The 57,523-nt window shown below is 73.6% G+C and carries 46 protein-coding genes and 1 rRNA gene (1 of these 47 cut by a window edge); 14 read left to right on the top strand and 33 right to left on the bottom strand.

From position 1 onward, the window contains the following. A protein-coding gene (eccCa, locus tag ACIQF6_RS35110; RefSeq protein ID WP_400902704.1) for a type VII secretion protein EccCa crosses the window boundary here: on the top strand, nt 1–1,532 show its end. Its footprint begins 2,425 nt before the window's first position; 1,532 of the gene's 3,957 nt are visible here — the last part of the coding sequence; its start codon lies off the left edge, out of view; its stop codon occupies nt 1,530–1,532. 473 nt (nt 1,533–2,005) lie between these two features. Beyond that, nucleotides 2,006–3,415 (top strand): APC family permease, encoded by a 1,410-nt coding sequence (locus ACIQF6_RS35105; RefSeq protein WP_400902701.1) that lies wholly within the window; start codon nt 2,006–2,008, stop codon nt 3,413–3,415. 145 nt (nt 3,416–3,560) lie between these two features. On the opposite strand, the gene mycP is transcribed toward ACIQF6_RS35105, so the two are convergent. The 4 genes from mycP to eccB all read right to left on the bottom strand — a co-directional run bounded on the left by mycP (nt 3,561) and on the right by eccB (nt 7,432). Further along, nucleotides 3,561–4,889 carry a type VII secretion-associated serine protease mycosin gene (gene mycP, locus ACIQF6_RS35100; protein WP_400902698.1) on the bottom strand — a complete coding sequence of 443 codons (1,329 nt, stop codon included), beginning with the start codon at nt 4,887–4,889 and terminating at the stop codon, nt 3,561–3,563. A gap of 103 nt (nt 4,890–4,992) precedes the next feature. Next, the gene (locus tag ACIQF6_RS35095) at nt 4,993–5,286 is read right to left on the bottom strand and encodes a WXG100 family type VII secretion target (protein ID WP_400902695.1); all 294 of its coding nucleotides are present in this window, start codon (nt 5,284–5,286) and stop codon (nt 4,993–4,995) included. Nucleotides 5,287–5,358: 72 nt separating this feature from the next. Next, nucleotides 5,359–5,661 carry a WXG100 family type VII secretion target gene (locus ACIQF6_RS35090; protein WP_400902693.1) on the bottom strand — a complete coding sequence of 101 codons (303 nt, stop codon included), beginning with the start codon at nt 5,659–5,661 and terminating at the stop codon, nt 5,359–5,361. A gap of 181 nt (nt 5,662–5,842) precedes the next feature. Further along, complete coding sequence (gene eccB, locus ACIQF6_RS35085) at nt 5,843–7,432, bottom strand: type VII secretion protein EccB (protein WP_400902690.1); 1,590 nt, start codon at nt 7,430–7,432, stop codon at nt 5,843–5,845. Nucleotides 7,433–7,686: 254 nt separating this feature from the next. Here eccB and eccE point away from each other — a divergent pair, with 254 nt between their 5' ends. From eccE to ACIQF6_RS35070, 3 genes are all read left to right on the top strand, one after another. Next, entirely contained in the window at nt 7,687–9,072 is a 1,386-nt protein-coding gene (eccE, locus tag ACIQF6_RS35080) for a type VII secretion protein EccE (RefSeq protein WP_400902687.1), read from the top strand. Beyond that, nucleotides 9,072–9,830, top strand: coding sequence for a hypothetical protein (locus ACIQF6_RS35075; protein ID WP_400902684.1), 759 nt, complete (start codon nt 9,072–9,074; stop codon nt 9,828–9,830). Before eccE ends, ACIQF6_RS35075 begins: the two co-directional genes overlap by 1 nt. 209 nt (nt 9,831–10,039) lie before the next feature. After that, entirely contained in the window at nt 10,040–12,028 is a 1,989-nt protein-coding gene (locus tag ACIQF6_RS35070) for an AAA family ATPase (RefSeq protein ID WP_400902681.1), read from the top strand. Between the two features lie 66 nt (nt 12,029–12,094). On the opposite strand, the gene ACIQF6_RS35065 is transcribed toward ACIQF6_RS35070, so the two are convergent. Both ACIQF6_RS35065 and ACIQF6_RS35060 read right to left on the bottom strand, forming a co-directional pair. After that, a complete protein-coding gene (locus ACIQF6_RS35065) occupies nt 12,095–13,039 on the bottom strand; it encodes a bifunctional riboflavin kinase/FAD synthetase (RefSeq protein WP_400902678.1) in 945 nt (314 codons plus the stop codon). Nucleotides 13,040–13,102: 63 nt separating this feature from the next. After that, the gene (locus tag ACIQF6_RS35060) at nt 13,103–16,534 is read right to left on the bottom strand and encodes a serine protease (RefSeq protein ID WP_400902675.1); all 3,432 of its coding nucleotides are present in this window, start codon (nt 16,532–16,534) and stop codon (nt 13,103–13,105) included. A gap of 198 nt (nt 16,535–16,732) precedes the next feature. Between ACIQF6_RS35060 and ACIQF6_RS35055 the strand changes: the two genes are divergently transcribed. Beyond that, nucleotides 16,733–17,299 (top strand): GNAT family N-acetyltransferase, encoded by a 567-nt coding sequence (locus ACIQF6_RS35055; protein WP_400902673.1) that lies wholly within the window; start codon nt 16,733–16,735, stop codon nt 17,297–17,299. A gap of 7 nt (nt 17,300–17,306) precedes the next feature. On the opposite strand, the gene truB is transcribed toward ACIQF6_RS35055, so the two are convergent. From truB to rimP, 8 genes are all read right to left on the bottom strand, one after another. Next, entirely contained in the window at nt 17,307–18,212 is a 906-nt protein-coding gene (gene truB, locus ACIQF6_RS35050) for a tRNA pseudouridine(55) synthase TruB (protein WP_400902670.1), read from the bottom strand. A gap of 73 nt (nt 18,213–18,285) precedes the next feature. Next, on the bottom strand, nt 18,286–19,389 hold the full coding sequence (locus ACIQF6_RS35045) for a bifunctional oligoribonuclease/PAP phosphatase NrnA (RefSeq protein WP_400902667.1): 1,104 nt from the start codon (nt 19,387–19,389) through the stop codon (nt 18,286–18,288). Continuing rightward, nucleotides 19,386–19,823 carry a 30S ribosome-binding factor RbfA gene (gene rbfA, locus ACIQF6_RS35040; protein ID WP_400902665.1) on the bottom strand — a complete coding sequence of 146 codons (438 nt, stop codon included), beginning with the start codon at nt 19,821–19,823 and terminating at the stop codon, nt 19,386–19,388. The genes ACIQF6_RS35045 and rbfA overlap by 4 nt, the downstream gene beginning before the upstream one ends. Nucleotides 19,824–19,968: 145 nt before the next feature. Then, complete coding sequence (locus ACIQF6_RS35035) at nt 19,969–20,265, bottom strand: DUF503 domain-containing protein (RefSeq protein ID WP_043909696.1); 297 nt, start codon at nt 20,263–20,265, stop codon at nt 19,969–19,971. A gap of 124 nt (nt 20,266–20,389) precedes the next feature. Continuing rightward, complete coding sequence (gene infB, locus ACIQF6_RS35030; protein WP_400902661.1) at nt 20,390–23,491, bottom strand: translation initiation factor IF-2; 3,102 nt, start codon at nt 23,489–23,491, stop codon at nt 20,390–20,392. Nucleotides 23,492–23,680: 189 nt separating this feature from the next. Continuing rightward, the gene (locus tag ACIQF6_RS35025) at nt 23,681–23,983 is read right to left on the bottom strand and encodes a YlxR family protein (protein WP_400902658.1); all 303 of its coding nucleotides are present in this window, start codon (nt 23,981–23,983) and stop codon (nt 23,681–23,683) included. A gap of 111 nt (nt 23,984–24,094) precedes the next feature. Further along, nucleotides 24,095–25,087 carry a transcription termination factor NusA gene (gene nusA, locus ACIQF6_RS35020; protein ID WP_400902655.1) on the bottom strand — a complete coding sequence of 331 codons (993 nt, stop codon included), beginning with the start codon at nt 25,085–25,087 and terminating at the stop codon, nt 24,095–24,097. 2 nt (nt 25,088–25,089) lie between these two features. Further along, nucleotides 25,090–25,632, bottom strand: a complete 543-nt coding sequence (rimP, locus tag ACIQF6_RS35015; RefSeq protein WP_400902653.1) for a ribosome maturation factor RimP — start codon at nt 25,630–25,632, stop codon at nt 25,090–25,092. 226 nt (nt 25,633–25,858) lie between these two features. On the opposite strand from rimP, the gene ACIQF6_RS35010 reads away from it, so the two are divergent. The 3 genes from ACIQF6_RS35010 (at nt 25,859) to ACIQF6_RS35000 (ending at nt 28,729) form a co-directional block, all read left to right on the top strand. Further along, the gene (locus ACIQF6_RS35010) at nt 25,859–26,893 is read left to right on the top strand and encodes a ferritin-like domain-containing protein (protein ID WP_400902651.1); all 1,035 of its coding nucleotides are present in this window, start codon (nt 25,859–25,861) and stop codon (nt 26,891–26,893) included. 320 nt (nt 26,894–27,213) lie between these two features. Then, complete coding sequence (locus ACIQF6_RS35005) at nt 27,214–28,128, top strand: aminoglycoside phosphotransferase family protein (RefSeq protein WP_400902648.1); 915 nt, start codon at nt 27,214–27,216, stop codon at nt 28,126–28,128. Between the two features lie 49 nt (nt 28,129–28,177). After that, the gene (locus ACIQF6_RS35000) at nt 28,178–28,729 is read left to right on the top strand and encodes a GNAT family N-acetyltransferase (RefSeq protein ID WP_400902646.1); all 552 of its coding nucleotides are present in this window, start codon (nt 28,178–28,180) and stop codon (nt 28,727–28,729) included. Between the two features lie 7 nt (nt 28,730–28,736). Here ACIQF6_RS35000 and ACIQF6_RS34995 read toward each other — a convergent pair whose 3' ends face one another. The 7 genes from ACIQF6_RS34995 to ACIQF6_RS34965 form a co-directional block, all read right to left on the bottom strand. Next, nucleotides 28,737–29,612 (bottom strand): GNAT family N-acetyltransferase, encoded by an 876-nt coding sequence (locus tag ACIQF6_RS34995; protein WP_400902728.1) that lies wholly within the window; start codon nt 29,610–29,612, stop codon nt 28,737–28,739. Nucleotides 29,613–29,695: 83 nt separating this feature from the next. Beyond that, a complete protein-coding gene (gene ispG / locus ACIQF6_RS34990) occupies nt 29,696–30,856 on the bottom strand; it encodes a flavodoxin-dependent (E)-4-hydroxy-3-methylbut-2-enyl-diphosphate synthase (protein ID WP_380370077.1) in 1,161 nt (386 codons plus the stop codon). Nucleotides 30,857–30,978: 122 nt separating this feature from the next. After that, nucleotides 30,979–32,286, bottom strand: coding sequence for a M50 family metallopeptidase (locus tag ACIQF6_RS34985; RefSeq protein ID WP_400902641.1), 1,308 nt, complete (start codon nt 32,284–32,286; stop codon nt 30,979–30,981). 25 nt (nt 32,287–32,311) lie between these two features. Next, nucleotides 32,312–33,541 carry a 1-deoxy-D-xylulose-5-phosphate reductoisomerase gene (gene dxr / locus ACIQF6_RS34980; protein WP_400902639.1) on the bottom strand — a complete coding sequence of 410 codons (1,230 nt, stop codon included), beginning with the start codon at nt 33,539–33,541 and terminating at the stop codon, nt 32,312–32,314. Nucleotides 33,542–33,651: 110 nt separating this feature from the next. Continuing rightward, nucleotides 33,652–35,094, bottom strand: a complete 1,443-nt coding sequence (locus tag ACIQF6_RS34975; RefSeq protein WP_400902636.1) for an aldehyde dehydrogenase family protein — start codon at nt 35,092–35,094, stop codon at nt 33,652–33,654. Nucleotides 35,095–35,233: 139 nt separating this feature from the next. Beyond that, nucleotides 35,234–36,799 (bottom strand): PucR family transcriptional regulator, encoded by a 1,566-nt coding sequence (locus tag ACIQF6_RS34970; protein ID WP_400902633.1) that lies wholly within the window; start codon nt 36,797–36,799, stop codon nt 35,234–35,236. Nucleotides 36,800–37,043: 244 nt separating this feature from the next. Next, a complete protein-coding gene (locus ACIQF6_RS34965) occupies nt 37,044–39,053 on the bottom strand; it encodes an ATP-binding protein (protein WP_400902630.1) in 2,010 nt (669 codons plus the stop codon). 224 nt (nt 39,054–39,277) lie between these two features. On the opposite strand from ACIQF6_RS34965, the gene gabT reads away from it, so the two are divergent. From gabT to ACIQF6_RS34950, 3 genes are all read left to right on the top strand, one after another. Continuing rightward, on the top strand, nt 39,278–40,618 hold the full coding sequence (gabT, locus tag ACIQF6_RS34960; RefSeq protein ID WP_400902627.1) for a 4-aminobutyrate--2-oxoglutarate transaminase: 1,341 nt from the start codon (nt 39,278–39,280) through the stop codon (nt 40,616–40,618). Between the two features lie 401 nt (nt 40,619–41,019). Continuing rightward, complete coding sequence (locus ACIQF6_RS34955) at nt 41,020–41,631, top strand: phosphatase PAP2 family protein (RefSeq protein ID WP_400902624.1); 612 nt, start codon at nt 41,020–41,022, stop codon at nt 41,629–41,631. Nucleotides 41,632–41,753: 122 nt separating this feature from the next. Further along, nucleotides 41,754–42,830, top strand: coding sequence for a hypothetical protein (locus tag ACIQF6_RS34950; RefSeq protein ID WP_400902621.1), 1,077 nt, complete (start codon nt 41,754–41,756; stop codon nt 42,828–42,830). Between the two features lie 147 nt (nt 42,831–42,977). On the opposite strand, the gene ACIQF6_RS34945 is transcribed toward ACIQF6_RS34950, so the two are convergent. Next, nucleotides 42,978–43,310, bottom strand: coding sequence for a DUF2218 domain-containing protein (locus tag ACIQF6_RS34945; protein ID WP_400902619.1), 333 nt, complete (start codon nt 43,308–43,310; stop codon nt 42,978–42,980). 132 nt (nt 43,311–43,442) lie between these two features. On the opposite strand from ACIQF6_RS34945, the gene ACIQF6_RS34940 reads away from it, so the two are divergent. After that, complete coding sequence (locus ACIQF6_RS34940) at nt 43,443–43,913, top strand: MarR family winged helix-turn-helix transcriptional regulator (protein ID WP_400902616.1); 471 nt, start codon at nt 43,443–43,445, stop codon at nt 43,911–43,913. Here the strand turns inward: ACIQF6_RS34940 and ACIQF6_RS34935 are convergent. Then, nucleotides 43,834–44,760, bottom strand: a complete 927-nt coding sequence (locus ACIQF6_RS34935; RefSeq protein WP_400902613.1) for an EamA family transporter — start codon at nt 44,758–44,760, stop codon at nt 43,834–43,836. The two genes, ACIQF6_RS34940 and ACIQF6_RS34935, sit on opposite strands and share 80 nt — an antisense overlap. 103 nt (nt 44,761–44,863) lie before the next feature. Between ACIQF6_RS34935 and ACIQF6_RS34930 the strand changes: the two genes are divergently transcribed. Further along, nucleotides 44,864–45,769 (top strand): LysR family transcriptional regulator, encoded by a 906-nt coding sequence (locus tag ACIQF6_RS34930; protein ID WP_400902611.1) that lies wholly within the window; start codon nt 44,864–44,866, stop codon nt 45,767–45,769. A gap of 10 nt (nt 45,770–45,779) precedes the next feature. Here ACIQF6_RS34930 and ACIQF6_RS34925 read toward each other — a convergent pair whose 3' ends face one another. From ACIQF6_RS34925 to rrf, 10 genes are all read right to left on the bottom strand, one after another. Beyond that, nucleotides 45,780–46,511, bottom strand: coding sequence for a ZIP family metal transporter (locus tag ACIQF6_RS34925; protein ID WP_400902725.1), 732 nt, complete (start codon nt 46,509–46,511; stop codon nt 45,780–45,782). A gap of 199 nt (nt 46,512–46,710) precedes the next feature. Beyond that, on the bottom strand, nt 46,711–47,148 hold the full coding sequence (locus tag ACIQF6_RS34920) for a DUF6278 family protein (RefSeq protein WP_400902608.1): 438 nt from the start codon (nt 47,146–47,148) through the stop codon (nt 46,711–46,713). A 75-nt stretch (nt 47,149–47,223) separates the two neighbouring features. Next, on the bottom strand, nt 47,224–48,936 hold the full coding sequence (locus tag ACIQF6_RS34915) for a restriction endonuclease (protein WP_400902605.1): 1,713 nt from the start codon (nt 48,934–48,936) through the stop codon (nt 47,224–47,226). A gap of 202 nt (nt 48,937–49,138) precedes the next feature. Then, nucleotides 49,139–50,632 (bottom strand): hypothetical protein, encoded by a 1,494-nt coding sequence (locus ACIQF6_RS34910; RefSeq protein ID WP_400902603.1) that lies wholly within the window; start codon nt 50,630–50,632, stop codon nt 49,139–49,141. Nucleotides 50,633–50,951: 319 nt separating this feature from the next. Continuing rightward, complete coding sequence (locus ACIQF6_RS34905) at nt 50,952–51,599, bottom strand: YigZ family protein (protein WP_400902601.1); 648 nt, start codon at nt 51,597–51,599, stop codon at nt 50,952–50,954. Between the two features lie 107 nt (nt 51,600–51,706). Continuing rightward, a complete protein-coding gene (locus tag ACIQF6_RS34900) occupies nt 51,707–52,999 on the bottom strand; it encodes a DUF6986 family protein (protein ID WP_400902598.1) in 1,293 nt (430 codons plus the stop codon). A gap of 206 nt (nt 53,000–53,205) precedes the next feature. After that, nucleotides 53,206–54,993 (bottom strand): DUF2637 domain-containing protein, encoded by a 1,788-nt coding sequence (locus tag ACIQF6_RS34895; protein WP_400902595.1) that lies wholly within the window; start codon nt 54,991–54,993, stop codon nt 53,206–53,208. 224 nt (nt 54,994–55,217) lie between these two features. Next, nucleotides 55,218–55,886, bottom strand: coding sequence for a LuxR C-terminal-related transcriptional regulator (locus ACIQF6_RS34890; protein WP_400902593.1), 669 nt, complete (start codon nt 55,884–55,886; stop codon nt 55,218–55,220). Next, a complete protein-coding gene (locus ACIQF6_RS34885; RefSeq protein WP_400902590.1) occupies nt 55,838–57,247 on the bottom strand; it encodes a sensor histidine kinase in 1,410 nt (469 codons plus the stop codon). The genes ACIQF6_RS34890 and ACIQF6_RS34885 overlap by 49 nt, the downstream gene beginning before the upstream one ends. A 191-nt stretch (nt 57,248–57,438) precedes the next feature. Continuing rightward, a 5S ribosomal RNA gene (gene rrf, locus ACIQF6_RS34880) occupies nt 57,439–57,523 on the bottom strand; the annotation flags it as partial.

Below are 57,523 nucleotides of genomic sequence, written 5' to 3'. Positions count from 1 at the left end.
ACCAGCGCCGCGACGTGATGTACCTGAACTACGCGGGTGCGGCCGGCCACGGCATGATCGTCGGCGGTCCGCAGTCCGGCAAGTCCACCATGGTGCGCACCATCGTGGCGGGCTTCTCGGTCACCCACACCCCGGTGGAGACGCAGCTCTACCTGCTCGACTTCGGCGGTGGCGGTTTCGGCTCGCTGGCCGATCTGCCGCACGTCGGCGGCGTGGCGGGCCGACTGGACGTCGAGAAGGTCCGCCGCATGGTCAGCGAGGTGCACGGGGTGCTCAACCGCCGTGAGGAGCTGTTCCGCTCCCAGGGCATCGACACCATCGCCACCTACCGCACCCGCCGGGCCAACGGGCAGCTGCCCGACGAGCAGTTCGGCGACGTGTTCCTGTTCATCGACGGCTGGCTGATCTTCAAGCAGGAGTTCGAGGTCCTGGAGCCGGTCATCGCCGACATCGCGCAGCGAGGTCTCGGTTACGGCGTCCACGTGGTGATCACCGCGGCCCGCTACGCCGAGGTCCGCCCGGCGCTGAAGGACCAGCTGCAGAACCGCGTCGAGCTGAAGCTCGGTGACTCCATGGAGTCGGAGATCGCCCGCAAGGTCGCCGCGAACGTGCCGGCGATCCCGGGTCGCGGTCTGACCCACGACCAGCTGCACTTCCTGTCGGGTCTGCCGCGCATCGACGGCGCCGGCACCACCGAGGACCTGGTGGACGGCGTCGCCGACATGGTGGCGCAGATCAACGCGGCCTGGACCGGCCCGCGCGCCCCCCAGGTGCGCATGCTGCCGCCGGTGCTCGACGGCAACTCGCTGCCCAAGGGCTTCGAGCACCCCGAGCTGGGTGTCGCGTTCGGTGTCGACGAGGTCGAGCTGGCGCCGGTGTTCGTCAACTTCGAGGCCGACCCGCTGTTCGTCGTCTTCGGCGAGAGCGAGTCCGGCAAGTCGGCGACGCTGCGCATGCTGATCAAGCAGATCACCGAGCGGTACACCCCGGACCAGGCCGGCATCGTGGTCGGCGACTTCCGCCGCTCGCTGCTGGGCGTGGTTCCGCCGGAGTACCTGGTGGAGTACGCGGCCGCCGCGCCCGCCATGTCGGCGATCGTGGAGATGCTGCGCGGCGCCTGCTCGCGCCGTCTGCCCGGTCCGGACGTCACGCCGGAGCAGCTGCGCAACCGCAGCTGGTACAGCGGCAAGGACATGTTCGTGATCGTGGACGACTACGAGCTGGTCGCCACCCAGTCCGGCAACCCGATGGCGCCGCTGGCGGAGTTCCTGCCGTTCGCCCGTGACATCGGTCTGCGTCTGATCATCGCCCGCAACGCGGGCGGCGCCGGCCGCTCGCTGTTCGAGCCGGTGATGCAGCGCATGCGCGAGCTGGGCGGTCAGGGCCTGATCATGTCCGGCGACAAGGGCGAGGGCGCCCTGCTGGGCACGGTCAAGCCGCAGCCGCTGCCGCCGGGCCGTGCGGTGTTCGTCTCCCGCCGGATGCAGGCGGGTCAGACGGTGCAGACGGGTTGGCTGCCGACCCAGCAGTAGCCGCGGGGCGGATGTCACGCACCGTGACCAATGGGGCCGGGTTCCGACAGGGATCCGGCCCCTTGGCATCCCCGGGGTCGAACGGTGCCATAACGTTATCTTTCGATTTCCGGCCTCTTCCTTCGGTTCCCGCACCCGGACGGCCGGACGGCCTTGCTTTTCGGGCCTCCGGTCGTCTCGGCGCAATGCCTTTGAATCAGAGTTGCGCAGATCACTTCACCTTCGATTCAAGCGCAGTTCACCGGAGTTGCCACAGTGGAAACATGCGCCCGGCCCGCCAGGGGCTGGGTTCCGTAGGAAAACCGGTGATTCGGCAACGGATTCCGCAGCCGATCGCGCGTTGACGATGCCTTTCCGTCCAGGCAACCTGGCGCATCGGGAGCGATGGAGAAACCAGACCCGCGAGAACGTTGTTTCGGAGGCGATACCGCTCCCTCCCCCAGTCACCGCCGCACAGCCGATCGGATGCCCCCATGACCGACACGCTTCCCCCGCAGGCAGCCGCCCCCGCCACGGGTGCCGCCGCCGGCGCGGACGCCCCGAAGAAGCTCGCCCGATCGCTCGGCGTCGTGGGCGGCACGCTGCTCACGCTGTCCTGTGTGACGCCCGCGTCCTCGCTCTTCGTGCTCGTTCCCGAGCTGTTCCGGGGCCTCGGCACCTTCACCCTGATGTCGATCGTCATCGGCACGGTGATCTGCATCGCGGTGGCGTTCTGCTACTCCGAGCTCGGCACCCTGGTGCCCTCCGCGGGCGGCGAGTACGCCATGGTCGGCACCCTGGCGGGCAAGTTCGCGGGCTGGCTGGTCTTCATCCAGTCGCTGATCGTGGTGATGATCGTGCCGTCGATCATCGCGATGGGCACCGCCGAGTACCTCGAACCGATCATCCACGTCGACCCGAAGATCGCCGGCGCCGTGGTGATGATCGCGGCCACCGTCGCCGGTCTGCTGGACCTGCGGGCGAACGCCTGGATCACCGGCATCTTCCTGGTGCTGGAGGTCATCGCCTGCGCCGTGGTGTCCTTCCTCGGCTTCACCCACACCGAGCGCGGCGCGGACAGCATGCTGCACGGCACCGTCGCCGACGCGGCGGGCGCCACCTCCGGCGTGGGCTTCGGCGCGATCCTGGCCCTGATGGGAACCGCGCTCTTCGTCACCCAGGGCTTCTCCACCGCCATCTACCTCTCCGAGGAGCTGGAGAACCCGCGCAAGAACGTCGCCCGCACCGTGCTGTGGACGCTGGGCCTGTCGGTCGCCATCATCGTCATCCCGGTCGCCGCCATCACCATGGGCGCCCCCGACCTGACCGCGCTGACCCAGGGCAACATCTCGCAGCTGGTGATCGGCTGGAGCAACACCGGCGTCGGCACCTTCATCAGCCTCTGCATCGCGCTGGCGATCATCAACGCCGGCATCGTGATGGTCATCCAGAACTCCCGGGTGCTGTTCGCCTCCGGCCGTGACAAGGCCTGGCCCGGCCCGGTGAACAACGCCTTCGGCACCCTCAACAAGTTCAGCGCCCCGTGGATCTCCACCCTGGCGGTCGGCGTCCCCGGCGCGGTGCTCTGCTTCGTGCCGCAGTCGCTGCTGATCGACATCACCGGTGTCGCGGTCGCCGCGCTGTACCTGCTGGTCGCCGTCGGCGCGCTGTTCTCCCGCCGCGGCCACCACAAGCACGCCCCCGCCTGGCGTCAGCCGCTGTGGCCCGCGCTGCCGATCCTGGTGATCGTGGCCCTCTGCTTCACCCTCTTCAAGCTCGCCGGCCCCGGCCTGTGGTGGACCCTGGGCATCACCGCCGCCGCCAGCCTCTACTGGGCGTTCTACCTGCGGCCCCGTTCGGAGACCCGCTGGGTGATCACCCTCCCCGAGGACGAGCGGGTCTGACCCCCCTCAAGGCCGCTCCCTCTCGGCCCCGCCGGTTCCCCCCGACCGGCGGGGCCGCCCCCTTTCCCGGGCCGGTTCGCCGCCCGAACGCATCGGTGCCCGGCCGCCAGTGGCGGCCGGGCACCGATGCGTCGCGACTGCTCCGTCAGCTCTGCCGGCGGCGGCGCTCCAGGTCACGGGCGACGGTCGCACCGCCGGCCAGGCCGGCCACCAGCAGGACGCCGGCGCCGACCACGAAGGTACCGGTCCGCCGGTCCCGGTCGGCCTGCGTCTCCTCCAGGCCGGCCGGCTGCGCGATCAGCGCGGCGGAGTCCAGCTTGGTCGGCGCATCCGGGTGCGGGGACGCCTCGGGCTCGCCCGAGAACGAGACCGCCTTGACCGGGTCGACCACGCCCCAGCCGATCCACTTGTTGCGGCCGTGCTCGGTCCGCTGGGCGGTCTGCTCGATCACGGTGCGGATCTGCTGGGCGCTCCACTTCGGGTGCTCGCTCCGGAGCACCGCGGCCAGGCCGGCCACGTACGGCGCGGAGAAGCTGGTGCCGTTGTCGGTGCACTGGCCGGACCCGGGAACGGTCGAGAGCATGTCCACGCCCGGCGCGACCACGTCGACGAAGTCACCGTACTGCGAGAAGGGGGCCCGCTCGTTGTTGCGGTCGGACGCCCCGACGGCCAGCACGGTGTCGTACTTGGCCGGGTAGGTGGGGCCCTCGGCGCCGTCGTTGCCGGAGGACGCGACCACCACGACGTTCTGGGTCTCGGCCCGCCGCAGCGCCGCCTGCAGCGCCGGTTCCTCGGTGAACGCCGGCGCGTCGGCGGGCTTGTTCGGGTCCACCGGCACCCGGACGTCCTGCGAGATGTTGATGACGTCGGCCTTCTTGCTGAGCGCCTCGTCGATGGCCTTGATCAGCGTCTCGACACTGCCGTGGCCCTCGGAGTCGTTCTGCCGGATCGAGAGGATCGTCGCATCCTTCGCCAGGCCGACGAAGCCGACCTTGTCCCTCGGCGCGGCCGCGATGATGCCCGCCACCTTGGTGCCATGCCCGACCGGGTCGGTCACGCTGGTGCCGGGGGGCTTCTGCTGGTCGGGCTTGGTCGACTCGCCGAGCAGGTCCCGGCCGTCGAGCACCTTGCCGGGGGCGCTCAACTGCGGGTTGGCGACGTCCACGCCGGTGTCGATCACGGCGACCGTGATGCCCTTCCCGGAGTGCGTGGCCACGCCGTCCTTGTCGACGCCCCACAGCTCGTTCAGGAAGACCCGCTGGAGCGCCCACGGCACCGCCTCGACGTCCTTGTTCGCACAGTCGCCGGACGCCGCGATCGTCACCGGCGGGCTGTACGTGGACCCCGCGGAGGCCGCGGGCGAGGGCTCTGCGTAGGCGGGGGCCCCCGCGGCAGTGCCGACCACCCCGAGCACCAGCAGCACCGCGCCGGCCCGGCGCAACGATCCTGACGACACCTGAAGTCCACCCCTCATTGCTTCCACCCGTGTTGACGCGTGCCCCGTGTCACGCGCAAAGGGCGGGCGCCCAATGGGACGCCCGCCCTGAAAAGAGCGCTTATCGAGTCCCGGAGGGGACTCAGCTCCAGAGCTGCATGTTGCGGTTCTCGGTGTCCTGGTAGCTCTGCGAGGCGTTGTCCAGCGCGGTGGCGATCTGCGACAGCACCTGCTGCAGGTCGGCCGCCTTGGCGTCCCACTGCGCCTGCCGGGCCTGGTAGCCCTCCTGGGCCGAACCCTGCCACGAGCTGGCGATGCGCTGCACGCCCGCCTTCAGGTCGTCCAGCTGCGACTGAACGCGCGCGGCAGTCTGACGCACCTCCGAACCCGCGTTGGAGATGGTGTGGAAATTGACGAGAATTCCGCCGTCGGACATTTTTCTCCCCTTGTCGATGGATGCACGGCACGCCCCCACGAGGGCGCGAAATGACGGTTACCGGTTCCGGCGTCAGCCGGAGATGCCACCGACGGCAGCGCGCTGCTCTTCTTCGGTCATCGCGTAGAGCTTGGTGGTCGCCTCGATCGCCTGACGGATCTCGTCGAGCACCTTGTTCAGGGCGCTGGCGTCCTCGGTGACTCGCGTCTGCATCTGCTGGTAGGCCGTAGCCGCCTGGCCCTTCCAGCCGGAAGCGATCTCGGACACCAGGTTGTTCAGGCGGTTGATCTCGCCCTGGACCTGGGCGTTGACCTCGCCGATGCGGTTCGCGAACGCGGTCATTTCCTCCGCGGTAATCGTGAACTGACCTGCCATGATCCACCGTCCCCCATGAGACAGACTTCATCCGGGCGCCCCTGTGGCGAACGCCCGCACGGGCACCACATGGTGTGGTGCTCTGTAGCACTGTAACGGCCAAGTGCGGTTGACCCAACACCGGGTAGCGGGTAGTTACCAGACCATGACACTGAACTCCCGCACCGGCGTTGACGATCCGTCAGGCGTTCTGGGCCTGAAGTGCGGTGTTGGTGTTGAGCACCGGACCGGCCGGTACCAGCTTCGACCACCTGTCGGGCACGAACTGCGGGCTGACGGACTTGTAACCCAGCCGCGCCTGGGCCTCGTTGGTGCTCTTCTGGGCACCGCCCTGCGGGTTCGGGCTGGCGCTCGCCGCGCCGTTGCCGCCGTCGTTGTTGGCGGGCAGCGAGTAGCGCAGGCCGGAGTCGGTGATCAGGAAGTCGCTGCCGGTGCCGCCGTCGGCGCCGGGCTTGCTGCCGCCCTCCAGTGAGCGGTACAGCAGGCCGTGACCGGGCGTCACGTGCGCGCTGGCCGAGTCCGCGCTGACGTCCACCGGGTAGCTCGTGCCGGCCCACACCGAACGCTTGATCTCGTCGCCCTCGTAGCCGTTGAAGGTCGAGCAGATCACCGTGCGGGGGTCCTTCTCCGTGCGGTTGACCGCCGGGGACTTGTGGGTGGGCCAGCCCTTGAACTGCCCCGGGAGGCTCGGGACGACCTTGCTGTCGAGCTTGTTCAGGTCACCCGCGCCGAGCTGCCCGTAGGTCGGCGGCTTGCCGTCGTACGCCGCCGCCTGCGTGTTGGGGTCGTTGAACAGCAGGTTCGCCTGGAACTCGGTGATCCTGTACAGCTGCTGCGCCCCGACCAGGTAGTACTGGTCCTGGAACGTCAGGAGGCGGCCGACCTTCCTGTCCGCGGCCTGCGACAGCTCCAGCGAGGACGCGCCCGACGGGTTGCCGGCGATGTTCTGGATCCGGGGGAACACGATCGGGTCGCCGTCGTCCAGGGTGTCGATCCAGTCCTTGGTGACCCGCTGGGGCTTCACCTGCTGGCCGAAGAGCGCGCGCGTCAGGTCGCCCTTGTCGCCGTCGGTCCCCGCGGTGCCGACCGCGTGCTTCACCCCGTTGCCGTCCACCAGGTACATCGACCCCGGCGTGGCCGGCCCGCTCTGGTTCGGGATGTCCGGCTCCTGGACGAACAGCGACTGCCCGTCGCCGAGCTTCCGGTCCCCCTGGAGGGTCTTGGCGTCCGCCCCGGCCGCGATGAACACCGACTGGCCGACCACGGACTGCTTGTTGTCCTGGCCCTGCTTGTCGCACACCGACCACAGCTTCGACGCGCCCGCGTCGCCGCCCTCGGGCAGCTTGTCCGGGGCGTACGGGATGCCGATCGCCGCGCCGCGCCGCGGGTACTTGTCCAGCACCTCGTCGGCGACCGTCTGCACGGTCGCGCCCTCGGACAGCACCAGGCGGGCCGAGGACATGTTCAGCACCTGATGCAGCGTCGGCTGATTGGTCTTCGGGTCGGGCAGGATCACGTAGCGGGTCGTCGAGGACTTGCCCTGCAGGATGTACTTGCCGTTGTCCCAGTTCGGCGGCGCGCTGGGCTTGATGACACCCCACATGCCGAAGCCGGCCACCACCACGGCGCCGATCACGAAGCTCGGCAGCACCGCGCGGATCGGACGCGGCGCGTCCTCGTCGTTGCCGCCGCCCCCCGGCTGCAGGAAGGCCCCGACCATCCGCTTGCGGGCGAAGGTGTAGGCGTTCAGCTCGTCCCGGCGTGATGCCATGCTCGTCCCCGTCTCCCCTGTGTGACCCGACCAGCGGGTGTCAACGCGCTTGTGCTGTGCGTGAGTCTGCCACCCGACGGGCGTCCGGAACGGTCAACCCTCTACGATGCGACAGCAGACGGTGAGTACGGTAACGGGTAGGCTCCGACGGTCCGCCATCCGGGCCGTCGACCCGGCCCGCGGCCAACGGCCCGGAAGGCCGAGCCGCACGGGGATCTGACGGCACATCTGAAGCAGAGAGGGCAATTCGGGGGATGCCAAGCCAGTCCGCTCCAGCACGACGACGCTCCACCGCGCACGGCCGGGGGCCGGACGCCCAGGGCGGACGGCGGGCCCGCACCGCCCCGGCCGCGGCGCCCACCGGCCCGGTCGGCCTGCGGCTGCTGCCCAGGCCCGGGCTGCTCGCCAGCCGCCTGGAGCTCAAGCAAATCGTTCAACTCGAGGTCGCTGTCGCCCTGGTGGCGGTCGGCTGGTCGATCAACAAGCTGATGGCCGCGGTTCTCGCGGTGCCCGCGGTGGTGCTCGTCGTGGTGGCGCTGCTGCGCGTCGGCGGCCGCACCATGGGCGAGGGGCTCGGGGTGCGCTCCGCGTACAACTCCCGTCGCCGGGACGCGAAGTACAACGTCCCGCCGCCCGGCACCGACCCGGCGCTGGCGCCGGTGATGGAGCTGGAGCCGGCCCTGAGCACCTGCACCCACGCGATCGAGACCGACCTCGGCGACGGGCGGCCGCTGCGCCGCGAGACCGGCATGGTCGGCGACGGCACCTTCTTCACCTCGGTGCTGCTGGTGCAGTCCAAGGACCAGCCGCTGCGTCCGGGGCGCGCCAACTCCGCGCTGCCGCTGGACCTGATCTGCTCGGTCCTCCAGGTCGACGACATCCCGCTGGAGTCGGTGCAGCTGATCCAGCACACCCAGCCGGCGCCCGCGCCGCACCTGCCGGAGCACTCGCTGGCCGCGCGCGCCTACCAGCAGGCGCCCGGAGGAGTGAACACTCCGGCGCTGCGCTTGACGTGGGTCGCCATCAAGCTCGACCCGGAACGCGCCTCCACCGCCGTGCTGGCCCGCGGCGGCGGCGAGGAGGGCGCCCGCAAGGCCCTCCAGCGGGTCACCGACCAGCTCGCCGGCCGGCTGAACAGCGCCGGCTTCACCGCCACCGTGCTGGACGAGCGCGAGCTGATCGCCGCGCTGGCCATCTCGGTGTGCGCCAACCCGGTGGCGGTGGCGGGCCGTCAGGGCTCCGGCGGCGGCGGGGTCGGCGTGCGCCGGGCCCAGGAGTCCGCGAAGTTCTGCCGGATCGACGACCGCTGGCACGCCACCTACTGGATCTCCAAGTGGCCGGAGCTGACCCGGCCGGGCGCCGGCGGCGGCCGGGTCGCCGCCCCCGAGCTGGTCAACCAGCTCACCAGCACCCCGGCGGCGTTCGCCTCCACCTTCTCGGTCACCGCGACCCGCGCGATGGGCGGCTCGGTGGCGCTCAGCGGGCACGTCCGGCTGACCGCGCGCAGCGAGAGCGAGATCGCCCAGGTGGGCCGCCTGGTGGAGTCCCGCGCCCAGCACAGCGGGGCCGGGCTGACCCGCCTCGACCAGGAGCACGGCCCGGGCCTGCTCGCCACGCTGCCCCTGGGAGGGACGTCCTGATGGCCTACCAGACCTACTCCGGCCAGGCCCCGCAGCCCGTCGAGCAGCCCCGGGTGCGGGTCCGTCCCGGCTTCGGCCTGCGCGGCCCGCGCCGGGAGAAGCACGTGCTGACCCTCGACGACCTGGCGGCGCTGGCCTTCCCGGTCGGCGACGACGGCGTGGTGATCGGCCTGGACCAGCAGCAACAGCCCGCCGTGATAGGGCTGTTCCGGCCGACGCAGTACGAGGTCGTGCTGGTCGGCGGCATGTGGACGGCGCAGCTGATCGCGCTGCGCGCCGCCGCCACCGGCGCCCGGATCGCGGTGGAGACCGGCCGGCCGCAGGCGTGGGCGCCGATGGCGCAGGCGGCGGGCGGCGGGCAGCCGTGCGTGACGATCCATCAGGTCGGCCGACTGGGCGCCCAGGGCGCCTCGGTGGCGTCACCCGTCCTGGTGGTTCGCGACCTGGGCGCGCGGCCCTCGCGCAGCCGGCTGTCGGCGTCGCCGTGGCAGACCACGCTGACGGTGCTGCCGTACCTGGGTCCGAACGCGTCCCGGGTGCTGAACGCCGCCGACCTGGTCGGTCTGCAGCGGGTGTCGCCGCAGGAGGCGGAGCTGGTGGGCCGGATGCTGTCGCTGTCGTCGGGCGACGTGAACACGCTGCCGACCATGCCCGACCACATCACCCTGTGGGCGACCCGGATGCGCCGTCAGTATGTGATGACCAATCCGGGCGAGGCCGAGACCCAGGTGTTGGGCGGTCCGCGCCGCATGGACTGACGCGGTGCGGCCGGTCGGCCGCGCCGCGCGGGCCGGTCGGCCGGTGCGTCTCACGGGGGCGGTGTGCCCCGAGTGACGGACCCGCCGGCCGACCCGGTCCGATCTGCCGTCAGGTCGCGCTCCGCCTTCAGCGGACCCGCCCGGACGGCCTAGTCTTGTTGCCCGAAGGCAACCGCCGAAGCAACTTCGGCGAGAACGAGGGAGCCCCAGTGAGCAGCGATCGGGACGGCGTCTACGTTGGCGACAACGCGGCCGAGGACGACGATGACTGGTCCGATGCCCCGGACTACACGGCTCCGTCCTGGTACACCCAGAGCGCCGCTCCCGGCCCGGCCCAGCAGCCGCCCGTCCAGCAGCCGCCGGTGCAGCAACCGCCCGTCCAGCAGCCGCCGGTCCAGCAGGCCCCGGTGCAGCCGGAGGTCCAGCAGCCGCCGGTAGCGCCGCAGCCGGTCGTGCCGGAGCCGCCGCAGCCGCCGCCCGTGCAGGCGCAGGTTCCGCCGCCCGCCGAGCCGGTGGCGGCCGCGCAGCCGCCGGTCGTTCCGGGCCCCGAGCAGCAGCAGCCCGGGCCGGCCACCCACGGGCAGGGCGTACCCTTCCCGCCGCCGGTGGAGCTCGCGTCCGCGCCGCCGCCGGTGCAGGAGCACCCGCAGCAGCAGCCTCCGCCGCCGGTGTATCCGCAGCAGCAGGTGCAGCAGCCGCCGGTGCAGCAGCCCGCGCCGCCGCAGTGGCCCAACCAGCCGCAGCAGCCGCAGCCGTACCCGCAGCAGGGTCAGCAGCCGCCCGTCCAGCAGCCGCCGGCCTACCCCCAGCAGGGGGCCCAGCAGGGTCAGCAGCAGTGGGGCGGGCAGCCGCCGGCCGATCCGCGGGCGGGCGGCTGGCCGCAGCAGCAGGCCGGTCCCGGCCCGGCGTACCAGCAGCACAACGGCGCGCAGAACGCCCCGCAGGCCCCCGCGCAGTTCCAGCAGCCGGGTCCGCAGGCGGCGGCGCACGGCGCGGCGCTCGGGTACACGGCGGCGGTGGAGCTCTCCTCGGACCGGCTGCTGCGCGGCCAGCCGAAGGTGCAGAAGCAGTCCCGGTTCCAGTTCGGCGGGAAGTCGGCGCAGGCCGGCAAGCAGCAGAAGCTGGAGCTGATCCGGCATCCGGTGACGACCTGCTACCGGATCGCGGTGATCAGCCTCAAGGGCGGCGTCGGCAAGACCACGACCACCACCTCGCTGGGTGCGACGCTCGCCAGCGAGCGGCAGGACAAGGTCATCGCGATCGACGCGAACCCGGACGCGGGCACCCTGGGCCGCCGCATCAAGCGGCAGACCGGGGCGACCATCCGCGACCTGGTGACGGCGATCCCGCACGTGCGCAACTACATGGACATCCGTCAGTTCACCTCGCAGGACCCGAACTCGGGCCTGGAGATCGTCGCCAACGACGTCGACCCGGCGGTCTCCACCACCTTCGACGACTCGGACTACCGCCAGGTCATCCAGGTGCTCGGGCAGCACTACCCGATCATCCTGACCGACTCCGGCACCGGTCTGCTGTACTCGGCGATGCGCGGCGTGCTCGACCTGGCGGACCAGCTGATCGTGGTCGCCACGCCCAGCGTGGACGGTGCGTCCAGCGCCTCCACCACGCTGGACTGGCTGTCCGCGCACGGTTACGCGGACCTGGTGCAGCGGTCGATCACGGTGGTCTCCGGAGTGCGCGAGACCAGCAAGATGATCAAGATCGAGGACATCGTGGCGCACTTCCAGACCCGCTGCCGCGGCGTCGTGGTGGTGCCGTTCGACGAGAGCCTGGCGGCCGGCGCCGAGGTCAACCTGGCGATGATGCGGCCCAAGGTCCGGGACGCCTACTTCGAGCTGGCCGCGCTGGTCGGCGAGGACATCGCCCGGGCGCAGCAGCAGGGCGGCTGGCAGGCCCAGCAACAGCAGCAGTACCAGCAGCAGCCGTACCCGCAGCAGGGCGGCGTCCCGCCGCAGCAGCAGCCGTACCCGCAGCAGTACCCGCAGCAGGGCGGCTACCCGGCGGCCGGCCAGCCGTGGCAGCAGCCGCCGCAGCAGCCGTACCCGCAGCAGGGGGCGCCGCAGCAGCCCGGCGGATACCCGCCGCAGGGTCCGCCGCAGCAGCCCGGCTACGGCTACCCGCCGCCGCACGAGGCCCCGCCTCCGGGCTACGGGTACCCGCCGCAGCACGGCTGAGCGCACATCGGGAAGCCCCCCGCGAAAGGTTCTTCGCGGGGGGCTTCCTGACGTTCCGTCGACCGGTCAGGGGCGCGCGGTGAGGTCCCGGGCGCGCTTGACGTCCTCGGCCATCCGCTCCAGCAGGGCGTCGATGCTGTCGAACTTCTCCATGCCGCGCAGCCAGCTGAGGAAGTCGACCGCGACGTGCTTGCCGTACAGGTCGAGGCCGACCCGGTCGATGGCGTACGCCTCGACGGTGCGGGTGGTGCCGTCGAAGGTCGGGTTGGTGCCGACCGAGATCGCGGCGGGCATGGTCTCGCCGTCGGCGGTCAGCCAGCCCGCGTACACGCCGTCGGCGGGGATCGCCGAGTGCGGCACGGTGTCCACGTTGGCGGTGGGGTAGCCGAGTTCGCGGCCGCGCTGGGCACCCCGGACGACCTCGCCCTCGACCCGGTGCGGGCGGCCCAGGACCTCGGCGACGCCCGCCATGTCGCCGGCCGCGACCAGGCGGCGGCACAGGCTGGAGGAGAACGGCTCGCCGTCGCCGGCGGCGCCGCGCACCTGCAGGTCGAGCACCTCGACCGCGAAGTCGTCGGCCCGGCCGAGCTCGGCGAGCAGCTCGACGTTGCCCGCGGCGCGGTGCCCGAAGCGGAAGTTCGGGCCCTCCACCACGGCCTTCGCGTGCAGTGCGTCGACCAGCACCGACTGCACGAAGTACTCCGGCGACTCCTTCGAGAACTCGGCGGTGAACGGCAGCACCAGCACGGCGTCCACGCCGAGCTGCTCGACCAGTTCGGCCCGCCGCGGCTGCGGGGCGAGCAGCGGCGGGTGGCTGCCGGGGCGGACCACCTCGCTGGGGTGCGGGTCGAAGGTGACGACGACCGACCTCGCCCCCAGCTCCCCGGCCAGCTCGACCACCCGATTGATGATCAACTGGTGTCCGCGGTGGACCCCGTCGAACGATCCGATGGTGACGACGCTGCGCCCCCAGTCCCCGGGGATCTCCTCCAGGCCGTGCCAGCGCTGCACCTGACCGCTCCTTGTTCCTACGGTGTGCACACCCGGTGCACTCGAAAGACCGAAACCGAACTCCTATAGCGTGCCATGCGACCGGCCCTGTCCAGGCACCGGAAGGCCCCCCGTGTGACCGGTCAGACGGACGCCGGGGCGGTCCACCTGCCGTTCGGCCTCCGCGGCGGCGTACTGCGGGTCGCGGCCGGCCGCGGTGAGCGTCCGCATCGTGGCCAGTCGGGGCCCGTCGGGCGGCGGCGCGACGTCGGCGGGCCAGTCGGCCAGCAGCCGGGCGAAACCCGCCCAGCGGCCCGCGCAGCGCACCAGGACGGCGTCCGCCCCGGGCCAGCGGTCGGCGATCCGGCGCAGCAACTCGCGCACCCGGGACGGCGGATGACCGGCGTGCCGGGCCGCCAGCGCCTCCACCACGGCGCCCAGCACCGCGTGGTCCTGCTCGGCGGCCAGCAGGGCGTCCAGCAGCCCCGCACGGCCCGTTCCGGGGGCGGCCAGCACCGGCGCGAAGCGGGCCCGGGCGGCCGGCCCGGCGGCGAGCACCGCGGGCAGCAGCGGGCGGCCGTCCTGCCCGGCGTCCAGCAGCCGGTCCAGATGGTCGGCGACCTGCCCGGCCCGCTCGGGCTGTTCGCGCAGCAGCTCGGCCGCGAGCAGCACCCCGGAGCGCACCACCGCCGGGTCCGCCGCCCGGTCGAGCGCCCGCAGCCCGTCGCCGGCCCGCGGCCCGGGCCGCCGCAGCCGCTCGCGGACCGCCACCAGCACCTGGGCCGGGTACTCCTCGACCAGGTCGGCCAGCACCTCCTCGGTGAGGAACGGGTCGCCCGCGCGGTAGGCGGCCAGCGCCGCCGGCAGGTGTTCGGCCCGGGCCTGCGGGTCGCGCACCAGCAGCGCCAGCGCCGCGCCGTGCAGGGCCGGTTCGTCGTCCCTGGCCAGCAGGGTGCGGGCGGCCAGCCGCAGCAGCTGCGCGCCCGAGCCGCCCGCGTGCGGGGCGGTGCGCAGGGCGTGCACGGCGGCCGCGACGTGCCGTTCGGGGCGCGGGTCGTGGCTCCACCGGTCGACGGCCCGGCACAGCGCGGACGGCTCCCGCTCGGCGAGCCGCCCGAGCAGCGCGTCGGCCCGCGGGTGCGCGGCGGCGACCAGTGCCTCCGTCAACTCGTCCAGGGCCAGCGCCCGGTGTTCGAACAGCAGGGTGTCGGCGAGGTCGGCGGCGGCCGGTCCGGCGTGCTCGTACCAGCCGCACAGCAGCGGCAGCACGGTGTGCGGGTCGGCGGCCAGCAGCTCCGCGACGCCGCTGCGCACCGCCTCCGCCCGGTCGGCCGGGCCGGCCGGGTCGTCGACGAGCCGGCCGAGCAGGGCGACCCGGTCGGCGGCGGGCAGCGGCAGGCCGGCCCAGAACGCCGGGCCGAAGCGCTCGTCCCACCCGGCCCGGCCGGTCAGCTGCTCCAGCAGCTCGCGGTGCGCGCCGGGGTCGGGGCTGCCGGCGATCCCGGCGGTCAGCAGTCTGCCCGCCCACCAGTCGGGGTCGCCGCCGGGCTCGGCGCGCTCCAGCGCCAGCCGGATCCGGTGCAGCCACCCGTCCAGCGCGCCCGCGCCGCGCGCCGCGCCGACCCGGCGCAGCGCCCCCACCACCACGCCGACCCGGGCCCGGCCGACCGCGCCCTGCCGGCCCTTCGCCCCGCCGGCGGCCGCGGGCGGCAGGACGTTGCGGGCCGTCGGGTCGCCCGGGGACCCGCCGCCGGCCGTCGCCCGGTCCTCCGCGAGCAGCAGGCGCAGCGCCGCGTCCAGGTCCAGGTGCAGGCTCTGCAGCCACTCCCCCCACTCCTCGTGGCCGGAGCGGTGGCCGGTGCCCGCCGGGACCAGCAGGCGCTCCTCGTGGACGGCCCGGGCCCAGCCGCCGGCGGCCGGGAACAGCCGGTCGAACTCGTCGGCGGACAGCGCCCCGTCGCCCGCGCCGAGCATCAGCCGGGCGGCCTCGTGCAGCCGGCCGGCGACGGCGGCGGCCAGCCGGCGCACCTGCCTGGTGTCCTCGCCGGGCGGGACGGGGCCGCCGCGCCGGTGGCGGCGCTGGCCGCCGGGGGCGTGGGCGACCCGGCGGGCGACGGTCAGGCAGGCCAGGTCCAGCCAGCCGTCGAAGAGTTCGGTGCGGTCGGCGACCGGGCCGTGCACGCCCGCGCCGCGCAGGTCGCCGGCCAGCCGCAGCGCCAGCGGGTGGCCGCGGTCGGCGGGGCCGAGGAAGGCCTCGGGCAGCCCGTAGCGCCGCCCGGCCCGGGCCGCGGCGTCGTCGGTGAGCGGGCCCAGCCAGAGCGCCCGGGCGGCGGCCCGCCAGGGGCCGAGCTGGTGCCAGCCGTCCGGGCGGCAGGCGACCAGGGCGCGGGCGCGGTGGGTGCGCAGCCACTCCAGGGCGCCGGCCAGCCAGTGCGCGGAGAGCGCCCGCTGGGCCTCCTCGGGCCCGTCCAGCACCACCAGCAGCGGGCGGCCGCCGTCCGCGCACCGTTCGGCGAGCTCCGCGGGGCAGACCTCGGGGACGCCCAACTGCCGTGCTGCGGCGACGAGTCGGCGGTGCAGGGTGTCGCCGATGGCGCGGTCGCCGAGGGCCAGGTCGGCGCCGCGCAGCCAGAGCGTGGGCAGTGGTTCGGCGGCGCCGGCCCGGCGGACGGCGAGGGCGGCGAGTTCGGTGGTGCGCCCGCTGCCGGAGTCGCCGAGCAGCACGGTGAGGGTGTCCTGCGGCTCCTCGCCGCTGAGGCCGTCGGGCCGGTCGATGCGGTCGGCGGCGAGTCGGGTGATCCGGCCGGGCCCGGCGGTGGCGGCGTCCAGTTGAGCGGCCGTCAGGCGCAGCCCGCCGGCCAGGTTGAGGGCCCGGCCGAACGCGGGCACGCCGGAGGCGTTGCGGGCCAGCAGCAGGCCGAGCGGGCCGTCCCCCGGCGGGCCGTCGAAGGACAGCGGGACGGCGGCCACCCCGGCCCCGCCGGCGGTGCGCACCCGGGGGGCGACGACGGCCACGACGGCGCCGGTGTCCGGGTCGAGCACGGGCGCGCCGGCCACCGGCGCCACCGCGAGGTCGAGCAGCAGCACGCCCGGCACCGTCCGGGTCTGCGCGCCGTCCCCGCAGCGGCCGTTCTCCCGGCCGAGCAGGCCGCCGCGGGCCAGCACGGGCGCGCCGTCCTCGCGGCGCTGGTGCGGGACCACGACGGGGCCGCCGGGCTCGCCCCGCCCGATCGCCAGCGCGCGGCCCGGCACCCCGCCGACCGCCGCGGTCCGCAGCAGCGCGAGGCCGCGTTCGGGCAGCAGGTCGACGCTCTCCGGGCCGAGCACCCTGGACTGGCCGCCCGGGGTGTGCAGCACCAGCCTGGGCAGGCCCGCCACCGCCTCGTGCGCGGTCACCACCGTGCCCTGCCGGTCGGCGACGAACCCGAGCCCGCACAGCCGTCCCTGCACGTCCAGGATCCGCATCAGCCCGTGCGCCGGGTCGCCCGCGAAGCCGGCGCTCGCGCCCTCGCCCATCCCGCCAGTCCTCCCGCCGCTCTGCCGGCCGCTGTTCCGGCCGCCGGTCAGCCTGCCCCCCACCAGCCCCACAGCACCCCGCGCGCCCCGCTCACCACACCCGTTCACCTCACGCGCCCCCGGCGACACGCCGCGCACCGCCGCTGCGGCGCCGAAAAACCGTGGGCCGGGTGGCGGTCGGGCTGGCAGCATCCCCGCATGGACGTCCGCCTCGCCCCCTGGTCCGACTCCCACTTCGACCTGCTGGAGCACATCAACACGCCGGTGATGCGCCGTCATGTCGGCGGCCCGGAGAGCCCGGAGCAGCTGCTGCACCGCCACCGCCGCTACCTGGACCTCCCGGCGCTCGGCGGCGCCATGTTCGCGGTGCTGGCCGACGGCGCTCCGGCCGGTTCGATCGCCTTCCACCGCCGCGCGTGGCAGGGCGAGGAGATCTACGAGACCGGCTGGAACGTCCTGCCCGAGTTCCAGGGCCGCGGCCTCGCGCTCGCCGCCGGCCGCCTGATGCTGGCCGTGCTCCGCGAGCTCACCGCCGCCGACCTCACCGCCCCCAGCACGCTGCACGCCTTCCCGGCCGTCGACAACGCCCCGTCCAACGCCCTCTGCGCCCGCCTCGGCTTCACCGACGCCGGGCCCTGCGACTTCGAGTACCCGCAGCGTTCGGGGCGCTTCCTGCACAGCAACGACTGGCGCCTCGCGCTGCGCCGGGACGCCGAACGGCCCCGGCGGAGAATCTCTCCACCGGGGCCGCCGCAGCCGGATTGACGAATCGTCAGCCGACGAACACCGCGACCGGCTTGGCCTTGCCGGCCTGCTCCTCGACCAGCGCCAGGAAGCGGCCGTCCGGGTCGAAGACCGCGATCGGGCCGTCCACGCCGAGGCCCGGGGCGGGCAGCCGCATGCCGTTGGAGAGCAGCTTGGCCTGCTCGGCGTCGATGTCCCAGCGGGGGAAGGCGGCCGCGGCGGCGTCCGCGATCGGCAGCACCTCCAGCTTCTCCTCCAGCTGCTCCAGGGTGTGCGCGGACTCGACCGCGTACGGGCCGACCTTGGTGCGGCGCAGCATGGTCAGGTGGCCGCCGACGCCGAGCGCGGCGCCCAGGTCGCGGGCCAGCGCGCGGATGTAGGTGCCGGAGGAGCACTCCACGGTCACGTCGAGGTCGAGCACCGGGGTGCCGTCCTCGGCGACCGCGGGCCGCACCTCGTGCACCGTGAAGGAGTGCACGGTGGTCGGCCGGGCGGCGAGTTCGAAGTCCTCGCCCTCGCGGACCCGCGCGTACGAGCGCTTGCCGTCGATCTTGATGGCGCTGACCTTGGACGGCACCTGCATGATCTCGCCGGTGAGCTCCGCGATCCCGGCGTCGATCGCCTCCCGCGCCACCCCGTCCGCCGGGGTGGCGGCGGTGACGTCGCCCTCCCGGTCGTCGGTGACGGTGGTCTGCCCGAGCCGGATCGTGGCGTCGTACGTCTTGGCGGTGAGCATCAGGTGCCCGAGCAGCCGGGTGGCCCGCTCGACGCCGATCACCAGCACGCCGGTGGCCATCGGGTCGAGGGTGCCGGCGTGCCCGACCTTGCGGGTGCCGGCCAGCCACCGGAGCTTGGCGACCACGCCGTGCGAGGTGATGCCTTCCGGCTTGTCGACGATGACCAGCCCGTCGGGGCCCGTCCCTTTACGCTTCATCGCTCTATCGTTTCATTCCCTGCGCGGTCGCTTCCGCGACCGGTGAAAAGCCCACCGAACCGGACGAGCCTAGCTAGCCCGCGTTCTCTTCCGCCAATGCCGCCCGGAACCGCTCGACGGTCTCCGGCACCCCGGCCCGGGCGGAGAACCCGGCCGCGAAGACGTGCCCGCCGCCGTCCAGCCGGGCGCACACCGCGGCCACGTCGACCGCGCCGCGGGAGCGGCAGGAGCCGCGCAGCGTGCCGTCCGGGTCCTGCTTGAGCACCAGCGCGACGTCCGCCTCGGCGGGCTTGCGCAGCACGTCGATCAGGCCCTCGATCTCCTCCACGGTGACGCCGAACAGCGCCAGGTCCTGGTACGGCACCCAGGTCCACACCAGCCCGTGCCCGCCGGCCTCCTCGGGTTCGAACACGGCGCGGTCCAGCGCCCCGGCGAGCACCTTCAGGTAGCCGAACGAGGTGGTGTCCCACAGTTGACGGGAGATCAGGTCGTGCCGGATCCCGGTGGCCAGCATCCGCCCGGCCATCTCGTGGGTGGCGGGCGTGGTGGCCCGGTACTTGAACGAGCCGGTGTCGGTGGCGATGCCGGTGTACAGGCAGGCCGCGATCGACCGGTCCGGCGGGACGTGCAGCCGGCGCAGCAGTTCGTCGACCAGCACCGCGGTGGCGGGCGCGGACGGGTCGATCAGCCGGACGTCGCCGAAGCCCGGGTTGGAGGCGTGGTGGTCGAAGACGACCAGCGCGCCGGCCGCGAAGGCGTTGTCGCGCAGCAGGCCGAGCCGCTCCTCGGAGGCGGCGTCGAAGGCCAGCACCAGCGCGGGCGCGGCGGGCACCGCGGCGGCCGGGACGATCATTTCCTGCCCGGGCAGGAAGGACAGCGACTCGGGGATGATCTGCGGGTCCTCGCCGAACGACACCCGCACCCGCTTGCCGAGACCGCGCAGCGCCAGCGCGGCGGCCAGCGCGGAGCCCAGCGCGTCCCCGTCCGGGCAGATGTGGCAGATCAGGTCGATCTCTTCGGCGCCCGCGATCAGTTCGACGGCCCGCGCCCACGCGGCCTCGAACGGCCCCGACGACCCGTTGCGCGGGCCCGGAAGCACCGCGAGGGCGGTCTCCACCTCAACAGTGGAGACCGCCCCCGCGGCACCGGACTCGGCCGGCTTCCCGGCCGTGGTCACTCGTCCTCGTCGTCGTCGCGGGCCGCCTTGTACGGGTCGGCGTCGCCGGCGTAGGTGGCCCCGGCGGCCGCGGTGCGGACCGCGGCGTCGGAGACCCGGGCCTTGTCCAGCAGGTCGTCGATGTTCCGGGCGTTGTCCGGAAGCGCGTCGGCGACGAAGGTCAGGGTCGGCGTGAACCGCACCCCGGTCTGCTTGCCGACCTCGGAGCGCAGGATGCCCTTGGCGCTCTCCAGCGCGGCCGCGCTGGACTCCCGCTCGGTCTCGTCGCCGTAGACGGTGTAGAAGACGGTGGCCTCGCGCAGGTCACCCGTCACCCGGGCGTCGGTGATGGTGACGTACCCGAGTCGCGGATCCTTGATCCGCCGCTGCAGGGTCTCCGCCACGACCACCTGAATGCGGTCGGCGAGCTTGCGCGCCCTTGCGGTGTCGGTCACGTTGCCTTGCCTCCTCGTGCAGTAGGCGCGGTACCCGGGTCATGACCTCGACCCGGTGGGGCCCTCTCCCCAACGTACCCGCCCGCGCCCAGCCTTGTGGGCGCTCTCGGTCCGGTGCGGGTGTGACGGTAGTGACGCCCGCAGGTCATTCGTCGTCGTCGTGGTGGTGCCGCCTCCTCGCGGAGAGCAGCATCACCTCGGGGCGGCCGGCGACAAGCCGCTCACAGCTGTCCAGGATCTCGTTGACGTACCCGGCGTCGCCGGACACCACCGCACAGCCGATCTCGGCCCTGCGGTGCAGATCCTGGTTCCCGACCTCTGCGGCGCACACGCTGTACTTGCGCTGCAGTTCGGCCACGATGGGCCGCACGATCGACCGCTTCTCCTTCAGCGAGTGGACGTCGCCGAGGAGCAGGTCGAAGGTGAGAGTTCCTACGTACATGGAGTGACAGGCCTGGCCGGCCTGGGGGCCTCGAAGGATTCCCGACAGCCAGGACCCTAACAGCGCGGCCGGGGCCGGCCAACGGGATAACTGCACCCCGTCGGCCGACCCCGGTCAGCAGCCGTTACGCGCGCGGCTTCTCGCGCATCTCGTAGGTCTCGATGACATCGTCGATCTTGATGTCGTTGAACGAGCCCAACGTGACACCGGCCTCGAAGCCCTCGCGGACCTCGGTCGCGTCGTCCTTGAAGCGGCGCAGACCCTCGATGTTGAGGTTCTCCGCCACGACCTTGCCGTCGCGCAGCAGGCGGGCCTTGGTGTTGCGGCGAATGATGCCCTCGCGGACGAGAACACCGGCGATGTTGCCGAACTTGGAGGAGCGGAACACCTCGCGGATCTCCGCGGAGCCGAGGCGCACCTCCTCGTACTCGGGCTTGAGCAGGCCCTTGAGCGCCGCCTCGATCTCCTCGATCGCCTGGTAGATGACCGAGTAGTACCGGATGTCGACGCCTTCGCGCTCGGCCGCGGTACGGGCGCGCCCCTCGGCGCGCACGTTGAAGCCGATGATGATGGCGTCCGAGCCCATCGCCAGGTCCACGTCGGACTCGGTGATGGCGCCCACACCGCGGTGCAGGACGCGCAGCTCGACCTCTTCGCCCACGTCCAGCTTGACGAGGGCGTCTTCCAGGGCCTCGACGGAACCGGAGACGTCGCCCTTGATGATGAGGTTGAGCTTCTCGATGTTGCCGGCGGCCAGCGCGGCCTCGAAGCCCTCCAGCGACACGCGGACGCGGCGCTGGGCCATCGAGGCGTTGCGGTCGCGGGCGGCGCGCTTCTCGGCGATCTGACGGGCGGTGCGGTCCTCGTCGACGACGATGAAGCTGTCGCCGGCGCGGGGCACCGAGGTCAGACCGAGCAGCAGCACCGGACGGGACGGGCCGGCCTCGGCGAGGCTGTTGCCGTTCTCGTCCAGCATCGCGCGGACGCGGCCGTAGGAGTCGCCGACCACGATCGAGTCGCCGACCCGCAGGGTGCCGCGCTGGACGAGCAGCGTCGCCATGGCGCCGCGGCCCTTGTCCAGGTGGGCTTCGATCGCGATGCCCTGGGCGTCCTGCTCCGGGTTGGCGCGCAGGTCGAGCGAGGCGTCCGCGGTCAGGACCACGGCCTCCAGCAGCTCCTCGATGTTGAGGCCCTGGCGCGCGGAGATGTCGACGAACATGGTGTCGCCGCCGTACTCCTCGGCCACCAGACCGAACTCGGTCAGCTGACCGCGGACCTTGGTCGGGTCGGCGCCCTCGACGTCGATCTTGTTGACCGCGACCACGATCGGCACACCGGCGGCCTTGGCGTGGTTGAGCGCCTCGACCGTCTGCGGCATGACACCGTCGTTGGCCGCGACCACCAGGATCGCGATGTCGGTGGACTTGGCACCACGGGCACGCATGGCGGAGAACGCCTCGTGACCCGGGGTGTCGAGGAAGGTGATCGGACGCTGCTCGCCGTTCACCTCGGTGACCACCTGGTACGCACCGATGTGCTGGGTGATGCCACCGGCCTCGCCCGCGACCACGTTGGTCTTGCGGATCGCGTCGAGCAGTCGGGTCTTACCGTGGTCGACGTGACCCATGACGGTCACCACCGGCGGACGCGGAGCCAGCTGCTCCTCGTCGCCCTCGTCGACACCGAAGTCGATGTCGAACGACTCCAGCAGCTCGCGGTCCTCGTCGTCCCGGCTGACGATCTCCAGCACGAAGCCCATCTCGTCCGCCAGCAGCTGCAGCGTGGCGTCGGAGACCGACTGGGTGGCGGTGACCATCTCACCGAGGTTGAACATGACGGAGACGAGCGCGGCCGGGTTGGCGTTGATCTTCTCCGCGAAGTCCGTCAGCGACGCACCGCGCGACAGGCGAACGGTCGAACCGTTGCCGCGCGGCAGCATCACACCGCCGACGGACGGGGCCTGCATGGCCTCGTACTCCTGGCGCTTCGCGCGCTTCGACTTCCGGCCACGCGCCGGACGGCCACCGGGGCCGCGACCGAACGCACCCTGCGTGCCACCACGGGCACCCGGGCCACCGGGACGACCGCCGAAGCCGCCGGGACGGGCACCGCCGCCACCGAAGCCGCCGCCGCCACCGGCGCCACCCGGACGGGGACCGCCGAAGCCGCCACCGGCCGGACGCGAGCCCGGACCGGCCGGACGGCCCTGGAAGCCCGGACGGGCGCCACCCGGAGCACCGGGACGCGCGCCGGGACCACCCGGACGGGCACCCGCACCCGGACCCGGACGCGGGCCCGGACGCTGCGGCATCATGCCGGGGTTCGGACGGGGCATGCCGGACGGGCTCGGCGCACCGGGGCGCGGACCGGCCGGACGCGGCATGCCGTCGGGACGCGGGGCACCGGTACCCGGAGCACCGGGACGCGGGGCGCCACCGGGACGAGGACCGCGCTCACCGGCCGGGGCGCCGCCCGGACGCGGAGCACCCGCACCCTGACCGCCCGGACGGGGACCGCGCTCGCCACCGGGACGGGGACCGCGCTCGCCGGCCGGACCACCCGGACGCGGCGCACCGGCGCCGGGAGCACCCGGACGCTGGCCGCGCTCGCCGGCCGGACCGCCCGGACGCGGGGCGGACGGACGGGCCATGCCCGACGCGCCACCGGAGGTGAAGGGGTTGTTGCCCGGACGCGGACCGGCCGGACGCGGGCCCGGACGGGCCGCGGGGTTGGCCGGAGCCGGCCGCGGGGCGGCCGGACGCGCCGGAGCCTCACCGGCCGGAGCCGGGGAGGAGAATTCGGCTGCCGGGGCGGGCGCGGCGGGCGCGGCCGGCGAAGCCGGACGGGCAGCCGGGCGCGGACCCGGGGTCGGCGCACCGGCGGGCTTCGGCGCGGCCGAGCCCGCGGCGGGCGTGGGGGTGGGACGGGGACCCGGCGTCACGGTCGGACGCGGGCCGGGGGTGGGGGCACCCGGCTTGGGTGCAGCCGAACCGGCGTTGCCGGACGGCTGGGGCGCCGCGGGCTTCCGCGGGCCAGGCTTCGCGGAGGACGCGCCGCCGGACGGCGGGGTCGCTCCCAAAGCGTCAGTCAACTTGCGCACGACCGGCGCCTCGATCGTCGAGGACGCCGAACGCACGAACTCACCCAGCTCGGTGAGCTTGGCCATCACGGCCTTGCTCTCCAAACCAAGCTCCTTGGCGAGCTCGTATACCCGGACCTTAGCCACTTCGCTCCTGTCTATACGTCCGGGGTGTCGTCCGCCGGACTGTCGCTACTTCATGGGCGTACTCATCGCGTACTCATCGAGTGCTCATCGCAATCTCGACCTACTTCCATCTCGCGAGGTACCTGACTCGGGCGCACGGCGATGTACCCACTGCCGTGCGCTGGTGCGTGTTGCCGGGCGCGGGGCCCGTCAGCGGGCCGACTGACCGTCGGCCGGACTTGCTCCTGCCCCGACGAACTCCCGCAGGGCGCCGGGTTCGAGCGTGCCCTGGACCCGGAGGGCCCTCGGGAACGCCCGGCGGCGGACCGCGAGGTCGAGGCAGTTCGGTACGGGGTGCAGATACGCGCCCCGGCCCGGGAGTGTGCCGCGAGGATCGGGGACGCACTCGCCCTCGCCCGCCACGACACGCAGCAGCTCGTGCTTGGCCGCCCGCTTGCGGCAGCCCACGCAGGTGCGTTCAGGGCATGCGCGGACATGCGTCCGGCCAGACACGTTCAAGTCTACCCCTCCGAAGGGACTCGCCGCCGCCGAGTAGATCTCCGGAGGCTTGGGACAACGTTTCCGCCCCTCCCGGCCTTCCGACCGGGAGGGGCGGCTTTCCGACTACTGGCCCTCGGCCGGGACCTCGGTGTCCGGACGGATGTCGATCCGCCAGCCGGTGAGCCGGGCGGCCAGGCGGGCGTTCTGCCCCTCCTTGCCGATCGCCAGCGACAGCTGGTAGTCCGGCACGATCACCCGCGCCGACCGCTGGGCCAGGTCGACGATCTCCACCTTGGTCACCCGGGCGGGCGACAGCGCGGCGGCGACCATCTCGGCCGGGTCCTCCGACCAGTCGACGATGTCGATCTTCTCGCCGTGCAGCTCGGCCATCACGCCGCGCACCCGCATGCCGTTCGGGCCGATGCAGGCGCCCTTGGCGTTCAGCCCCTGACGGCGCGACCACACGGCGATCTTGGTGCGGTGACCGGCCTCGCGGGCGATCGCCGCGATCTCCACCGAACCGTCCGCGATCTCCGGGACCTCCAGCGCGAACAGGCGCTTCACCAGGTTCGGGTGGGTCCGCGACAGCGTGACCGACGGGCCGCGCACACCGCGCCGCACGCCCACCACGTAGCACTTCAGCCGGGTGCCGTGCCGGTAGTCCTCGCCCGGGACCTGCTCCTGCGGCGGCAGGATGGCCTCCAGCTTGCCGATGTCGACCAGGATGTTCTTCGGGTCGTTGCCCTGCTGGACGACGCCGGTGACGATGTCGCCCTCCTTGCCGGCGTACTCACCGAAGGTCTGGTCGTCCGCAGCGTCCCGCAGGCGCTGCAGGATGACCTGCTTGGCGGTGGACGCGGCGATCCGGCCGAACCCGCTCGGGGTGTCGTCGAACTCCTTGGGCTCCACGCCCTCGTCCAGCTCGGCCGCGTCCTCCAGCGCCCACACCGTCACGTGGCCGGTCTTGCGGTTCAGCTCCACCCGCGCCCGGCGGCGCGAGCCCTCGGTGCGGTGGTACGCAATGAGGAGGGCCGACTCGATCGACTCGACCAGCAGGTCGAACGGCACGCCCTTCTCGGTGACCAACCCACGCAGGGCACTCATGTCGATGTCCACGATTACGCCTCCTCTTCCTCTTCGTCCGTGTCCGCGATGTCGGCGGCGGCGTCGAGCAGTTCCTCGTCCTTGCGGTTGAACTCGACCTGCACCCGGGCCCGCGCGATCTCCGCGAACTCCAGACGGCGCTCCTTGGGGCGGCCGCGCCCCTTCACCGGCTGCACCTCGACCAGTGCGCCGTCCTCGTCGCTCTCCAGCACCCGCGCGGTCAGTTCCGCGCCGTCCACCAGCTTGATCGCCGCGAGGCGGCCGGTCGCCCGACGCCAGTGCCGCGGCTCGCTCAGCGGGCGCTCCGCGCCCGGCGAACCGACCTCCAGCAGATACGGAGCGTCACCCATCAGGTCCGACTCGTCCAGCGCCTGGCCGACCAGGCGGGAGAACTCGGCGATCGCGTCCAGGTCGACGCCGCCGTCGGCGTCCACGTCGATCTGCACCTGGCGGCGGCTGCCGGCCTGGGTCACCTTGACCTCTTCGAGGTCCAGCCCGGCTCCGGCGGCCAGCGGCTCCAGCAATGTGCGCAGCCGGTCAGTGGGGGTGGTGCTCATCCGGGTGACTCCTCGGCCGCGTCTGCTGTTGTCGGAGGTGCTAACTCATGGCGAAGCCTATCCGGTCGAACCCCGAACCGCCGATTCCGACCCGGGCCCGGGCCACCCCGCTGCGAGCAACGTCACAGCCACCGGGTACCGTCCAAGCTCCCTCATGGAGCGCCCGGCTCCGGTCATGATTCTCCCGACGGCGGCCGCCCGGCCCCCCGAGCACGATGGAGTGCCGATGCCCGCGCCCACCCGGCGGACCTTCCTGGCTCTTGGAGCGCTCGGCGGACTCCTGGCGCTGTCCGGCTGCACCGACAGTCACCCCAAGAACGCGCAGCAGACCGCCGACGACGCGGACCGGCCGCTGCGGCTCCGTCAACTCGCCGCCACCGACGCGCTGCTGGCCGACTACGACGCGGTGATCGCGGCCCGACCCGCCGACGCCGCCCGCCTCGGCGACCTGCGCGACGACGTGGTCCAGCACCGCGAGGCGCTGGCCCAGTCGCTGCCCGCCTCCTCGGCTCCCGCCTCGGTCCCCGCGAGCGCGAGTGCGGGTGCGGGTGCCGCCCGGACCGTCGCCGACCTGGCCGCCTCCGAGCGCCGCACCGCGGGCCGGCGGCTGGCCGACCTGACCGCCGCCTCCCCCGCGCTGGCCCGGATCCTCGCCTCGGTCGCCGCCTCCGGCGCCGCGCACGCCGCCGCCCTCGGCGACACCGGGCCGCTCGCCGACGACGGCGCGTCGCCCTCCGCCTCCCCCTCTCCATCCCCTTCCCCCTCCGCTTCCGCGTCCGCCTCCGCCTCGGCGTCGGGCTCGGCCACTGCGGCCGCGATGCCCGCCGCCGACACCGAGGCACTCCAGTCGGCGCTCGCCGCCGAGCACGCCGCCGTGTACGGCTACGGCGTGGTCGGCGCGTTCCTGCCGACCGGCCCGCAGCGCGAGGACGGGCGCGCCGCGTACGCCGCCCACCAGGCCCGCCGGGACGCCTGGCAGCGCCTGCTCGCCTCCGGCGGCACCTCCCCCACGGCCGCCGCTCCCGGTTACCGGCTGCCGTTCCAGGTCAAGGACGCGGCCACCGCCGGCCAGCTCGCCGCCTACCTGGAGACCCAGCTCACCGCCGCCTACGCCGACCTGTCCGCCACCACCGCCCTGCGCACCCAGGCCGCCACCGCCCTGCGCGAATGCGCCCTCCGGGCCGCGCACTGGGGCGCCGACCTCCCCGCCCTCCCCGGCCTCGCCGCCGCCGACCCCACCCCGTCCGCGAGCGCCACCTAGCGCACGGGCCGCCCGCCGCCGCGCAGCCGCCATCGCCCCGCGGCGCGCAGGCGGCTGCCCGTCCGAGGACGCGCGGCGGGACGGCATCCGTGAGCCACCCGCCCACCGCCGAAACCGCTGCGCGCAGGCGGCTGCCCGCCGGAAGAGCAGCGCGAGGCGGCCGACCTCGGCCGCTGACCGTCGGCGCACAGCACCGCGCCGCCACCCCGTCGACCGCCCCTCCCGAGCACCGCGCAGCGGGACGGCGGGTCACCCGCCGGTCGCCGCGCCCGCGTCGCACCGCCGCTCCCCCGGCGGCCTGCTGCGCGATGATGGACGGTATGTCCGCACAGCCCCCGCAGTTCACTGTCCCTGAGCGTCTGGCCGAGTCGGTCCGGGTGGGGGGTGATCCGGGCGGGGTGGAGTGGCTGGCTGAGTTGCCGTCGCGGTTCGGGGAGCGGCTGGCCGAGTGGGGGCTGGTGCTGGAGCGGGTCGCCGAGCCCGGAGGGCGCAGTGGGCTGGTGGGGTACGCGTACCGGGCCGAGGACCGGACGCCGGTGGCGGTGAAGGCGCTGCGGCCGGGCGCCGATCCGGCGGGCGAGGCAGCGGCGCTGCGGGTGTGGGCCGGGCGCGGGGCCGTGCTGCTGCTGGCCGAGGCGGACCGGATGCTGCTGCTGGAGCGGCTGCACGGCGAGATCCCGCTGCGTTCGCTGGCGGAGGCGAAGGCCACGTTGGAGGCGACCAGTCTGCTGCGCCGGCTGTGGGTGGAGCCGCCCGCCGGGCACGCGTTTCCCGCGCTCGCCGAGCGCGTCGGGCAGATGGAGCGGCGGATCGGCGAGCGGCGGGCGCTGCCGGGTGCGGCGGACGCGGGGCCTCTGGTGGACGAGGCTCTGGAGGCGGTGGCGCTGGCCGCGGACGGCGGCACCTGGCTGCTGCACGGGGACTTCCACCACGGGCGGGTGCTGGCGGCCGACCGTTCGCCGTGGTTGGCGGTCGGGCCGCGGCCGGTGGTGGGCGACCGGGCGTTCGACCTGGCCCGGCTGGTGCTGGACCGGGCGGAGACGCTGGCGGCGGCGCCGGGCCCGCGCGGTGCGGCCCGGCGGCGGCTGGCGCAGCTGTCGGAGGCGGTGGAGCTGCCCGCCGACCGGGTGCGGGCCTGGGCGCTGCTGCGGGCGGTGGACACCGCGCTGGCGGCGTTCGCCCGGGGCGACGAGGCGAAGGCGGAGCTCCATCTGGAGTTCGCGGCCTGGCTGTGAGGACGGGGCGGGCGGACGCCCGGGACGGCAGGTAGTAACGTCCCGCTTCATGGAGCAGCGCACCGGGGTGACGATCGAGGCCATCGACCTGGCGGCGTGGGCGCCTGCCGTGCTGGAGGTCCAGGCGGTCGCGTTCGGGCTGGGGCCCCAGGAGGTCGCGGTGCGGCTGCCGATCGTCGGCCGGCACGCGCTGCAGCCGGGGGTGATCGCGCTGGGGGCGCTGGCGCAGGGCCGGCTGGTCGGGTTCGGCTACGGGATGCCCAATCAGCGCACCCACTGGTGGTCGACGGTGATCGAGCCGTACCTGGCGGCGCGCGGCCACGAGAGCTGGCTGGACGGGGTGTTCGCGGTGACCGAGCTGCACGTGCTGCCGGAGTTCCAGGGCCTGGGGGTGGGCACCAGGCTGATCCGCACGCTGTGCGGGCGTTCCGGGCTGGACCGTTCGATCCTGTCGGCGATCGACGCGGAGACGCCGGCCCGCCGGCTGTACCGCTCGCTCGGCTACCGGGACCTGGCGCCGGCGGTGCGCTTCCCGAACACGGCGCGGCCGTACGCGGTGATGGGCGCCCACCTGCCGCTGCGCGACCCGGCCGCGCCCTGACGAATCGTCAGAACAGCACGCTCATGAACGCGCCGACCTCCTGGAAGCCGACCCGGCGGTAGGCGGCGCGGGCCCGCAGGTTGAAGTCGTTGACGTACAGCGAGACCACGGGGGCGACCTCGGCGAGGGCGGTGTTGACGACGGCGGCCATGCCGCTCTCGGAGAGCCGCTTGCCGCGGTGTTCGGGGGCGACCCAGACGCCCTGGATCTGGCAGGCGCCGGCGGTGACGGCGCCGATCTCGGCCTTGAAGACGACCTTGCCGTCCTCGTCGAAGCGGGCGAACGACCGTCCGGAGGAGACCAGTTCGGCGACCCGGGCCTGGTAGAGCAGGCCGCCGTCGCCGGCCAGCGGGGAGATCCCGACCTCCTCGGTGAACATCGCGACGCAGGCGGGGACCAGCGCCTCGATCTCGCTCCGGTGCACCCGGCGCACCAGCGGGTCGGGTTCCACCTCGGTGACGGGCGTGGAGGTGGCCATCAGCGGCTGGTGGCCGCGCACCTCGCGGGCCGGGCCCCAGGAGCGCTCCAGCAGTGCCCACAGGGCGGCGGTGGCGGCGGCGGGGCCGACGATCGAGGAGCAGCGTCGGCCCTGTCGGCGGGCGCGCTCGGCGAACGCGCGGACGGCCTCCGGGCCGGCGTTGACCGGGACCAGGTTGGCGCCGGCGTAGCAGAGCGCGTCGAGCCGTCCGTCGGCGTCGTGCCAGCCCCACATCTCGCCGCCGAGCCGCCACGGGTCGAGGCCGACGGCCTCCACCCGGGTGGCGACGAAGGCGTTGGCGACGGGGTCGCGGTGCAGGACCTCCAGCGCCTCGTCGAGGTCTGGCGTCTCCAGCACGCGGGTTGCGGCCAGCGCCCGGGCGACCTGGAACGGGCCGGGCAGCATCACACCTCGGTCGAGCACGGAAGGCACCTCTCGCAGGGGGCGGGGCCGCCGAACACGGCGGCCCCGCCGGGGAGTTCAGACCGTCACTCGGCGGCCACGACGACGGGGGCGCCGGACTCGACGCCCTCCTCCTGCATCTGCTCGGCCAGCTTCATGGCCTCTTCGATCAGCGTCTCGACGATCTTCGACTCGGGCACGGTCTTGATCACCTCGCCCTTGACGAAGATCTGGCCCTTGCCGTTGCCGGAGGCGACGCCCAGGTCGGCCTCGCGGGCCTCGCCGGGGCCGTTGACGACGCAGCCCATGACGGCCACCCGCAGCGGCACCTCCATGCCCTCCAGGCCGGCGGTGACCTCCTCGGCGAGCTTGTAGACGTCCACCTGGGCGCGGCCGCAGGACGGGCAGGAGACGATCTCCAGGCCGCGCTGGCGCAGGCCCAGCGACTCGAGGATCTGGTTGCCGACCTTGATCTCCTCGGCCGGCGGGGCGGACAGCGAGACCCGGATGGTGTCGCCGATGCCCTCGGCGAGCAGCGCGCCGAACGCCACCGCGGACTTGATGGTGCCCTGGAAGGCGGGGCCGGCCTCGGTGACGCCCAGGTGCAGCGGGTAGTCGCAGGCGGCGGCGAGCTGCCGGTAGGCGTTGATCATCACGACCGGGTCGTTGTGCTTGACCGAGATCTTGATGTCGCGGAAGTCGTGCTCCTCGAACAGCGAGCACTCCCACAGCGCGGACTCCACCAGCGCCTCGGGGGTGGCCCGGCCGTACTTCTCCAGCAGGCGCTTGTCCAGCGAGCCGGCGTTGACGCCGATCCGGATCGGCACGCCCGCGTCCTTGGCGGCCTTGGCGATCTCGCCGACCTTGTCGTCGAACGCCTTGATGTTGCCCGGGTTGACGCGGACCGCGGCGCAGCCGGCGTCGATCGCGGCGAACACGTACTTGGGCTGGAAGTGGATGTCGGCGATCACCGGGATCTGCGACTTCTTGGCGATGATCGGCAGGGCGTCGGCGTCGTCCTGCGACGGCACCGCGACCCGGACGATCTGGCAGCCCGAGGCGGTCAGCTGGGCGATCTGCTGGAGCGTCGCGTTGACGTCGGAGGTCAGCGTGGTGGTCATCGACTGCACCGACACCGGCGCGTCACCGCCCACCGGTACGTTGCCGACCATGATCTGCCGCGAGTACCGGCGCTTGGCCAGCGGCTTGAGCGGCAGGGAGGGGATACCGAGCGAGATCGCGGTCATGTGCGCAGTGTTTCCTCTGCAGAAATTCGATGAGCCGACGCGCACTGCAACCGGCGCGCCCGGCGTCCAACGGTACGCCACGGCCGGGGCGCGGAGCACACCCGGCCGTGGGGTGGCGCGCGCTAGTTCAGGCGCACCGGGTTGATGATGTCGGCGGCCATCACGAGGCCGGTGAAGCAGATGAAGATGCCGGCGACCACGTACGCCACCGGCATCAGCCGGGCCACGTCGAACGGCCCGGGGTCGGGCCGGCGCAGCACCCGGGCGAGGCCGCGGCGCACCGACTCCCAGAGGGCGCCGGCGACGTGGCCGCCGTCCAGCGGGAGCAGCGGCAGCATGTTGAACAGGAACAGCATGAAGTTCAGGTAGGCCAGCATCTGGACCTCCATGAACAGCTTCTGGCTCTGCGGCAGGTCCATCGAGAACACGTCGCCGCCGAGCCGGGCCGCGCCGACCATGCCGACCGGGGAGTCCTGGGCGCGCGGGGCGCCGTCGACCACGGAGTGCCACAGGCCGGGGATCTTGCCCGGCAGCTGGGTCAGCGACTCGACGCCGTGGCGCGCCATGGTGGACATCTGGTCGAAGCTCTCGCCGACCGACATGTGGTGCACGGCGGTGACCGGGGTGATGCCGAGGAAGCCGGCGGTGACGGTCTGGCCCTTGATCGGGTAGCCGTCCTTGTCCATCGCGGGAAGGGTGTTGGGCTTGATGTCGGCGGCCAGGGTGGTCCGGGTGCCGTCCTGGTGCCGGACGTCCATGTCGACGTGCTTGCCGGCCGAGTCCCGGATCAGGCCCTGTAGCTGGGTGTAGCTGTTGATCTTCACGCCGCCGAAGGTCAGCACGGTGTCACCGGCCCGCAGGCCGGCCGCGTTGGCCGGGGACTTCTCGGCGTCCGGCTTGCAGGTGTCGGTGTTCTCGCCGACCGGGACGACGCACTCGCTGACCGTCGCGACGGTGGGCGTGGTCTGCGGGACGCCGATGCCCATGAACAGGGCGAGGAACAGGCCGATCGCCAGGACCAGGTTCATGCCCGGGCCGGCGAACATCACGATGACGCGCTTCCACGGCGAGCGGGTGTAGAACATCCGGGTCTCGTCGCCGGGCTGGATCTCCTCGTACGAGGCGGACCGGGCGTCCTCGATCATGGTGCGCCAGGGCGAGCTGGATCGTTTCGTTATCCGGCCGTCCTCGCCGGGCGGGAACATGCCGATCATCCGGATGTAGCCGCCGAACGGGATCGCCTTCAGGCCGTACTCGGTCTCGCCACGCTTGATCGACCAGATGGTCTTGCCGAAGCCGACCATGTACTGCGGCACCCGGATGCCGAACAGCTTCGCGGTGGAGAGGTGCCCGAGCTCGTGCCAGGCGATCGAGAACAGCAGCCCGACCACGAAGATCAGGACGCCCAGCACATACATCAGCATTCCCACCGCGTCGCCTCCGTCGTCCTACCTGCTAGCCGGCCGCCAGTTCGCGGGCCCGGGTCCGGGCCCAGCTCTCCGCGTGGAGTACGTCCTCCACCGTGAGCGAAGTTCCCGACCGGGGGGTGCCGTGTTCGGCGACCACCTTCGCCACAGTGTCCACGATTCCGGTGAAGGGCAGTGCGCCCTTCAGGAAAGCGTCCACACATTCCTCGTTGGCGGCATTGAAGACCGCCGGGGCGGTCCCGCCGAGCGTACCCACCTCGCGGGCCAGCTCGACGGCCGGGAAGGCCTCGTTGTCCAGCGGGAAGAACTCCCAGGTCGCGGCCTTGGTCCAGTCGCAGCCGGGGGCGGCGTCCGGCACCCGGTCCGGCCAGCCGAGGCCCAGCGCGATCGGCATCCGCATGTCCGGCGGGCTGGCCTGGGCCAGCGTCGAGCCGTCCACGAACTCCACCATCGAATGAACGACCGACTGCGGATGGACCACCACCTCGATCCGGTCGAACGGCACGTCGTACAGCAGGTGCGCCTCGATCACCTCCAGGCCCTTGTTCACCAGGGTCGCCGAGTTGATCGTCACCACCGGGCCCATCGCCCAGGTCGGGTGCGCCAGCGCGTCGGTGGGCGTGACGCCCGCCAGCTGCTCACGGGTGCGGTTGCGGAACGGGCCGCCGCTGGCCGTCACCACCAGCTTGCGGACCTCCGCGCGCGTACCGCCGGCCAGCGCCTGGAACAGCGCGGCGTGCTCGGAGTCCACCGGCACGATCTGACCGGGCTGCGCCACCGCCTTCACCAGCGGGCCGCCGACGATCAGCGACTCCTTGTTCGCCAGCACCAGCACCCGGCCGGCCCGCAGCGCGGCCAGCGTCGGCGCCAGGCCGATCGAACCGGTGATGCCGTTCAGCACCGAGTGGCACTCCATGGCGGCCAGCTCGGTCGCCGCGTCCGGGCCCGCCAGCACCTGCGGCAGCGGGGCGCCCTGCGCCTTGGCCGCCAGGGCCGCGCGCAGCGGCTGCTCGGCGGCCGGGTCGGCCACCGCGACGGTGTGCACGCCCAGCGCGACGGCCTGCTCGGCGAGCAGTTCCACCCGGCCGCCGGCCGCGGACAGCGCGACCACCTTGAACCGGTCGGGGTTGCGGAGCACCACGTCGATGGCCTGGGTGCCGATCGAACCGGTCGAGCCGAGGACGACCAACTCCCGCGGCCCGTCCGGGTCGGCGACGGTCGGGGTGAAGCGCAGCTGCGGATGGGCGAGCGAGTTCATGCCCACCATTGTGGCCTGTCCCCGGGCCCACCCTTGACGCCGTCCCGCCCGGAACAGGGCAACGCCCCGCCGCCGCTCGCGCGGTGACGGGGCGTCAGGTCCGGTCCCGATCAGAGGTCGAGGCCGGTCAGCACCATGACCTTCTCGAAGGTGAAGTCGTCCATCGCGTAGCGGACGCCCTCGCGGCCCACGCCGGAGTCCTTCACGCCGCCGTACGGCATCTGGTCGGCACGGTAGGACGGCGCGTCGCCGATGACCACACCGCCGACCTCCAGCTCCCGATGGGCGCGGAAGGCGGTCTGCACGTCGTGCGTGAAGACGCCGGCCTGCAGGCCGAAGTCGGAGTCGTTGACCATCGCGAAGGCCTCGTCGGTGGAGGACACCTTGTGCAGCGACAGCACCGGGCCGAACACCTCGGACTTGGCCAGGATGGCGTCCGCCGGCATCTCGGCGAGCACGGTCGGCTCGACGGCCGCACCGTCCCGCTTGCCGCCGGTGAGCACCTTGGCGCCCTTGGCGACGGCGTCCTCGATCCAGGACTCGACGCGCTTGGCGGCGTTCTCGTCCACCAGCGGGCCCACGTCGGTGGCCTCGTCGCGCGGGTCACCGGTGACCTGGGCCTGCACCTTGGCGACGACCTTCTCGACCAGGCGGTCGTAGACGGTCGCGTCGGCGATCACCCGCTGCACCGAGATGCAGGACTGGCCGCCCTGGTAGTTCGCGAACAGCGCGATCCGGCTCGCGGCCCAGTCCAGGTCCGCCTCGGAGCTCCAGTCCGCCAGGATCACAGCCGCGGCGTTGCCGCCGAGCTCCAGGGTGACGTGCTTGCGCGGCACCGAGTCCATGATCTGGTAGCCGACCTTGTCCGAACCGGTGAAGGAGATCACCGGCAGGCGCTTGTCCTGCACCAGCTCGGGCATCTTGGCGTTCTCGACCGGCAGGATGCTCCAGGAGCCCACCGGCAGGTCCGTCTCGGCCAGGATCTCGCCCAGCACCATCGCGGACAGCGGGGTGGCCGGGGCCGGCTTCAGGATGATCGGCGCGCCGACCGCGATGGCCGGGGCCAGCTTGTGGGCCACCAGGTTCAGCGGGAAGTTGAACGGCGCGATGCCCAGCACCACACCGCGCGGGAAGCGGCGCACCAGCGCGTAACGGCCGGTGCCGCCCGGGTCGGTGTCCAGGCGCATGGTCTCGCCGTTGGTCCGGCGGGCCTCCTCGGCGGCCCAGCGGAACACCGACACGGCACGGCCCATCTCGCCGCGCGCCCACTTGATCGGCTTGCCGTTCTCGGCGGTGATCAGCTGGGCGATCTCCTCGGTGCGCTCCGTCAGCCGCTTGGCGACGTGGTCCAGCGCGGCCGCGCGCACGTGCGCCGGGGTCGCGGCGAACACCGGAACGGCAGCGGCGGCGGCCGCGACGGCCTCCTCGACCTGCGCGTCGGTCGGCACACTGACCTTCGCCACCAGGCTGTTGTCGTGCGGGTGACGGACCTCGAAGTCCGTCTCGCCGCTCGCCCGCTGCCCGGCCAACCAGAACTCGTACGTGGTGGTCACGGTCGCACCGGCCCCTTCCCTCGAAGACTTCGCTTTCGCATTCACGGTAGGGGGAAGGGAACAGCTTTCCGATTGGACGGACGGGTGGAAAGCAACCGGTCGATTTCTACGGACAGGACAGGCCCGTCCGGGGCGGAGCTCAGTCCTCGCCCGCCCGCAGCGCCAGCCACAGCTCCATCCGGACGTCCGTGTCGTCCAGCGAGCGGCCCAGCAGCTCCTCGACCCGGCGCATCCGGTAGCGCAGCGTGTGCCGGTGCACACCCAGGTCCGCGGCGGCGGCGTCCCACTGGCCGTGCCGGGACAGCCAGGCCCGCAGCGAGGCCACCAGGTCGCCTCGGGCGGTGCGGTCGTGCTCACGCAGCGGGCGCAGCAGGCCCTCGGCGAACGCGGTCACGGCCTCCTCGCCGAGCAGCGGGAGCAGCGAGCCGGCGCCGACCTCCTCGTGGTCGACGGTGCGGCGGCCGCCGCGCTGGGCGACCGCCAGCGCGCGCTCGGCCTGGGCGTGCGCGGTGCCGGCGTCCTCCAGCGCGGCCGGGGCGGAGACGCCGAGCGCCAGCCCCTCGTGCTCCTCGACCGCGCCCAGGCAGGCCCGGTGCACCGAACCGTTGTCGAGGGCGAGCACCATCAGGCGCGGCCCGTGCGCGCCGTCCTCGCGGGCCACCAGCAGCTTCTCGCCGACCTTGCCGCCGGCCTGCTCGGCGCGGTCGCCGAGCTCGCCGAGCGCCTCGGCGGCCTCCGGGCCGGGCCCGGCGGCGGCCACCAGCACCCGGACGGTGCCCTCCGGCAGGCCGCCGAACAGCCCCGCGGCGACCTGGCGGGCGGTGCCGACCTCGCCGGCCAGCACCATCCGCAGCAGCGCCGCGCCCATCTTCTCCTCGGCCTGCCGCAGCTCCCGGGAGCGCTCCAGGGTGAGGGTGAGCAGCGCCACCGCGGCGTTCAGCACATACCGCTCGGTCGGGGTGATGCGGTCCTCGGTGCCGACCGCGAGGAAGCCGCGCGGGCGGCGGTCCGCGCCGAGCGACTGGACCACCACGTAGTCCTCGTCGGCGGTGTCGATGGTGCCGGCCCGGCCCTGCAACGCGGCACTGGACGGCGCGGGGCGGCGGCGCAGCCGGTCCACCTCGGCGGCCAGCCGGCCGGCCCGGCGGGCGGCCCAGTCCGGGGCGACCGCGGACAGCGCGCCGGAGCCGTCGTACAGCGCGGCCCAGCCGCCCAGGCGGGCGGCCAGCCGGCGGACGATCGCGGTGGTGCCGTCCTTGCCGAGCGCGGCCCGGGTCAGCTCCTCCTGCGCCTCGAAGCTGGTGGTGACGGCCTCGTACTGCTCGGCGGCCAGCGCGGCGGAGACCGTCTTGGAGATCGCGATGAACGGCGTCGCCTCGGGCACCCGCAGCAGCGGCAGCCCGCGCTGCGCGGCCGCGTCCACCAGCGCCTGCGGCACCTCGGTGTGCGAGAGTCCGACCCCCAGCCCGAGCCCGACCACGCCGGCGTCCGCCAGCCGGTGCACGTAGGCCTGCAGCCCGGCGGCGCTCTTGCCCAGCTTGATGCCGGTGGTGAGGAGCAGCTCACCGCCCTCCAGGAACGGAGTCGGGTCGTCCAGCTCGCTGGTGTGCACCCAGCGGACCGGGCGTTCCAGGTGGTCCGCGCCGGCCAGGACCGTCAGATGGAGCGTGCTGGTGCGCACGACGGAGGCGAGTGTGGGGGGCATGGCACCTTCGGTGGTTCGACCTGGTCGCGCCGTTGCGACCGGGCGAGTGAGGGTTCTCCCCCCATTATGGACGCTCCGGACAAGCCGGAGTGCCGAAATCCGCCGGTCCGTACCTTCCGTGACCCAATGCTGACCGCCCCGCGACCGAGCCTCGAGTCACCACCCTCGACTCCCGGCCCTCGCCGGGTCACCGCTCTCGCCGGGTCGCCGCTGTCGTCGGGTCACCGGCTCCGGTTCCGGAGCCTCAGTGCCGGAGGTCGACCAGCAGCGGCGGCACCTGCTCCCCCGTCACCGAGGTCAGCGAGACCACCGCGTGCCCCGACGGCAGCGCGTGCGCCAGGTCGGACGGCGACCAGCGGTGCCGCTCGACGTCCCGGGTGGTGACCGACTCGGTCTGCGCGGTGGTGCCGGACAGCGCCTTGCGCACCAGCCGACCGGCACGGCGCATCATGCCGCCGGAGGTGTCCGGAGTGTGGGTTATGGCGGTCTCCCGGACCAGGTGGGTGCCCCAGGCCTCGGAGAACAGCCGGCCGTCCCAGGGCGCGATGCCGGGGAAGGCCATCCGGTTGCCGACCGCGCCGAACAGCGGCGCACGCAGCGCCTCCGGCAGGTCGGACAGCGTGCGCAGCAGCAGCACCACACCGGCGTTGGCCCCGCGCAGCCGCTGAATGCCGCGGATCGTCTGCGCGTCCACGGCGGCGGTCGCGTCGTCCAGCACCAGCCCCGCGAACAGCTCGCGGTCGCCGCGGTCGGCGGCGGCCTGGGTGAACTGGCCGAGCAGCAGCCGCGACAGCATCCGGGCGGCCTCCGGGTGACTGCGCTCCGGCAGCTTCACCCGCACCCGCAGCGGATGCTCAAGCGCGCGCATCGCGAACGCGGGCTTGGCGTCCGGGCCGCCGGAGAAACCGGTGGCGAGCGCCGGGCGGTCCAGCAGCGCCAACCGGTCGGCGAGCAGCGCGCCCGGGTCGTCCACCCGGCCGTGCATCCGCTCGCGCTGCTGCAGATCCGCTTCGTACTCCGGGCGCCGGCCCGACTTCTGCAACCGCTCCGCGAGCTCCGCCCACCCGTCCCGGTCACCGGCCAGCAGCCCGCGCAGCTCCCGCACCCCCGGATACCGGCCGTACGCCGCCCGGAACGGCCCCACCACCTGCTGCATCGACGTACGGGCACTCTCCGCCCGCGAAGCCAGCTCGTCCGGCAGCAGCGCATCCGCCAACCGCGCCGCCGCCTCGTCCGGGTTCGGCGCGGCCCCGTACAGGTCCAGGCCGTACGGGGCGGACGGGTCGCCGGGGGCGATCACCACGTCGTACCAGTCGTCCGGCCCGAGGTCCGCGTCGGACGCCCCGACCACCACCGCGCAGGCCGCCCCCGCCAGCGCCTGCAGACACAGCGCCTCCGCCACCGGGCGGGCCAGCGCCGCCGTCTTCCCGGTGCCGGCCGGGCCGACCGCGAGCAGCGAGGTGCCGAGCAGCGCGGGCTCCAGCGCGAAGCCCGCCTTGCGGTGCGTGGCCGGGTTCTTCGGCACGTCCTGCGCCGTACCCAACCGCACCTGGCGCAGCATCAGATCGTGCCGCGCGGCCCTCCCACCGGGCAGATCCCGCTGCTCGGACGGGTGCGCGCAGGCGGCCCCGCCACGACTCCCCACCTGCACGGCGAACTCCTGCCGCCCGACCGGGTCCACCCCGACACTCCGCCAGGCCTGGTGCAGCCGCACGTAGTCCACATCCCCGACCGCCTCGCCCTCCAGCCGCCGCACCGCATCCCCGGCCGGCCGCAACTCGGCCCACACATCCACCAGCGGCGCGGCCTCGGGCTCGGGCGGGATCTCGGTGACGGTGCGGGAAACGATCGGGGCGATCCAGCGCCGCCACACCTCGCCCCAACGACCCATCCGCCCGAAGACCATGAACACCAGGATGATCACCGCCACGTTCACGGCGGCGGCAATCAGCAGAGAGACGATGAAGGAGCTGGTGACGGTGAGGCCGAGGGTGGTCAGCAGTCCCTGCAGCAGGGAGACGCCTTCGAGGTAGACAAAGAGTCCGACGGCAACGTTGAGCACCGCCCGCACCAACAGCGGCCCCGCCGCCGTCTCGTTCTCCGCCGCCGTCCGGGGGTCGTACGGCGTGTGGTGCTGCCGGTAGATGCCGGGCGGGGCCTGGGGGCGAGGGGCGGTGGCCCAGGTGGGGAGGTGGAAGGGGGTGCGGGGTGGGGGGAGGTCGGTGTGCCGGGTTCGCGCGTCGTTCAGTTCCACTTCGGGGCCCCTCCTACGTTGCCGGCGGTGCCATACCCGCTCCGCCGTCCCACCGACACACCCGGGGCCAATGTAGTGGAGGGAGTGGGGGCGGCAGCCGATCTTCGGCCACTGGCCGCGCAGGACAATTCGTCCGGCGCAGCAGTACCGAGTGGCGCATGCCCGCCGAACGGGGCCGGTCGTAGCCTGCGATTACCGCGCCTTGAGAACTTGGAGAACAAACGATGAGCGCTGCAACGCCGCTCCCGCAGGAGCGCCGCCTGGTCACCGCGATCCCCGGCCCGAAGTCGCAGGAGCTGCAGTCTCGCAAGCTCGGCGCGGTGGCCGCTGGTGTGGGCACCACGCTGCCGGTGTACGTGTCGCGTGCCGGTGGCGGCGTGCTGGAGGACGTGGACGGCAACAGCCTGATCGACTTCGGTTCGGGCATCGCCGTCACCAACGTGGGCAACAGCGCCGAGGCCGTGGTGGCGAAGACCACCGAGCAGCTGGCCGCGTTCACCCACACCTGCTTCATGGTGACCCCGTACGAGGGTTACGTCGCGGTTGCGGAGCAGCTGAACGAGCTGACCCCGGGCGACCACGAGAAGAAGACCGCGCTGTTCAACTCGGGCTCCGAGGCCGTCGAGAACGCGGTGAAGATCGCCCGCGCCTACACCAAGCGTCAGGCGATCGTGGTGTTCGACCACGGTTACCACGGCCGCACCAACCTGACCCTGGCGCTGACGGCGAAGAACATGCCGTACAAGCAGGGCTTCGGTCCGTTCGCCCCCGAGGTCTACCGCGTGCCGGTGGCCTACCCGTACCGCTGGCTGACGGGCGCGGAGAACGCCGCGACCGAGGCTGCCAAGCAGGTCATCGAGACGATCAACAAGCAGATCGGCGCCGAGAACGTCGCCGCGATCATCATCGAGCCGATCCAGGGCGAGGGCGGCTTCATCGAGCCGGCCAAGGGCTTCCTGCCGGCGATCGTGGAGTTCGCGAAGGCGAACGGCATCGTGTTCGTCGCGGACGAGATCCAGACCGGCTTCTGCCGCACCGGCCAGTGGTTCGCGTGCGAGGACGAGGGCATCGTCCCGGACCTGATCACCACCGCCAAGGGCATCGCCGGCGGCCTGCCGCTGTCGGCGCTGACCGGCCGCGCCGAGATCATGGACGCCGCGCAGACCGGTGGTCTGGGTGGCACCTACGGTGGCAACCCGGTGGCCTGCGCGGCCGCGCTGGGCGCCATCGAGACCATGAAGGAGCAGGACCTCAACGGCAAGGCGCAGCGGATCGGTGAGATCATGCTGGGCCGCCTGCGGGCGATGCAGGAGAAGTTCGAGATCATCGGTGAGGTCCGCGGTCGCGGCGCGATGATCGCCGTCGAGCTGGTGAAGCCGGGCGGCAAGGAGCCGAACGCGGAGGCCACCGCGGCCATCGCGAAGGCCTGCCACGCCGAGGGCCTGGTCGTGCTGACCGCCGGCACCTACGGCAACGTGCTGCGCTTCCTGCCGCCGCTGGTGATGCCGGAGCACCTGCTGAACGAGGGCCTGGACATCCTGGAGACGGCCTTCGCGGGCGTCTGAACCCCCAGGTAGCACCCTGCAGTGCCCCCTGTAGTACCCCCCCTGAGCGGCGCGGGGGCCGGACGGAAGCGGATCCCGTCCGGCCCCCGCGCGTTCTGCTGTTCGACCCGTGGGTGGAGGTTGCCCCGCCGGTGGTGAAGATGCTGTGCACGAAAGCCTGTCGGCCGTTGGCGCGCCCCGGCTTTGACGTACTGTCATCACAGATGGACAGCGAACCTCAACCACTGCCCACACCACCGTCCGCCGTCGAGGCGGATGCATTGGACCGATCGACCGGCCGTCCCGCCCACACCCCCCGGGCCGCACGGCGCGGCGATCGCCTTGGCCGCCCCGGAGCTCTCCCCCCTGCTCCGGGGCGGCCTGTTTCTGCTGTCCTGCCCACGGCGCTCGCGGCGCTGCTGGTGGTGATCTCCTGGCAGGTGGCGGTGGACGGCCCGCTGCTGGGGATCGATCCGGCGGTGCGCGACGCGGTCCGGCACCTGCGCCGTTCGCTGCACTCCACGCTGCTGAACCATCTGGGCGTGGCCCTGTCCGACCTGGGCGGCGGGGTGCCGGCCGTCCCGGTGCTGCTGGGCTGCGCGGGCCTGGCGGCCTGGCTGGCCCGGCGTGACGGCCGGCCGCGCTGGTGGACGCCGGTGCCGGTGGCGGCGGTGACGGCGGCGCTGATTCCGCTGCTGGTGGTGCCGGCCAAGGCCTGGTTCGCCCGGCCCGGACCGTTCAACGTGCCGCTGGCCCCGGACCAGTGGGGCTGGTACCCGTCGGGGCACACCGCGACCTCCGCGATCGCGTACGGGGCGGCGGCGCTGCTGCTGGCCCGGGTGCTGCCGGCGCGGCAGTCCCGGCGGCTCGGGTGGGCCACCGCGGCGGTCTGCCTGGGTGTGGGCGCGGGGCTGGTGTGGAGCGACTTCCACTGGCTGCTGGACGTCGTCGCCAGCTGGTGCCTCTCCGGTCTGCTGCTGCTCGCCCTGCACCGCCTGCTGCCACGCCTGTCGCCCGACCGCACCACAGCCTGACGTTCCGTCATATTGCCGTCCGGTCCGATCCATTGACGCCAACACCGGCTCGCGCGCACCCTGTTCCCCACCCATCGGCACGCGATCGCCGGGAGGCGAATGTGCGCTCTCCAGTCATGCCCATGACGCGTCTTGCGGCAGCGGCCTCGCTGCTCGCCCTCACGGTGACGGCGCTGCCGGCGACCAGCGCAACGGCGGCGACCCCGATGCAGGTCTACGGCGCCTGGCACTGCAGCAACGACGCCTGCACCTGGGCGAAGGTCCGGGACATGGAGGAGTTCGACGCCGCCAACCACTGGCTGATCGACCGCGGCGACGGCCGGCCCTCGGTGAACGTGGTGGTGCTGAGCTTCGTCAACCCGCTGCGGCTGCTGAACGGCACCACCGACGCGGGGGACGCCGCGGGCGTCCCGGTGGGCATGAACCAGCAGGTGGTGGACTACTTCACGGCCCACGGGATCCGGGTGATGCTCTCCATCGGCGGCATCACCTACACCGGCGACTGGGACTCCGCCCTGGCCCAGAACGGCGCCCTGCTCGGCCGGCGGGCGGCCGCGCTGGCCGCAAAGCTGGGAGTGGGCGTCGAGATCGACTACGAGAACAGCAACAGCCCGAACCTGACGGGCCTGCAGGCCTTCGTCGACGCCTACCGCTCGGCCCACCCGTACGACGCCTCGGGCGCCGACCCGACCGCGCGGCTGACCATCGACGTCGCGGCCGGCGACCGCTGGCTGAGCGGCATCGACCAGTACGCCACCGCGCACTGGCTGACCACCGGCAATCCGGTGCTGGACTACGCCAACGCGATGGTGCCGAACAAGCAGCCCTCGGCGTCCACCGCGACCGCCAACTGGCAGGAGCACCTGGACGGCAAGCCGACCTACAGTCCGCCGATCCCGCCGCTGGCGCCCGCCAAGTTCACCGGCAGCCTGTACATCGCGGAGGGCTCGCAGGTCCGACCGGAGTGCACCAACTTCGCCAACTCGGTGCAGAACGCCACCGGCAGCTGGGTGCAGAACGCCGCGCCGCACGGCGCGGGCACCAGCGCGGGCCTGCTGGGATTCATGTTCTGGGCGGCCGAGAAGCCCTCCACCCGGGGCGTGACCACCGCGCCGCCGAACAGCTGCGAGGGCGGCGTCGGCGCGGGGGCCACAGCGTTCTCGGTACCGGTGCCGATGCCGCCACTCCGGCAGAGCTGAACCACCCCGAGCCACCCCGAGCCACCCCGAGCCGGCCCAACCCGAGCCGAGCCGAGCCGCGCCGCGCCGCGCCGCGCCGACGAGCCAGCCCGACCCGGCTCGACCCAACCCGCCCGGCCCGAGCCGGCGGCAGCCTCGCGGGGTCGGTCAGCCTTCCTCGCCCGTCAGGCGCTGGACGGTGCCGGCCTCGCCGCTCTCCCGCTGCCAGGCGACGACGAGTTCGTCACGGGTGCCGAAGCGGACCAGGTGACGGCCGACCACGTCCTCCAGCTGGGCCAGGTTCTCCTCGGCGCCTTCGACGGCGAGCAGCAGCGCGCCGTCCTCGGCGGTGAGCTCGGCCTGCCCGGCGCCGAAGACGAGCGAGCCGCGTCCGGTCTCCTCGGACCACTCGGCGGGGACCTTGCGGCCCATGTGGGCGGTGAGTTGCTTGGCGTAACGGCCGGGACGGTCGGTGGCGACACGGGCGGTGGAGCGGGCCATGACGGAACTCCTCGGAGCGCGAATGACTTAGGCTGCCCTAAGCTACGCGATTAGTGAGCCAAGCTCAACATCCTTTCGAACCGTGTCCGTCACCCGACCGGCCGCGGACCGGCCGACCGCTACCCTGTGCGCATGACCTCCCCCGGCCCCGCCGACACCGCCGCGGAACTCGCCGACGCCCTCACCCGGGCGATGAAGCGCATCCGTCGGCGGACCATGCAGCGGCTGGAGCCGTACGGCATCACCCCCGCCCAGGCCCGGGCGCTGCGCACGCTCGCCCACGCGCCCGGCTGCGAGAGCGCCGAGACCATGCGGCTGAGCGAGCTCGCCGAGCGCCTGCACATCGCGCCGCGCTCGGCGACCACCGTGGTCGACGCCCTGGAGGAGGCCGGCCTGGTGGCCCGCACTCCCGACCCGGTCGACCGCCGGGCGGTGCGGCTGGTGCTGACCGCCGCCGGGCACGGTGCGCTGGAGCGGATCTCCCAGGTCCGGCACGAGGTCGCTCAGCAGTACTTCGACCCGGTCAGCCCTGCCGAACAGGACGCCCTGCTGCGGGCTCTTCGGCACGCCGAGGAAGCCTACGAAGCCGGGCCCACGCCGTAGCGGGCACCGCGCCCAGCCCGATCCCAGCGATCACCAGCACCGTCGCCGTGCCCGCCGCCGGACTGAACCGCTCCCCCAGCAGCAGCGCCGCGGAGGACATCCCGAACACCGGCACCAGCAGCGAGTACGGGGCGACCACCGAGGCGTCGTAGCGGCGCAGCAGGTGGCTCCAGGCGACGAACCCGAACAGCGTGGAGACCAGCCCGACGTACAGCACCACGCCGATGCCCGCCCAGCTGATGCCGCGCAGCGCGGCCCAGTCCGCGGTCGGGCCCTCGACCAGCAGGGACAGGCCGAGCAGCGGCAGCGGCGGCACCGCGGAGACCCAGACCATCCAGCGCAGCGCGTCCGGCGGGGCGGCCCTGCGGGTCAGCACGTTGGCCAGGCCCCAGGCCGCGGCGGCGCCGATCAGCAGCGCGAAGGCGCCGACCGGTCCGTGCACGCCGTGGTCGACGGCGGCCAGCGCGATGCCGGCGAAGGCCAGGACGAGGCCGACCGTCCGTACGGGGGCGGGCCGTTCGCACAGCAGCGCGGCGGCGAACAGCGCGGTGAACCCGGCCTGACCCTGAAGGACCAGCGAGGACAGTCCGGCCGGCATTCCGGCGTGCATGCCGAGGAACAGCAGCCCGAACTTCACCACCCCGAGCACCGTCCCGACCGCGAGCACCCAGCGCCACGCCACCCGGGGCGGGCCGACGAAGAACACCGCGGGCAGCGCCACCACGGCGAAGCGCAGTGCGCAGAACAGCAGCGGCGGAAAGTCGTGCAGACCGACCTCGATCAGTACGAAGTTCAGGCCCCAGACGGCAGCGACCAGTACGGCCAGGGCGACGTGACGGGGCCTCATGGCGGACGAGGGCGAAGCGGAAGTCGGCATGGTGCGAGGATCGCCCGCCACAACCGTTCAGCACCAGCGACAGTTTCTCAAGCGGACCGTTTAGCATTGCTGCATGATGGATCTGGGACGCCTGCGCGCCCTGCACGCGGTCGCCGTGCACGGCTCGGTCGGCGGCGCCGCAGCGGCGCTCGGCTTCACCCCGTCCGCGATCTCCCAGCAGATCGCCAAGCTCGAACGCGAGACCCGTACCGTGCTGCTGGAACGCCACGGCCGGGGAGTCCGACTCACCGACGCCGCCCGCGGGTTGGCGGACACCGCGCAGCGGGTGCTGGCGCTGGTCGAGCAGGCCGAGGTGACGCTGGAGGAGCATCGCGGCCGGGCCACCGGGCGGCTGCTGGTCGCCGCCTTCGCCACCGCCTCGCGCGGCCTGCTGCCCGGCGTGCTCGCCGAACTCCAGGACGAGTACCCGGAGTTGGAGGTCAGGCTGCTGGAGAGCGACCCGTACCCGGCGGCCGAGCTGGTGGCCCGCGGCGAGGTGGACCTGGCGGTGGTGCAGGACTGGGCGTCGGTGCCGCTGCCGGTGCAGGACGGCGTGAACCGGCTCGACCTCGGCACCGATCCGGTCGATCTGCTGCTGCCGGCCACCCACCCGCTGGCGGCGCTCGACGCCGTCCCGATGACGGAGCTGCGCGGTCAGCGCTGGACCAGCGTGCCCCCGGGCAACATCTGCCACGACTGGCTGCTGCACACCATGCGCGAGATCGGCGAGGAGCCGGACGTCCGCTACCAGGTCGGCGAGTTCGAGAGCCAGATCGCGCTGATCGCGGCCGGCCTCGGCCTCGGCCTGGTCCCCCGCCTGGCCCGCGGCCCGCTGCCGCCCGGGGTCGCCGCCCGCCCGGTCACCCCGCAGCCGGTCCGTCGGGTGCACGTCCTGTGGCGCACCCAGACCTCGCGCCGCCCCGCCGTCACCGCCACCCTGGACGCGCTGCGCCGCCACTGGGCGGCGCTGGCCCTCTGAGGGCCCGCCGCTACGTCAGCCCGACCACCAGCCACATGGCCCCGACGCCCAGCAGGGTGCAGGCCAGGGTGGTGCGCGAGGGGTGCGGGCTGTGCGCCTCGGGCAGGATGTCGGAGGTCGCCAGGTACATCAGGAATCCGGCGAAGAACCCCAGGTACAGCCCGAGCAGGTGGTCGGGGATGGTGAACAGCAGCGTGATCGCCGCGCCCACCACGGGCGCGGCGGCGTCGGCCGCCAGCAGGGCGAGCGCCCGCCGCCGGTTGTTCCCGTACAGCCGGGTGAGCGTGTAGGTGTTGAAGCCGTCCGCGAAGTCGTGCGCGACGACGGCGATGGCGACCACCGCGCCGACCGTGGTGCCGGCCTGGAACGCGGCGCCGATCGCGAAGCCGTCCATCACGCTGTGCAGCACCAGCGCGGACGCGGCGGCCAGCCCGACGCCCTGTTCGCGGTGCCGGTGCCCGGGTCCGTGGCGGTGTCCGTGGGTGTGGCTGTGCGCGGCGTACTCGCCCTCGTGGCCGCGGTGGATGGCGACGGCCCGTTCCACCACGTGGATCAGCAGGAAGCCGGCGGCGAACATCAGCAGCGCCTCGGGCACGCCGTGGAGTTTCTCGGGGGCCTGTTCGATCGCTTCGGGGAGCAGGTCGAAGGAGACCACGCCGAGCATCAGCCCGGCGGCGAGGCCGAGCACCAGGTGGCGGCGGTCGCCGGTGCGCTGCGCGACGAAACCGCCGACCAGCGTCATCAGGAAGGCGCCCGCGGCGACCAGCACGGCGGTCAGTTTCGGCCTCCCCGCTCGCACCGGGGGCCGGACGGCTGCGCGGACCGCTGCCCACGGCTGCCCAGTCGTCCGGCCCGGGCCGGTCGGTACCGAGCCCTGGAGCTCACTGTGCAAGCCGCGCCGTCGCCGCGCCGCCCGGCGGACCCGTCGGGGTGACGGAGCGTCAGCTGTCCCCGGAGGCGCGGTAGACGGCGGCGAGCTGCGGCGCGCCCTGCTCGGCCCAGCCGGCGCCGAGGGCGGTGACGTCGAGTTCGAAGCCGCTGGCCAGCACCATCAGCGGGCGGCCGTCGGGAGCGAGCCGCCAGGTCGAGCCGGGGATCCGGCGGCGGATCACCGTGCCGAGGTACAGCCCGGCGTCGGTGCCCAGCCACTCGGAGACCTGCGGGTCGTCGCGCCAGCGCGGCAGCAGCTGGTCGAGCGCGGTCAGCGAGTCGACGGTGTCGTCGAGCCGCACCCCGGCGGCGTCGGCGAGTTCGCGCAGCAGGCCGCACTCGGCGTACATGTCGGCCATCGCCCACTCGCGGTCCTGCTCGGCCAGGTACCGGTCTGCCTGCTCGGTCGGGCGTCCGCCGTCGCGACCGCCGAGGTGTCCGTTCTCCACGGCCCAAGCCTGACACCTCGAACGGCGGAACGACAGGACGCCGGACGGGACCCGCCGAGTCCTGCTGACCGGCCGTCAGGCGGTGAGCGGCAGCTCCAGGTGGGTGAGGGCGAGTTCGCGGATGCCCTGGCCGTCGACCAGGTGGATCCGCCGGTGACGTTCCTCCGTCGTCAGGTCGATCGCCTCGTCGCTGAACTGGCCGCAGGTCATCCGCAGGCCCCGGTCGGCGCCCTCCTCGCGGACGGCCTCGGACAGCGTGGCGATCTCCTCGGCGGCGACGGGCGCCGGCCCGCGGGAGGCCCACACCACCCAGCGTCCGGGCAGCCGGCTGTCGGGTCGGCCCTCGGCGGTGGCGACCAGTCCGGCCGGGCCGCGCAGCCGCACGCTCCAGTCCTCCAGGCCGCCGGCGGTGAGCACCGCCCGGACCAGCAGGGCGAATTCGGCGGGCGAGAGTTCGCCGAGCGCGGGCACCGCGGCGTCGGCGGTGCCCCACGGCACCACCGCCTCGTCCGCGTACGGGTCGGGGGTGATCACGGCGGCCAGCGCGCGCAGCCGCAGCAGCGACTCGTCGTGCTCGGCGTCCGCGTACACGCCGTCGTCGCCGAGGTGACCGGAGTCGGGGACCAGCCGGGTGCGGGCCAGCGCGTCGCGGTCGGCGTCCACGCTGAGCAGGCAGCGCGGGGGTTGTCCGGGCAGTCGCAGCCAGCCGTTCAGCACGACGCCGGCCAGCACGTCGTCGGTGTCGACGGCGTCGGCGGCCTGCAGGGCGCGCAGCGCGAGGCGGGCGGCCAGCCGCAGGTAGTCGGCGCGGACGTCGGCGTCGGGGCGGTGGACCGGTTCGACGGCGCCGTCCTCGGCGAGCCGGTAGCCGGACAGCGCGGGGACGGTGTCCAGCGGCGGCAGGTCGAGATCGAGGACGGCGGTGCGGGTCATCGCCCGGAACACCGCGCGGCAGGGGGCGGGCAGGTCGCGGGTGGAGCCCTCGGCGGCGGCCAGGGCGCGTTCCAGCAGCGACTCGACGGCGGCCGGCTCGGCCTGCCGGTAGGCGCGGCGGCACTCCTCCAGGCTGTCGTTGTACTCCCGGACGGCCCGGGCCCGGGCCTGCTCGGCCTCCTCGTGGGCCTGCCGGGCGGCGATCGCGCCGCTGTCGACCAGGTCGGCCTGCCGGGTCCGCCACTCGCGCAGCGCGCGCTGGTGGAGCAGCCGGGCCTGGGCGAGTTCGCGCTGGTAGCCGGAGTCGAGCAGGCGGCGCGAGCGCGGCTGGTCGGGGTCGGTGTCGGCGGGCTCGGCGGGGGCGAAGTCGGCCCAGGCGGGCTCGGGTTCGGCCTCCGGCACGGCGTCCGGGTACGGCTTGGGCCGGTAGCTGCGCAGCTGGCTCTCGAAGTCCATCGCGGAGACCGGCTGGGCGGCGCGGCGCAGCAGGTCGGCGAGGCGTTCGTGGTCGGCCTGCACGGCGAGCGAGCGGTGGTGGGTGAGCGCGGCGGCCCGGCCGTGCGCGGCCACCGGGTCGTCCGCGGCCGCGGGTTCGAACACGACGGCGGGTTCGGAGGCGGGCGCGGGCACCGGGGCGGGCACGGCGGGGGCCGCAGCGGGTGCGGCGGGGACGGCAGCGGGCACGACAGGGGCGGGCGCGACGGGGACGGGCTGCGGGCTCTGCGCGGCGGGCGGCTCGTGCCCGGCAGGCGGCTCGTCCTCGTCGGCGCCGAGGTCGCGGAACAGCGAGGCGAGGAAGCCCGGTTGGAGCACCGTGGCAGTGCCGTCGGCGCGGCCCTCGGATGGATGCTGCATCGGCGGTCGTTCCCCCTGCTCGTCCGGCGCACGTCGGAGGCCGCCGTCGGCGGACCCGCTCAGCATTGTCCCCCGTTCGGCGCTCCGGGTCAGCCAACCGCTCGGGTTTGGCCGACCGTTGACGCAGGATCAGCTGTCCCACCGGGCCCGGGCGGGGCCGACGCGGGGTCGGCCCCGGGGAACAGCGGCCGGGCGGGGCGGGTCAGTTGGTGCGGGTGTTGGTCAGGTGCAGCCCGATGTAGCCGACGTAGATCCGGCCACTGCCGGAACAGTCGTCCAGGTAGTGCACCCGGGGTGCGGTGCCGCCTCCGCCGATCCGCAGGTGGGCGCCCATGAAGGCGCGGCAGGAGGAGTCCACCACGGCGGGGACGGGCAGCATCCGCTGGCGCTTCCACTTTCCGTGGCTGGCGACGGTACGGGACTCGCCGCGGACCGCCTTGCGCGGCGGGAAGCGGTGGCAGCCGGGCGGGGTGTGCTCGCACCACTGCTTGAAGTCGCCGCCGGCCTCGCCGCGCACGGCGGCGTCCGCGTACTCCTGGAGCGCGGTCAGGCCGTCCCAGGTGAGCCGGGCCCAGCCGGGGCCGTCGGCCTGGCCGTCCAGGGCGAGCGTCTCCTTGCTGTCGCCGGTGAACTCCAGCAGCGGGAACTCCCCGAAGCGGTCGACGAGTTCGCCGAAGCTGGCCGGGCCGGCCCCGCAGTGCGGGCGGCGCGGCGGACGGGGCGGCTCGATCCGCAGCCGGCAGCGTTCCAGCCGGACCGCCGGGTGCGCGGGGCGTTCGGGCGCCTTGCGGACCTCCGGCGGCAGCCACAGCTGCGGGACGGCGTCCAGCGGGGCGGGCAGCGCGAGTGCGGCGGCCACCCGGCGCGGCTCACGGGCCAGCAGGGCGGCGGCCCGGCGCAGGTTCTCGTCGATCCGCTGACGCGGCAGCACGGGGTGCCGGGCGGCGTCGGCGCGGGATGCCGGGTCGACGTCGGGCAGGAAGGTGCGGACCGCGCCGCCGTACACCTTGTGGTACTCCAGGGCCAGGTTGAACCGCGGCAGCGCGGCGTGGCCGAGCACGTACATCGAGGCCAGGCCCGGGAGTTGGCGCAGCAGCGGGCCGAGCACCAGTTCCTGCCACTCCTCGATCGGCACCGCGGGCGGCACGCTGACCACCACGGTCGGCAACTGCCGTTCCGGGTCGCACAGTTCGTCGATCAGGTCGTCCAGGTCCGCGGGGCCGAGCACCCGCGGCGCGACCGCCAGCGGCACCGGGCCGTCGGCGGCGTCCAGCAACGGCAGCAGCCGGCGGACGAGTTCGGGAACGGGGACCCGGCCGTGGCCGGTCGCCGCGGGCCCGGAGGGCAGGTGTTCGGCCTCGACGCGCAGCCGGGTCGGGCCGTCGGCATCCTCGGAGGCCAGTGTGAGGGTCAGTTGGTCGGTGCCGTGCGGAGCGGGGGTGCGCAGTCGGCGGCGGCTGTAGCGGGCTTCGGGGCCGCGGCCGGGCAGTGGTCCGCCGTCGCGGTCCAGCAGCACCCGGTCGCCGAGCCGTAGTCGCTCCGGCGGGGCCCCGTGCTCCCGGGGCGGGGGCTCGTCGTGGCCCTCCGCCTTCAGCCAGGCGGCGAGCAGATCGTCGACGAGGGCGGTCGTGTCGTGGTGCGGGCGTGGTGTCGCGGCCGTCAGCCGATAGGGCGGCTGGGCGTGGTCGGTGGGCATTCGCGGAACCTCCCGAGGTGCGGTGCTGGGGTCTGCGAGTCCTCCTTCCGGTGCCGTGCCGAATCGCGGTGTCCTGTCCAGGAGACGAAGTGACCCGGAGTGAAAGTTCCTTCTCCGTCCGGGGTTCCTTCGTTCGAGTGTCATCGGACGGCAACCGGAACTCCGGTCGCGCCGCCTCTGCTACCCGCCCGCCGACAGGTGATGCAGCGTCCCCCCAACGCCCCGTCGACGCGGAAAAATTGGCCGAAAAACGACTGCCCTCCGGGCCCCGGCCCAGCTGTCGAAACGCTCGGACGTCGACGGCTCGGACGTCGACCGCTCAGACGTCGACCTCGACGAAGGTCCGCCCGGCAGGCTGCGCACTCGCCGAACCGCCGGTCGCCTCGGCCAGCCAGGTGTGGAACTCCGTCACCTCCGGCTCGGGGACGCCCACTTCGATCCGCACCCCGTCCGCCAGGTACTCCAGCCCCGCCACCGTGTACCCGGCCGCCCGCAGGTCGTTCTCCAGCCGCCCGGCCCGGGTGTGGTCCACCGCCACCGACAGCAGCGCGACCGGCCGCCGCTCCAGCAGCCCGATCTCGTCCAGCGCCTCCGACACCGCCGCCCCGTACGCCCGGACCAGCCCGCCCGCACCCAGCTTGATCCCGCCGAAGTACCGGGTCACCACCGCGACCGTGTCGGTCACCCCGCGCCGCCGCAGCACCTCCAGCATCGGCACCCCCGCCGTCCCCGCCGGTTCCCCGTCGTCGCTGGACCGCTCGCGCGGCTGCTCCTCCCCCACCACGAACGCCGTGCAGTTGTGCCGGGCGTCCCAGTACTGCTTCCGGATCGCCGCGATGAACGCCTGCGCCGCGTCCTCGTCCGGAACCCGGGCCAGGTGGCAGATGAACCGGGACTTCTTGATCTCCAACTCGTGGCTGCCATCGCCCCGGACGGTCAGGTACGGCTTCGGGCTCGGCTCGGCCATGACGCTGGTGCTCTCCGCTGTCGCTCTCCACCCGGCGCCGCACGGCGGCCACCGGTCTCGCCGCCCAGCCTAGGCCCTCCGTCGGCGAACACCCGGACCGCGCCTGCTCAGCGGCCCGCCAGGGCGTGCAGGGCGGCGCGGTCCAGGCCGGTGCGGGCGGTGATCTCGGCGGGGTCGAGGGCGCCGCAGTCCAGGCCGCGCAGCAGCTGTCCGCCGAGCGCGCGGACCGTGGCGGGCTCGTCCAGGACGGCGCCACCGGACTTGGCGAGGTACCCGACGAGCCGGGCGCACGCGGCGTCCAGGCCCTCGCGGTGGAAGGCGTACACCGCGGCATAGCGGGTGGGCAGTTGGGCCGGGTGCAGGTCCCAGCCCTGGTAGTAGGCGCGGGCCAGCGCCCGCCGGACCAGCCCGTGGTGCAGCCGCCAGGCCGCGTGCACCTGCTCGGCCGGGCCGGTGGGGATCACATTGGTCGAGCCGTCGGAGAGCCGGACGCCGGTGCCGGCCGCGGCGACCTGCATGACGGCCTTGGCGTGGTCGGCGACCGGGTGGTCCGAACTCTGCTGGGCCGCGCCGACCCCGCAGGCCGCGCTGTAGTCGAAGGTGCCGTAGTGCAGTCCGGTGGCCCGGCCCTCGGCGGCGTCGATCAGCAGCGCGACGGTGGCCCGGCCGTCCGGGCCGAGGACGGCCTGGGTGGTCTCGATCTGGATCTCGAACCCGAGCCGCCCGGCGGGCAGCCCGGCCCGCCGCTCGAAATCCGCCAACAACCGGGCCAGCGCGGTGACCTGCGCGGCATGGCTGACCTTCGGCAGGGTGAGCAGCAGGCCCTCGGGCAGCCCGCCCTCGGCCAGCAGGGTGCCCAGGAACAGCTCCAGGGTGCGGATGCCACGGGCCCGGACGGCGGCCTCCAGACACTTGGTCCGGATGCCGAGGTACGGCGGCGCGCTGCCGTCGGCCACCGCCGCGGCCACCAGCTTCGCGGCCCGCACCGCCGCGGCGTCCTCCTCGGCGTCGGGGCGCGGGCCGTAGCCGTCCTCGAAGTCGATCCGCAGATCCTCGATCGGCTCGCGCGCCAGCTTGGCCCGCACCCGGGCGTGCACGTCCGCGAGCAGCGCGTCGTCCGCCACCCCGAGCGCCTGCGCCAGCCGGCCCGGCGTCCCGGCGTGCTCGTCGAACACCGCGAGCGCCCGCGCGCCCCACTCGCGGACGGTCCGCGGCCCGAACACGTCGGCCGGCACGTACACGGTGTGCACCGGCTGCCGGGCCGACCGATCCCCCGGGTAACGACTCGTCAGTTCAGCGTCCACCGGGCCCAACAGCGCCTCCACGGCAGCTCGGGCGTCCGGCGAGAACGAGACCGGCCGGGCCTGGCCGGGCTGGGCGGACTGGGCAGGCTGGGACATCCGGGCTCCTCCACTCACCACGCGGGATCGACGGGACGGTCCGGCGAAGGTAGTGCGGCCCTGCGGAAGCGTCAATGGCCGCCCGCCGGACGAACCGGCGGACGGCCATGACACGCAACGTGATGCGCGGACGAGCTGAGGCGGCGTCAGTGCCGCAGCGCGATACTCGGCGCCGGACGGAGCTGGTCACCGTCCGCCGGGGACGGTCACTCCCGGCCCGACTCCATGTACCGCTCCTGGAGCTGGTCCCAGATCTTCTCGACGTCCTTCAGCGCCACGCCGCCGTCCGGGCGCGAGCCCGGAACACCGCGCTGCGACAGGTACTCGGCGAAGCGGCGCTCGTCCGGGTGGCGCTGGTTCTCCTCCATGTAGCTGACCAGTGCGTCGAAGCACTCGTCCGCGTTCAGCGGCTCCGCCCCGCCCGCGAACGGACGGCGCGCCGGCACCTCCTCGGCGGTCTGGTCGAAGGGCAGCGTCTCCGCCTCCATCATCGCGTCCAGCCGCAGCGGCCGGCCGCCGAGCCGGATCGGCTCGGCCTCCTGGTCCTGCACCAGCTGACGGCCGCTCGGGTCGACCGGCACCTGCTGCGGAGCGTGCGCGACCTGCGGCCCCTGCGGGCGGCCCTGCCCGTGCCCGTTCGCCGACACCCGCTGCCGCTCCGCCCCCGCCGGACGGTAGCCCTCCTGGTGGCCGCCCTGCTCCGGATAGCCGGGCTCGCCGTAGCCCTGGTCCGCGAAGTCCTGCTCCACGAACGCCTGCTCTGCGAACGCCTGCTCCGCGAAGGCCTGCTCCGCGAAGGCCGGCGCCGGGTAGCCGTCGGCCGGCTGGTAGCCCGACTGCGGGCGGCCCGGGCCCTCCGCGTCCTGCGGGCGCGGGGCCTTGAACCACGGCGACGCCTGGCCCGGCACGCGGGCCGTGTGCACCTGGTCGGGCTCCGCCACGTGCGAGCGCAGCGGGCGCGCCGTCCACACGTTCAGCTCCGCGGACCGGTCCACCACCGGCGCGGCCTGCGCCGCCTCCGGGTCCTGCTGGTCCCGCAGCCGCACCGCGGCCAGCTTCGCCAGCGTCGGCACCGCGACCGCCGCCGACACCGGCGGCACCGCCTGCTGCGCCTGCTGCGCCTGCTGCTGTGTCGACTGCTTCGGCTGAGGCTGCTGCGGCTGCGCGGGGGCTCCGGCCGCGGCCGGGCCCTGGGCCGGAGCCGACGCGCCGAGCTCGGCCGGACGGCCCTGCGCCACCTGGCCGGCCGCCGGGGCCGTCCGCTCCGCCTGCACCGTCTCCCCGGCCTCGACCGCCACAGCGTCGTGCGCCTGGAGCGGGCCGTCGATCCGGTCCAGCACCGTCGGATCGAGCGGCACGCCGTACTTCGCCAGCTTCAGCGGCAGCAGCGCCTGGAACGGCGCCGAGCGCCGCCAGCCCCGCCCGTACCGGAACCGCAACTGCGCCCGGTACACCAGCCGGTTCTGCTCCAGCCGCACCGTCTCGTCGTACGACCGCAGCTCCCACAGCTTCATCCGCCGCCACAGCCGGAACGTCGGCACCGGCGACAGCACCCAGCGCATCAGCCGCACCGACTCCATGTGTCGGTCCGCGGTGATCGCGGCGATCCGCCCGACCGCGTGCCGGGAGGCCTCGACCACCACCACGAACAGCACCGGGATCACCGCGTGCATCGCCATGCCCAGCGGGTCGCCCCAGGACGCCGCCGCGTTGAACGCGATCGTGGCCGCCGTCAGCAGCCACGCCGTCTGCCGCAGCAGCGGGAACGGGATCCGCAGCCAGGTCAGCACCAGGTCCAGCGAGAGCAGCACCACGATGCCCGCGTCGACGCCTATCGGGAAGGCATAGGCGAAGGTGCCGAAGCCCTTCTCCAACGCCAAGTCCCGCACCGAGTTGTACGAGCCGGCGAAGCCGATGCCCGAGATCACGCAGGCGCCGACGGCCACCACGCCCAGCAGAGCCCGGTGCGCGCGGGTAAGGGAAGGACGTGCCATTCGATGATCAACCCCTGGGACTCGGCAGCTGCCGTAGGACCTGTAGCCGCCGAGTACACGTCCCCGCCCGGGGCGCACGACCGCGGACACCGCGGAACTGATGCGCCGTTGACAGACTCGGCCCACCGGATACTACTCGCACGGCCGTTCACCCCCGTCGCCAGGCCGGACCGGCACCACACCTCCACTCGTCCGCACCACCACGGACACCACTCCGACGGGCGCTACCCGGCGGCCGGCCGCTCCGCCGCACCGTTCAGGTACGCCAGCACCGCCAGCACCCGACGGTTGCCGTCGTCCGTCGGCGCCAGCTCCAACTTCCCGAAGATGTTCGCGATGTGCTTGGCCACCGCGCCGTCACTGATCGTCAGCCGCGCCCCGATCGCCGAGTTCGAACACCCCTCCGCCATCAGCCCCAGTACCTCCCGCTCCCGCGGCGACAGCCGCTGCAACGGCTCCGAACCCGCGTTGTGCTGGAGCAGTCGGCCGATCACGTCCGGATCCATCGCCGTCCCTCCCGCCGCCACCCGCCGCACCGCGTCCACGAACTGGTCCGCGTTGAACACCCGGTCCTTCAACAGGTAGCCCACCCCGCCCGTGCCGTCCGCCAGCAACTCCCGCGCGTACAGCTGCTGGACGTGTTGCGACAGCACCAGCACCGGCAGACCCGGTATCTCCCGACGCGCCGCCAACGCCGCCTGCAGCCCCTCGTCCGTGAGCGTCGGCGGCAACCTGACATCCACCACCGCGACGTCCGGCCGCTCCGACAGCAGCGCCGCCAGCAGGTCGGGCCCGGTCTCCACCGCCGCCGCGATGGTGAACCCGTGAACCTCCAACAACCGTGTCAGGCCTTGGCGAAGGAGGTAGAGATCCTCGGCGAGGACAACGCGCACGGCAACTCCATCGTGATGGTGGTCGGCCCGCCCACAGGACTGTCGAGCGAGATCACTCCGTCGAACGTACCCAACCGCCTCTCGATCCCCCGCAACCCACCGCCCGTCTCCAGCCGCGCACCCCCGTGCCCGTCGTCCGTCACCACCACCCGCAGCCGGCCCGCCCGATGCAGCACATCCACCCAGACCTGCCGGGCCCTCGAGTGCTTCGCCGCATTCGCCAACAGCTCGCTCACGCTGAAGTACACCGCGGTCTCCAACGACGCCTCCGGCCTGGCCGGCAGACTCACCGTCACCTCCGTCGACACCGCCGCCGTCAGCGCCAACTCCCGCACCGCATCCGGCAGACCGCGCTCCGCCAGCACCGGCGGATGAATGCCCCGGACCAGATCCCGCAGCTCCTGCAACGCCTTCGCCGAGGACTCCCGCGCCTCCGCCAGCAACTCGAGTGCCGCCGCCTGGTCGCTCGTCATCAGGTGCTCGATCGTCCCGAGCGTCAGACCTATCGCCACCAGCCGCGCCTGCGCACCGTCGTGCAGATCCCGTTCGATCCGCCGCAACTCCGCCGCCTGGGCGTCCACCGCGTCGGCCCGAGTCTCCGTCAGATGTGCCACCCGTTCGGACAGTTGGGCGCGGCTCTGCTGCGGTGCGCCGCCAAGCACCCGGCACGCCACCTCGTTGTGCGTCCGCACCGCCCACGGCATCGCCAGCAACCCCACCACCATCATGGCGCCGCCAAGGAGCGCAGAGATCAGTACGTTCGTCAGGTGGTTGTAGATCCCGAAGAAATGCCGCGGATCCAGCTGCACCGTCAGCACGAACACCAACCCGCCCCACACCAGCGCCATCGGCACACCCAGCAGCACCACCACCGCAGCCGGATTCGCCAACAGCCACAGCCCCTCCCGCCGCACCTGCCGATCCCGCACCGCCCACTGCACGAACTGCACCAGCCGCGCCACCTCCAGCCGCCGGTGGTACGACACCCCCGTCCACCAGAACCCGCGTGCGTCCTGCTCCAGTGCCTCCCGCCGCGAATACACCACCCGCCAGGGCTCCCCCGAGGCCCGCTCCACCCGTTGCCTCGTCCACGCCGCGCCATGCCGCACGAACCAGTACAGCGCCGACGCTCCGGCCACACCTGCGCACGGCCCCGCGACGAACGGCGCCAACGGGCCCTCGTCGAACAGGCGGACCACCGCCAGCCCCGTGACCAGCGCCGCCACCAACGGCACCACCGGCCCCCCGGCTGCCGACACCGCCATCACCACACCCTGCCCGAAGGCCTGGCGCCCCGCCCGCACCCGCTCCCCCACAACGGACCTGACGGCCCCACCGCCGAACCACACTGTCGTCGCCAAGGTCCACTCCCCGAGAGTTGATCGCCGTCCCCAAGAACGCTCTCAGTCTCTCCCCGGGCCCCCGGCCGGCACATTGGCCGTGCCACCCGTCTTTCAGGTGGACCTAACTCCACCCCATTCGTTGGCCCCTGCTGCAGGGGAACGCGAAAAAAGCCCCCCGCCGAAAGGCGGGGGGCTTTTTCTGAATAATTGTTCGGCGGCGTCCTACTCTCCCACAGGGTCCCCCCTGCAGTACCATCGGCGCTGTGAGGCTTAGCTTCCGGGTTCGGAATGTAA

Source organism: Kitasatospora sp. NPDC092948, from assembly GCF_044754805.1.
GTDB lineage: Bacteria > Actinomycetota > Actinomycetes > Streptomycetales > Streptomycetaceae > Kitasatospora.
The sequence above is the reverse complement of the archived record's forward strand: the minus strand, read 5'-3'. Positions and strand labels throughout refer to the sequence as shown.

What these genes read in the sequence shown, in the direction of transcription:
- ACIQF6_RS34940 (WP_400902616.1), top strand. Translation starts at nt 43,443, where the DNA reads ATGACCTCCCCCGGCCCCGCCGACACCGCCGCGGAACTCGCCGACGCC.
- ACIQF6_RS35005 (WP_400902648.1), top strand. Translation starts at nt 27,214, where the DNA reads ATGTCCGCACAGCCCCCGCAGTTCACTGTCCCTGAGCGTCTGGCCGAG.
- ACIQF6_RS35095 (WP_400902695.1), bottom strand. Translation starts at nt 5,286, where the DNA reads ATGTCCGACGGCGGAATTCTCGTCAATTTCCACACCATCTCCAACGCG.
- ACIQF6_RS34900 (WP_400902598.1), bottom strand. Translation starts at nt 52,999, where the DNA reads ATGTCCCAGCCTGCCCAGTCCGCCCAGCCCGGCCAGGCCCGGCCGGTC.
- truB (WP_400902670.1), bottom strand. Translation starts at nt 18,212, where the DNA reads ATGAAGCGTAAAGGGACGGGCCCCGACGGGCTGGTCATCGTCGACAAG.
- ACIQF6_RS34905 (WP_400902601.1), bottom strand. Translation starts at nt 51,599, where the DNA reads ATGGCCGAGCCGAGCCCGAAGCCGTACCTGACCGTCCGGGGCGATGGC.
- ACIQF6_RS34945 (WP_400902619.1), bottom strand. Translation starts at nt 43,310, where the DNA reads ATGGCCCGCTCCACCGCCCGTGTCGCCACCGACCGTCCCGGCCGTTAC.
- ACIQF6_RS34930 (WP_400902611.1), top strand. Translation starts at nt 44,864, where the DNA reads ATGATGGATCTGGGACGCCTGCGCGCCCTGCACGCGGTCGCCGTGCAC.
- ACIQF6_RS34895 (WP_400902595.1), bottom strand. Translation starts at nt 54,993, where the DNA reads ATGGCACGTCCTTCCCTTACCCGCGCGCACCGGGCTCTGCTGGGCGTG.
- ACIQF6_RS35090 (WP_400902693.1), bottom strand. Translation starts at nt 5,661, where the DNA reads ATGGCAGGTCAGTTCACGATTACCGCGGAGGAAATGACCGCGTTCGCG.
- ACIQF6_RS34915 (WP_400902605.1), bottom strand. Translation starts at nt 48,936, where the DNA reads ATGCAGCATCCATCCGAGGGCCGCGCCGACGGCACTGCCACGGTGCTC.
- ACIQF6_RS35035 (WP_043909696.1), bottom strand. Translation starts at nt 20,265, where the DNA reads ATGTACGTAGGAACTCTCACCTTCGACCTGCTCCTCGGCGACGTCCAC.
- ACIQF6_RS35000 (WP_400902646.1), top strand. Translation starts at nt 28,178, where the DNA reads ATGGAGCAGCGCACCGGGGTGACGATCGAGGCCATCGACCTGGCGGCG.
- gabT (WP_400902627.1), top strand. Translation starts at nt 39,278, where the DNA reads ATGAGCGCTGCAACGCCGCTCCCGCAGGAGCGCCGCCTGGTCACCGCG.
- ACIQF6_RS34935 (WP_400902613.1), bottom strand. Translation starts at nt 44,760, where the DNA reads ATGAGGCCCCGTCACGTCGCCCTGGCCGTACTGGTCGCTGCCGTCTGG.
- ACIQF6_RS35010 (WP_400902651.1), top strand. Translation starts at nt 25,859, where the DNA reads ATGCCCGCGCCCACCCGGCGGACCTTCCTGGCTCTTGGAGCGCTCGGC.
- ACIQF6_RS34950 (WP_400902621.1), top strand. Translation starts at nt 41,754, where the DNA reads ATGACGCGTCTTGCGGCAGCGGCCTCGCTGCTCGCCCTCACGGTGACG.
- ACIQF6_RS35055 (WP_400902673.1), top strand. Translation starts at nt 16,733, where the DNA reads ATGGACGTCCGCCTCGCCCCCTGGTCCGACTCCCACTTCGACCTGCTG.
- ACIQF6_RS34995 (WP_400902728.1), bottom strand. Translation starts at nt 29,612, where the DNA reads ATGCTGCCCGGCCCGTTCCAGGTCGCCCGGGCGCTGGCCGCAACCCGC.
- ACIQF6_RS35075 (WP_400902684.1), top strand. Translation starts at nt 9,072, where the DNA reads ATGGCCTACCAGACCTACTCCGGCCAGGCCCCGCAGCCCGTCGAGCAG.
- ACIQF6_RS35105 (WP_400902701.1), top strand. Translation starts at nt 2,006, where the DNA reads ATGACCGACACGCTTCCCCCGCAGGCAGCCGCCCCCGCCACGGGTGCC.
- ACIQF6_RS34970 (WP_400902633.1), bottom strand. Translation starts at nt 36,799, where the DNA reads ATGCCCCCCACACTCGCCTCCGTCGTGCGCACCAGCACGCTCCATCTG.
- ACIQF6_RS35060 (WP_400902675.1), bottom strand. Translation starts at nt 16,534, where the DNA reads ATGGGCGAGGGCGCGAGCGCCGGCTTCGCGGGCGACCCGGCGCACGGG.
- mycP (WP_400902698.1), bottom strand. Translation starts at nt 4,889, where the DNA reads ATGAGGGGTGGACTTCAGGTGTCGTCAGGATCGTTGCGCCGGGCCGGC.
- ACIQF6_RS34910 (WP_400902603.1), bottom strand. Translation starts at nt 50,632, where the DNA reads ATGCCCACCGACCACGCCCAGCCGCCCTATCGGCTGACGGCCGCGACA.
- dxr (WP_400902639.1), bottom strand. Translation starts at nt 33,541, where the DNA reads ATGAACTCGCTCGCCCATCCGCAGCTGCGCTTCACCCCGACCGTCGCC.
- rimP (WP_400902653.1), bottom strand. Translation starts at nt 25,632, where the DNA reads ATGAGCACCACCCCCACTGACCGGCTGCGCACATTGCTGGAGCCGCTG.
- ACIQF6_RS34925 (WP_400902725.1), bottom strand. Translation starts at nt 46,511, where the DNA reads ATGACGCTGGTCGGCGGTTTCGTCGCGCAGCGCACCGGCGACCGCCGC.
- eccB (WP_400902690.1), bottom strand. Translation starts at nt 7,432, where the DNA reads ATGGCATCACGCCGGGACGAGCTGAACGCCTACACCTTCGCCCGCAAG.
- ispG (WP_380370077.1), bottom strand. Translation starts at nt 30,856, where the DNA reads ATGACCGCGATCTCGCTCGGTATCCCCTCCCTGCCGCTCAAGCCGCTG.
- eccE (WP_400902687.1), top strand. Translation starts at nt 7,687, where the DNA reads ATGCCAAGCCAGTCCGCTCCAGCACGACGACGCTCCACCGCGCACGGC.